The following is a 54,957-nucleotide window of genomic DNA, read 5'->3' on the forward strand; positions in this document are numbered from 1 at the left end:
CGTGAAGCGGAACTTCGCGCTGCGTCAGCACACCTACGCCGAGATCAGGCAACGCTGGGGTCTGGGGGCGCAGGCCGCCCAGCACACCATCAAGAAGACCTGTGACGCCTACCGGACGCTGGCGGCGAATCTGAAGGCCGGGAACCTGGGCAGGCCGTGGTCGAAACGGTACCGGCGGGCGGTGGAGAAGCCGGTCACGTTCCGGCCCGAGGGCGCGCAGCCCTATGACGACCGGATGCTGTCCTGGCAGATCACCGACCGGACCGTCTCCCTGTGGACCCTGTCCGGGCGGATGAAGGGGGTGGCGTTCACCGCTTCCCCGGAGCAGCTGGCCCGCCTGGCCCTGTACCGCAAGGGCGAATCCGACCTCGTCGCGCGAGACGGCATGTGGTTCCTGCAGGCCACCTGCGAGATCCCCGAAGCACCCCTGAACACCGATCCGGTGGCCTTTCTCGGCGTCGACATGGGGATCGTGAACATCGCCACCACAAGTGACGGTCAGATCATGGCCGGACGCGCTCTGAACCGGGGACGGCTGCGCGAACGCACCCTGCGCACCAAGCTGCAGAAGAAGAACACCCCGTCCGCCAAGCGCCGTCTGAAGAAGCGTGGGCGCAAGGAAGCCCGGCGGGCGAAGGACATCAACCACAAGATCGCGAAGCATGTGGTGGCCGAGGCAGAACGCACCGGTCGCGGAATCGCCCTGGAAGAGCTGACGGGCATCCGTGAACGGGTACGGCTTCGCAAGCCCCAACGGGCCACCCACTCCAGCTGGAGCTTTGCCCAGCTGGGGGCGTTCATCGCGTACAAGGCCAAGAGGGCCGGAGTGCCGGTGGTGTATGTCGATCCGGCGTACACCTCCCGCACCTGCGCCGAGTGCGGCCACATCGACAAGGCGAACCGGGTCTCCCAGGCCTGGTTCGCGTGCCGGTCCTGCGGATTCGTTGATCACGCAGACCGCAATGGCTCCCGCAACATCCGCGCCCGCGCGGAAGAGTTGTGGCGACGCGGGGCACAGTCAACTGCCCCAGACCCACCCCCGACACCCGGGCGTGGGACCGGACGCAAGCGCAGCATCACACCCAGTGGCGCCCGCTGTGCAAGCCCGGGACTTCAGTCCCGGGTACGTTGACTCGGCGGTACCGGCGGGGGCGACCCACGCGGTCGGCTGTCCGGTGACCGCGGCGATCATGTCGTAGTCACCGTCGTAGTGCAGAACGACAGCGCCGTGGCGCTCAGCTGTCGCCGCGATGATGAGGTCCGAGACGGAGAGCGCCTTCCCGTTTCCCTCGTTGATGGGGAGCGTCTGCACCTCCAGCGCGCGGTCCCAGGCTTCGTCGGGCGTCGGCAGCCGGTCGAAGCCGCGCATCTCGTCGCGGATCCGTTCGGCATCCGCCTTCGATCTTGCGCTGTGCAGGACTTCGAGTTCGACCGCTCCGCACACGGCGAGCATTCCGGCGTTGTGCAGGGGGTCGATGACGGCGCGAACGACGGGTGTCGGATAGCGCGCAACGCCGACTTGTCGACCAGGTAGCGATCGGTCATGCCGCGCCCTGAGCGTCGGTGGGCCTTTCGACGGGCCCGGTGAGGTCGGGCAGCCCACCCTCCGCCAGCCAGCCCAGAAAGGACGCACGCTTACGCCGTTTGATGGCGTCCTCAAGGGCGGCGTTGACCGTGGCGACCTTGGTGCTGGTTCCGAAGATCTCAGCGGCTTCGGCCAGTTTCTCGTCGTCGATGTCGATGACAGTGCGTGCCATGCGGGCCTCCCCAGGTCGGAACGCTGCTCCGTGGTGTCGATATCAAATCTTCCCCGATTTGATATCGAGGGGGGCGGTGGACCAGGTGGCCACAGGGGAGCGGAACATGTGTCGGTCAGTCCGTGGCGCGGGCCGCCTGGAGTTCCCGGTGGATCGCCCACGCGTCCGCGACCGGGCCCAGGTGGCCGAGCTTCTCGGGGTTGATCACCATCCGGACTGTCTGGATCCGGCCGTCCCGGACATCGAGGGCCATGGTGTGCAGGACCCTGCCGTCGCGGTCGTGGAAGATCGCGCCCGGCTGTCCGTTGAGGTCGTGAGGCGTGAAGGTCACCTCGATCCGGGCCATCCGCGGGAAGACCGAACCGAGCAGCCGGGCCACGTTGGAGGCGCCGGTGATCGCCCTCGCCAGTTGCGGTGCCTTGCCGCCGCCGTCGCCGACCATCGAGACATCGGCGGCGAGGAGGCCCTGGAGGCCGTCCACATCGCCCTCGCGGAGGGCGTCGAAGAAACGGGACGCCAACTGTTCGCGCTCCTCCCGCGCCGCCTCGAAGCGGGGGCGGCCCGCCGCCATGTGGCGCCGGGCCCGGGACGCGAGCTGGCGGCAGGCCGCCTCAGTGCGGCCCACCGCCGCCGCGACCTCGGGGAAGCCGAAGTCGAAGACCTCCCGCAGGACGAACACCGCGCGCTCCAGCGGGCTGAGCCGCTCCAGGAGCAGCAGGGCCGCCATCGACACCGAGTCGGCGAGTTCGGCCACCCGCGCGGGGTCGTCGTAGGGATCGTCGAGGAGCGGCTCGGGGAGCCAGTCGCCGACGTACTGCTCCCTGCGGACCCGCGCCGAGCGCAGTACGTCGATCGCGATCCGGGTCACCGTGGTCGAGAGGTAGGCCTTCACCGACCTGGGCTCGGTCGCGGTGCCCTCGTAGCGCAGCCAGGTCTCCTGGACGGCGTCCTCGGCTTCGCCGACGCTGCCCAGGATCCGGTAGGCGATCGAGAACAGCAGTGGCCGCAGCTCCTGGAACTCCTCGGTTCTGCTCATGTCTCTTCCTCGGTGGTCGTGGGTCAGCCGGTGAAGGACTCGGGGCCGAAGCGGCCCCACGCGATGAACACCGCGAGCGCGAGGTAGGCCAGGTTCAGGGCCACGAACGCGGACTCGCCCCGGCGGCCGTGGGTGATCATCGCGCCGATCATCAGGAGGATCCAGCAGACGGCGGTCACCGGCACCAGAACCGGTGCGATGTCGAGCGCGGCGGTCAGCACCAGGCCTGCGGCGGCGAGGAGTTCGAGGACGCCGAGGGTCTTCACGAAGGCCGTACCGGCGTCGCCGGTCCATCCGCCGCCGTGGGCCGCGGCGAGCTTCTCCCTGGGAACGAAGGTCTTGGTGACACCGCCGGTCAGGGCCACCGTGGCCAGCAGTCCGGCGGCGATCCACAGCGCGAGGTTCATCGTCCACTCCTTGACAGAGGTTGCCTGCACCTCTCGGGACGAGACAGCCGGCCGCGCTGTGACATCGCCGGTCTCAGAGAGTGCGCAGGGTCGCGAACACGCCTCGGGTACGGGTGCCGTCCGGTGCGTCCCAGGCCCCGGAGAGGTGGCCGGACGCGCCCTCGGGGACCGTGGGCAGCGGGATCCGGTGGAGGCGGAGGGCCGTGCCGTCCGGGAGCCGGAGCCCGCTGCCGTCCTGGTCCTCGGTGACCTCGACGGGGCCCTCGGCGGCGGGGAGGGCGGGGCCGGTCCAGGAGTGCGTGACCTCGTCGTCGGGGGTGTCGCTGAGGCTCTGGGCCTGGGCCTGGACGCGTCCCTCGAACAGGGCGAGGAGTTCGGCGCGCAGGACCGGGTCGTGGACGCCGTCGTAGGCCCAGCGGGGGCCCAGCACGCCGTGCTCCATGGTGCCGACGAGGGCGTGGTCCGCGCCGGGGAGCGGGGCGGCACGGTAGGTGAGGGGGACCAGATAGGCGACGGGTTCGGGGCCGGAGGTGTCGCCGGCCACCATGAACTCGATGCCGACCTCGCCCGCCGGATCGTCCAGCCGGAACCCGCCGGCCTTGGCCAACTCCGGTGCGCCGGTGCCGACATACCAGGGGCGGGTGGGCAGCCAGGTGGTGAGCAGTTCCAGCTTCGTGGGCTTGAGGGTGGTGTTGTGGATGATCGCCATGCGACGGATTCTGTCAGTCGGCCGCGGGGGAACACATGGGCAATCGGCCTACGGCCGGAGCACGATCTTGCCGTGGGTGTGGCCGCGTTCCAGTTCGCGGAACGCCTCCCGCACCTGTTCCAGCGGGTGGACGCGGGCGATCGGCACCGTGAGGTCCCCGCGCGCGGCGAGCCGGGCGAGTTCGCCGAGTACGACCGCGCACGCGGCCGACCCCTCTCCGTAGGTCCGGGCGCCGACCCTGGACGCGGTCCGCCAGTCGCGGATCGTGTTGATCCGCTCGGGCCGCACGCCCAACTCGACCGCCAGGTCCACATATCCGTCGCCGAACGTGTCGATGAACGCGTCGACGCCCCCGTCGGCGGCCTCCCGGATCCGCTCGGCCACGCCCTCCCCGTACGCGACCGGGACGACACCGTGCTCCTTCAGCCAGGCGTGGTTGCGCTCGCTCGCCAGCCCGATCACCGTGGCGCCGCGCCGCCGCGCGAGCTGCACGGCCAGTGAACCGACCCCGCCCGCCGCACCGGACACCACCACCGTGTCTCCCGGCACGGGGTCCACGGCGAAGACGGTCGCGTACGCCGTCGTACCGGCGACGTACAGGGCACCGGCCGCCTCCCAGGACAGCCCGTCCGGACGGTGGACGATGTTCACGTCGTCCACCACGACGAACTCCGCGTGGCTCGCCCTGCTGTGGGTGAAGCCCAGCACCTCGTCGCCCACCGCGAACCCGCGCACCTGAGGGCCCGCCTCCACCACGACACCGGCCAGGTCACTGCCCTGCCCGGACGGGAACGTCGCCGGCCAGCGGTCGTGCCGCGCGCCCTCGCGGATCATCACCTCGCCGGGCTGGATCCCGGCCGCGCGCACCTCGACCAGCACCTGCCCCGGCCCCGGCGACGGCCGCGCCGCCTCCTCGACCCGCAGCACGTCGATCCCGCCGTACTCGTGGAAACGGACCGCCTTCACGCGTGATCACCGCTCTTCCTCACCAGGGACAGGGCGGCGCCTTCAACGGCCCCGGGGCGGACCGGTATTCCCTCAGCCGGCCGCTTCGTACCGCTCGCCCAGGTCCCACGCCTGGTGCATCGCCTCCGCGAAGGCCGCCGCGATCCTGTGCTCGCCGCTCGCGTTCGGGTGGGTGCCGTCGTACGTGTCGTGGTTGATGTCCCACGACGGCGGGAGCGAGGCCGGCAGCAGGGGGGAGCGGGGCTCGTCGAGGTCCGCGATGGCCTTGGCCAGGAGTTCGTTGAAACGGGTGACCTGGGTGGCGAAGGCCGTGTCCGCTTCCGCCCGGACGTTCGGGATCACCGGGAGGACGACCATGCGGATACGGGGGTTCGCCAGACGGGCCTGCGCGACGAAGGCCCGTACGTTCTCCGCCGTCTGGTCGGCGTTCGTGTAGAAGCCCAGGTCGATCAGACCCAGGGAGACCAGCAGGACGTCCGCCTTGTGCGCCCGTACCGCCTCGCCGATCAGCGGAACCATGTGCTGCCAGCCCTCGCCCCAGCCGGCCAGGTGGGCCCGCGGGAAGTCGGGGTCGGCGTACTCGTACGACGTGGGCGCATCCGCCGCCTTGTCGTACAGCGTCTCGCGCGGGCCGACCAGGGCGAAGGGGCCGCCGTAGGTGTCGCGCAGGTGCTGCCACATCCGGTAGCGCCAGGTGTGCTCGCCCGCGCTGCCGATGGTCATGGAGTCGCCGACGGGCATGAATCGCAGCATGCGCTCATCATCGGTGATTCTTACCGGCGAGTAGCGGGTCTCGCGCATCTCCGCGCTGTGAAGATGGCCACGCGCCGCCACGCCACGCACCGGCAACGGCCTGCCTCGGCCCGGCCCGTTTGCCGCGTCCTGCGGAGCCGGATGGCAGGCTTGGGGCCATGCGTCGACCCTTCGCTCTCCTCGCCGGGATCCTCCTCGCGGGCGCCTGCGCCCTGCCCGCCGCCGTGCCCGCCTCCGCCGCCGACGGCGACGGCAAGGGGGACAAGGGCTTCACCATCAGCGACCCCCGGATCACCGAGTCCAGCGGGCTCGCCGCCTCCCGTCAGCATCCCGGCATCTACTGGACCCACAACGACCAGGACACCGGCGCCTACCTCTACGCCGTCGACAGCGCGACCGGCAAGACCGTCGCCAGGATCACCATGACCGGCGTGGGCACCCCGCGTGACGTCGAGGCCATCTCGATTGGGCCCGACAACCAGATCTGGGTCGGCGACATCGGCGACAACGACGGGGTCACCTGGCCGTACGTGTGGGTCTACAAGCTGCCCGAGCCGAAAATCCTCAAGGACCAGTCCGTCAGGGCCACGCAGTACGTCGTGAAGTACTCCGACGGCTCCCGCGACGCCGAGTCCATGGTCGTGCACCCCAAGACGGGGCGCCTGTACATCATCGACAAGCAGGAGGACGGCGGGCATCTGTACGAGGGGCCCGCGAAGCTCTCCTCCTCCGGCACGAACCTCTTCAAGCCCGTCAAGGCCGTCGACCTGTGGGCCACCGACGCCGCGTTCTCGCCCGACGGCCGGCAGCTCGTCGTACGCGGGTACTTCGGCGGTCTCTGGTACGACTGGAACGGCGGCGACATCAAGCGCGAGGGCCGGCTCAGTGTGCCCCTCGGGCAGGGCGAGTCCGTCTCGTACTCCGTCGACGGGACCAAGATCCTGCTCGGCATGGAGGGCACGGACAGCGAGGTGGAGGCGCAGGACGCGCCCGGTGACGGCGGCTCCAAGTCCCCTTCGGGCAGCGGGAGTTCCTCGGCCTCCGGAAGCGACGGCGGCGGAGCGTCCGACGGCAACCTCAAGGTCGGCGCGCTGGCGGTGGCGGCCGTCGCCGCGGCCTTCTTCGGACTGCGGCGGCTGTTCCGGCGTTCGCCCTGACGCCCGTTCGCCGAGAACTGCGCTGAGCACTTCGGCGAGAACAAGGTGACGCCGGATGTCTTGACGTGTTCATGCGATCTGTCTTCCATGGGGAGTGCAGGGCAGTGGGAGCGCTCCCACTGAGTTTCCGGGCCCGCGCCTCCCGACCCCCCGAGAGGAAGCAGCGAACATGTTCCGCAGCTTGCGAAGAGTGCTGTGTGCGGTGGTCGCGGCACTTCTGCTACCGCTGGGCGCGCAGGCCCACGCGGCCGAGACCGCGGCCGACGCCGGAGCCGGTTACTGGCACACCAGCGGCCGTCAGATCCTGGACGCGTCCGGGCAGCCGGTCCGGATCGCCGGGATCAACTGGTTCGGCTTCGAGACCGGCAACTACGTCGTCCACGGCCTGTGGTCCCGCGACTACAAGTCCATGATCGACCAGATGAAGTCGCTGGGCTACAACACGATCCGCATCCCCTACAGCGACGACATCTTCAAGTCGGGGACCGTCCCCAACAGCATCGACTTCTCCAGCGGCAAGAACGCCGACCTCCAGGGCCTCAACTCCCTTGGAGTACTGGACAAACTCGTGTCGTACGCCGGCCGGGACGGCCTGAAGGTCATCCTCGACCGCCACCGTCCCGACTCCGGCGGCCAGTCGGCGCTCTGGTACACGGCCGCCGTCCCGGAGACGACGTGGATCGCCAACCTCAAGGCGCTGGCGACGCGTTACAAGGGCCAGGACACGGTCGTGGGCATCGACCTGCACAACGAGCCCCACGATCCGGCCTGTTGGGGCTGCGGTGACACTTCGCTGGACTGGCGTCTGGCGGCCCAACGGGCCGGCAACGCGGTGCTGGGGGTCAATCCCGACCTGCTGATCTTCGTCGAGGGTGTGCAGACCTTCAACGGCGTCTCCGGCTGGTGGGGCGGCAACCTGATGGGGGTCGGCCAGTACCCGGTGCAGCTGAGTGTCGCCAACCGGGTCGTCTACTCGGCCCACGACTACGCGACGAGCGTGGCCCAGCAGAGCTGGTTCAGCGATCCGACGTTCCCCGCCAACATGCCGGGGATCTGGGACAAGTACTGGGGCTACATCTTCAAGCAGAACATCGCCCCGGTGTGGGTGGGCGAGTTCGGCACCACCCTCCAGTCGACCGTGGACCAGAAGTGGCTGGCGGCGCTGGTCTCGTATCTGCGGCCGACGTCGACGTACGGCGCCGACTCCTTCCACTGGACGTTCTGGTCGTGGAACCCCAACTCCGGTGACACGGGCGGCATCCTCAAGGACGACTGGCAGACCGTGGACACCGTGAAGGACGGCTATCTCGCGAGCGTCAAGGCGCCGGGCTTCCCGAGCTCGGGCGGCGGCGGGAGCGACCCCGGTGACCCGGGCGGCGGCACGGCGGCCTGCACGGCCTCCTACTCCGTCAGCAGCGACTGGGGCGGCGGCTTCAACGCCGAGGTGAAGGTGGCCAACTCCGGCTCCTCCGCGCTCAGTTCCTGGAAGGTCACCTGGACCTGGCCGGGCGCGCAGAAGGTCACCTCCATGTGGAACGCGTCGTACACCCAGAGCGGCGCGACGGTGACGGCGGTGAACGCCTCGCACAACGGGGCGGTGGCGGTGGGCGGTTCGGCGAGCTTCGGCTTCGGGGGCGCGCCCGGGGGCGGGGGTGTGCCGAGCGTGAGCTGCACGGCGACGTGAGGAAGGGGGCGCCCGGTTCTCATCGGGCGCTCTGCCTTGACACGTAGGGGCGTTCCGGGTCGTCGGAGGTTGTCCGGAGGGGCATCCGAGGCTACTGGCCCTGGTTGTCGAGGTGGCAGTGGGTGGTCAGGCGTCAGGGTCGACTTCGGGGTGCGTGAAACGCACCGGCTTGCCCAGCGACCGGGCGTGGACGATTTCGGATCGGGTGCTGTCTCCGATGTAGTCGCCGACCACGAGCACCTCATCAGCGAGCCGGATCTTCGCCCGGTGCAGATCGTCGAGTCGAACCTTCAGCGCCTCGGCTTCGACAGGATCGGACGAGAGTTCGTGCGGCGACTTCATGTCGCAGCCCGGTTTGACGACGATCCTTCCGGCTTTGGTCTCCCGCAGATCGGCCTCGTTCATCTCGGTCATGAAGCGGGTGGAGCCGCAGATCGCGACGATACGCGGGAGGCTCAACAGCTTCTTCGCGTCGACGAGCTTCTCCTCGGGGGTGAGCAGGTGCGGGTAGGACACCGGTTCCTCCTGGTGGTGTGGCTCAAAGGGGCGCCTGCGGAGACGGGGGTCGGCATCCCCGAGAGCAGCACGGTCACCACTGTGTACACCGGAACGGCCGGCGCTACGGCCAATTCGGCAAGGCGGCCCCATATGGTCAGTCGCCTGCTGGTTCTTGAGTGGTCGTCTCTCCTGTCCAGAGCTCCTGTGCGCGGTCCGTCAGGTCGCCGCGCCAAGTGTCTCCGGATCAAAGGAGTTTCAAATCTTCTCTCAGATGATTCTCATCCGCGTGTTTCTTCGGCAGGATCCGGTCAGGTCCGTGAAGTTTTTGATCTGTACCAACCTCCCCTGAGCTGAGAGAAGTTCATGAGAAGAAGCGCAGTCGTACTGTGCGGAGCGACCGTCGTGCTGGCGGGGACGCTCACCGCCGTCCCCGCCGAGGCCGGCACGTCGCTCTCCGCGGTCACCGCCCAGGCGGTGGCCAAGGTCAGCTGGAAGAAGTGCGGCGGGGAGGACTCCCCGACTCTCCAGTGCGGGTCGGTGAAGGTGCCGCTCGACTACGCCAAGCCGAAGGGGCGGCAGATAACCCTGGCCCTGTCCAGGGTCCCGCACACCGCGAAGAAGTACCAGGGCCCGCTGCTGGTCAACCCCGGCGGCCCCGGCGGCAGCGGTCTCGGCCTGGCCGAATTCGTCGCGGGCGCGCTGCCCAAGGCGGTCGCCTCCCAGTACGACGTCATCGGCTTCGACCCGCGCGGCGTAGGCGAGAGCAAGCCCGCCCTCGACTGCAAGCCGGGCTACTTCAACCCGGTGCGCCCGGACTCGGTGCCCAGCACGGCCGCGATCGAGAAGGCCAACCTGGAGCGCGCCAAGTCCTTCGCCGCCGCCTGCGGTAGCAAGTACGCGAGCGTGCTGCCGTACATCAACACGATCAACGCCGTGAAGGACATGGACTCGATCCGCACGTCCCTCGGCGCCAAGAAGATCAACTACTTCGGCTACTCGTACGGCACCTACCTCGGTCAGGTCTACGCCAAGCTCTTCCCGACCCACGTGCGCCGCCTGGTGCTGGACTCGATCGTCGACCCCGACGGGGTCTGGTACGACGCCAACATCTCGCAGGACTATGCCTTCGACGCCCGCCAGAAGGCGTTCATGGCGTGGATCGCCAAGTACAACTCCACGTACAAGCTCGGCACCGACCCGGCCAAGATCGGGGCCAAGTGGTACGCGATGCGGGCGGAACTCGCCAAGAAGCCGGCCGGCGGCAAGGTGGGCGCCTCCGAGCTGGAGGACACCTTCATCCCCGGCGGCTACTACAACGGCTACTGGCCCTCGCTCGCCCAGGCGTTCGCCGCCTACGTCAACGACAAGAACGCCACCCCGCTCGTCAAGGCGTACGAGGGCATGGCGGCCATCGACTCCTCCGGCGACAACGGCTACAGCGTCTACACGGCCGTGCAGTGCCGTGACGCCGCCTGGCCGCGCGACTGGAACCAGTGGCGCAAGGACAACTGGGCCGTGTACAAGAAGGCCCCGTTCATGGCCTGGAACAACGCCTGGTACAATGCGCCGTGCGCGTACTGGCCCACCAAGCAGCTGAAGCCGGTCAGCGTCGCCAACAGCAAGCTCCCGCCGGTGCTGCTGTTCCAGGCGACGAACGACGCGGCCACCCCGTACCAGGGCGGCGTCACCGTCCACCGCCTGCTCAAGCACTCCAGCCTGGTCGTCGAGCAGGGCGGCGGCAACCACGGCATCTCGCTGAGCGGCAACGCCTGCCTGGACAAGTACCTGGTGAAGTACCTGACCGACGGCACCGTGCCGCGCGGCCACGGCACGGCCGACGCGACCTGCAAGAAGCTCCCCGACCCGGTTCCGTCAGCACCCCAGTCGGCGAAGGCGGCCCTCAGCGGCACCTCCGCACCGGCCGCCGTCACGCCCGACGGCACCACCCTGCACGGGATCCTCGGCTTCCGAGGCTGAGCCCGACCTGAACGACCTTGAGGGCGCCCGGTGTTCACCGGGCGCCCTCGCTGTCTGTCAATCTGGACGAAGGTCCGGCCCGCGATCATTGGAGGCGACTGATGGCCGTGTACACCCCGAACTTCCCTGGCTTCGGCAGCGTGATGGAGGAGGCTTGGACCAAGGTTCACTCCGATGGTGAGGCGAAGGGTGAGGCCAGGGGAGAGGCCAAGGCCGTCCTTCGGGTTCTCCGTACGCGGGGTGTCGAGGTCTCCGAGTCCGTGGAGGAACGGGTCATGGCCTGCGTCGACCTGGAGGTCCTGGAGACCTGGCTCGACCGCTCCCTGACCGTGGAGAACGCCGAGGACCTGTTCGGCGAGGAGTGAGTGGCCCGCCTCAGCACGAGAGACACGAGAGAAGGGCGCCCGGGAGAACCGGGCGCCCTTCGTCGTCGTACCGGAAAGATCAGAGCTTCTCGATCACGTAGTCCACGCACACCGTCAGCGCCTCGACGTCCGCCGGGTCGATCGCCGGGAACATCGCGACGCGAAGCTGGTTGCGGCCGAGCTTGCGGTAGGGCTCGGTGTCGACGACACCGTTGGCGCGCAGAACCTTGGCGACGGCCGCGGCGTCGATCTCGTCCGAGAAGTCGATCGTGCCGATGACCTGGGAGCGCTTGGCCGGGTCCGTGACGAACGGGGACGCGTGCTTGCTCTCCTCCGCCCAGGTGTACAGGCGGGTCGAGGAGTCCTTCGTGCGGGCCGTGGACCAGGCGAGGCCGCCCTGGCCGTTGATCCACTCCAGCTGCTCGTTGAGGAGGAACAGGGTGGCCAGCGCGGGGGTGTTGTACGTCTGGTTCTTGCGGGAGTTGTCGATCGCCGTGGGCAGCGAGAAGAACTCCGGGACGTGACGGCCGGACGCGTGGATCCGCTCGGCGCGCTCGATGGCGGCCGGGGAGAACACGCCGATCCACAGGCCGCCGTCGGAGGCGAAGGACTTCTGCGGGGCGAAGTAGTAGACGTCCGTCTCGGCGATGTCGACCGGGAGGCCGCCGGCGCCGGAGGTGGCGTCGACCAGGACCAGCGACCCGGCGTCCGCACCTGCGACACGCTTCAGCGGGGCCGCGACACCGGTGGACGTCTCGTTGTGCGTGAACGCGTACACGTCGACGCCGGCCTCGGCCTGCGGCTCCGGGTGGGTGCCGGGCTCGGAGGAGATCACGGTCGGCTCGCCCAGCCAGGGGGCCAGCTTGGAGGCCTTCGCGAACTTCGACGAGAACTCGCCGAAGGTCAGGTGCTGCGACCTGTTCTCGATCAGGCCGTGCGTCGCCACGTCCCAGAACGCGGTCGAGCCGCCGTTGCCGAGGACGACCTCGTAGCCCTCGGGGAGGGAGAACAGCTCGGAGACGCCCTCGCGCACCTTGCCGACCAGGTTCTTCACGGGAGCCTGGCGGTGGGAGGTGCCGAGGAGGGACGTACCGGTCGCGGCGAGGGCGTCGAGCGCCTCCACCCGCACCTTGGAGGGGCCAGCGCCGAAACGACCGTCGGCGGGCTTGATGTCAGCGGGAATCCGGATCTCAGCCACGGGGGGAGCGTAGCCGTTGGGGGAAACCTGGTCGAAACGTGGTCCGTCGGGTGAGACGGCGGTGTTGACCCGGCTGGTTTGCTGGACTCATGACGGATCTCGAGGCCGACCTGCGCAAGGCCGTCCGGGGAGAGGTCGCCTTCGACGTCACCTCCCGGGCCCTGGTCACCATGGACGCGTCCAACTACCGGCGGGTCCCGCTCGGGGTCGTGGCGCCCAGAGACGCGGACGATGTGGCCGCCGTACTCGAGGTCTGTCGCACGCACGGCGTACCCGTCGTGCCGCGGGGTGGCGGTACGTCCATCGCCGGGCAGGCCACCGGTACCGGAGTCGTCCTGGACTTCACCCGGCACATGAACCGGCTGGTGTCCCTGGACCGCGAGGCGCGTACCGCCGTCGTGCAGCCGGGCCTCGTCCTCGACCGCCTCCAAGAGGCCGCCGCCCCGCACGGTCTCCGCTTCGGGCCCGACCCCTCCACCCACAGCCGGTGCACGCTCGGCGGGATGATCGGCAACAACTCCTGCGGCTCCCACTCGGTGGCCTGGGGCACGACCGCGGACAGCGTGGCGGAGCTGGACGTCGTCACCGCGCGCGGGCGGCGGCTGCGGCTCGGGCAGGAGTGGGCCGGGGCGCCGGAAGGGCTGCGGGAGCTGGTCGACGGGGAGCTCGCGCGGCTGCGGACCGGGTTCCCCGCGCTGCCCCGCCGCATCTCCGGATACGCGCTGGACGCCCTGCTGCCTGAGCACCGGGCCGACGTCGCCCGGTCCTTCTGCGGCAGCGAGGGCACCCTGGGCGTCCTCACCGAGGCCGTCGTACGACTCGTCGAGGCGCCACGCGCGCGTGCGCTCGCGGTGCTCGGGTACGCCGACGAGGGCGCGGCCGCCGAGGCGGCGGCGGGGCTGCTGGTGCACCGCCCCCTGACGGTGGAGGGCATGGCGGCCGACCTGGTGCCCTCGGCGGCCGCGCTGCCCAGGGGCGGCGCCTGGCTGTTCGTGGAGACGGGCGGGGAGTCGCAGGCAGAGGCACGTGCGCGTGCGGAGGAGATCATGCGCGCGGCCGACGTCCTGGACGCGCTCGTGGTGACCGACCCGGCCGGGCAGCGGGCCCTGTGGCGCATCCGCGAGGACGCCAGCGGCACGGCGACCCGGATGCCGGACGGCTCGGAGGCCTGGCCCGGCTGGGAGGACTGCGCGGTGCCGCCGGAGCGGCTGGGCGCGTATCTGCGGGACTTCAGGGCGCTGATGGTCGCGCACGGGTTCCGCGGGACGCCGTACGGCCACTTCGGCGACGGCTGCATCCACGTCCGCATCGACTTCGACCTGCTGACGCAGGCGGGGATCGGGAGGTTCCGCCGCTTCTCCGAGGAACTCGCCGAGCTGGTGACGGCACACGGCGGATCGTTGTCCGGGGAGCACGGGGACGGGCAGGCGCGGGCCGAACTGCTGCCGAGGATGTACGGCGAGGAGATGGTCGCCCTCTTCGAGCGGGCGAAGGCGGTGTGGGACCCGGACGATCTGCTCAACCCCGGGATGCTGGTGCGCCCCGCCCCCCTCGACTCCAACCTCCGCTTCTCCGTCCTGCCCCGCGAACCCGTCGACGTCGCCTTCGGGTACCCGGCCGACGGCGGTGACTTCTCCGCCGCCGTACGGCGCTGCGTCGGGGTCGCGAAATGCCGTACGACGTCGGCTTCCGGGTCCGCCGTGATGTGCCCGTCGTTCCGGGTCACCGGCGAGGAGGAGCACTCCACGCGCGGGCGGGCCCGGCTGCTGCACGAGATGCTGGCCGGTGACCTGGTCACGGACGGCTGGCGCTCGACGGAGGTCCGGGACGCGCTGGACCTGTGCCTGTCCTGCAAGGGCTGCCGGTCCGACTGCCCGGTCGGGGTGGACATGGCCACGTACAAGGCGGAGTTCCTGCACCACCACTACGCGGGGCGACGGCGGCCCGCCGCCCACTACAGCATGGGACGGCTGCCGCAGTGGCTGCGCTGGGTGGACCGGCTGCGGCTGGCTCCGCTGGTCAACACCCTCGCCGCGGTACGGCCGTTGGCGGCCGTCGCGAAACGGCTCGGCGGGATCGCGGGGGAGCGGGAGATCCCGCGGGTGGCGACGGAGACGTTCAGCCGGTGGCTGCGGCGGCGGAACAGGGAGCGGATGCGGGGGTGGGCGGCCGAGGCGCGGGCGGGAAGGAGACCCGAGGTGCCCGGGAAGACGGTCCTCCTGTGGCCGGACACCTTCACCGAGCACCTCTCGCCGGACGTCGGCCGGGCGGCGGTGCGGGTGCTGGAGGCGGCCGGGATCGAGGCGGTCGAGCTGCCGGGGCGGCCGTGGAACGTGCACCGGTCGCAGGACGGCGAGATCGAGGGCATCGGCGTGTCCGCGCCCGCGTCCTGGGGCCGCCCCCGGGTCCGCGCCTGTTGCGGTCTCACGTATCTCTCCACGGGCCAACTCGACCGCGCCCGGGCGGTGTTGCGCCGCACGCTGGACCTGGTGGAGCCGTTCCTGCTGCCCGAGCTGGACGACGTGGCGGACCCGCCGGTGTTCGTCGTCCTGGAACCGAGCTGCGCCGCCGCCCTCCGCACCGACCTCCCGGAGCTGCTGCACGACGACCCCCGTGCCGCCCGTCTCGCCGCCCGGGTGCTCACCTTCGCGGAGGCGCTGGAGCAACTCGCCCCCGACTGGCGGCCACCGGCCCTGGACCGTCCTGTCGTCGGCCAGACCCACTGCCACCAGCACGCGGTCCTCGGCGACGTGGCGGACCGCCGCCTGCGCGAAGCCGCAGGCCTCACCGGCGAGTTGACCGGCGGCTGCTGCGGCCTGGCAGGCAACTTCGGCTTCGAGAAAGGGCACTTCGAGGTCTCACGGGCCTGCGCGGAGGAACAGCTGCTCCCGGCGGTACGCGAGGCGCCCGAGGACGCGGTGGTACTGGCCGACGGGTTCTCCTGCCGTACACAGCTGGAGCAACTCGCGGGTCTACGAGGGAAACATCTGGTGGAGGTATTGGCGCAGGCCCTCGACCGAGCGCCGTGAGCAGGTCGCGAGCAGGCAGAATCCGGCTCATGACACCCCCCACCACCACAAACCTGCTGCGCGGCGCGTTCGCGGTCACGGCCGCCGCACTCGCCGCGCTGCTGCCGCTCGCAGGCACCGCGAGTGCCTCCCCGTTCACCGGCCACGCCCACCGCACCGTCACCACCGCCGACGGCGAGACCTTCCACCTGCGGCTGACCGCCGAGTCCACCCTGCTGCCCGCGGCGGGCGGCACGGTCGACGTCCTGGGCAAGGGCTACAACCGCGCCCAGGGCATCTTCCTGGCGTTCTGCGTGATCCCCGACGGCGTCCGTCTCGGCGATCCTTCCACCTACACCACCCTCCCCACCCCCTGCCTCGGCGGCCGTGAGTCGACGGATGGCTCGGCCCGCCGCATCACCGACCAGGGCACGGGCACGCCCGGCGTCACGATCCCCTACGAGAAGGGCGGCCGGTTCACCACCACCCTCGACCTCGAGCCCGAGATCGCCGACGGCGTCGTCTGCGACACCACCGTGAAGTGCGCGATCGTCACCCGCGCCGACTTCACGGCGACCTCCAGCCGGCTCTACGACCAGTACATCCCGGTCCACTTCGCACCGGCCCACAAGGGCTGAGCACACGCGAGCGCGGGCAGGGTGAGGCCATGACCGACCCCGCCCTGCACCGCGTCGCCGTCCTCTCCGACATCCACGGCGTCCTTCCCGCCCTGGAGGCCGTCCTCGCCGAGCCGGAGGTGGCCGCCGCCGACCGCATCGTGCTGATTGGGGACATCACCGCGGGGCCCCAACCGGCCCAGGTCCTCGACCTGTTGAGGAAACAGGGCGATCGGGTGCGGTGGATCGCGGGCAACGCGGACCGGGAACTCGTGGAGTACCGCACAGGACGACGGGACGCCATACCCGACCCGATCGGCCCCTTCGCCGCCGCCCAACTCACCGACGAGCGCGTCGAGTTCCTCGCCTCCCTCCCCGCGACCCTCACCCTCACCGTGCGCGGCCTCGGCGAAGTGCTCTTCTGCCACGCCACACCCCGCGACGACGAGGAGGTCGTCCTGGTCGACTCACGCCCCGAACGCTGGGCGGAGGTCTTCGAGGACGTCCCCGAGAACGTCCGCACCATCGTCTGCGGGCACACCCACATGCCCTACGTCCGGCTCGCGCACGGCCGCCTGGTCGTCAACCCGGGCAGCGTCGGCATGCCGTACGGCCGCCCCGGCGCCCACTGGTGCCTGCTGGGCCCCGGCGCCGACCTGCGGGTGACGCCGTACGACATCCCGGGGGCCGTCGGGCGGCTCGTCGCGGAGTGCGGGTATCCGGAGATCGCCGAGTGGGCCGACCACTACCTCAACGCGCGGGTGACGGACGGGGAGGCGCTGGAGGCGTTCGGGCCGCGGGACGGCAGGGGCGGCCGTGGGGCGGGTGGGGGGCGCTCGTAGAGCGAGACGGCGGGGCGGGTTCCTGGGGGCGTTGCGATACTCCGGGCGTGGAAACGAGTACGTGTCTCACGGAGTGGACCCTGCGGCCCGTGCGGGCGGCCGACGTCAAGGTCATCGTCGAGCTGCGGGCCGTGGTGATGCGCCCGGACCTGGAACGGCTGGGGCGGTTCGACGAGCACCGGGTACGGCAGCGGTTCCGGGACGCCTTCGTCGCGGCGCACATGTCGGTCGTCGTGGCCGAAGGCCGCTTCGCGGGCTGTGTCGCACTGCGGCCGGCCGAGGACGGGCACTGGCTGGAGCACTTCTTCATCGACCCGGAACTCCACGGCCGCGGTCTCGGCTCGGCCGTCCTGCGCACCCTGCTCGCCCGGACCGACGCCGACGGGGTGACCGTCCGTCTGAACGTCCTCCAGGGCAGCGCGGCCAGGCGGCTCTACGAGCGCCACGGGTTCACCGTGGAGAGCGAGGACCCGGTGGACGTCTTCATGGTGCGCGAGCCACGCATCGGCGCCGGCCGCTGACGGAGCTGTCAGCCGAGCGTCCAGGTCTGGTTGTCCCTGCCGTTGCACTCCCACAGGACCGCCACCGTTCCGGACGCGCCGCCGAAGATGTCGACGCACTTCTGCGACTGCCCGGCCAGCAACTCTGTGTCGTCGAGGCCGAACTGCTGGCTGCCGCTCCCGTCGCAGCCGGCCAGTCGGATCGGGGTGCGGTCGTCGGTCGCTCCCCCCTCCACGGTCATGCACTTCCCCGAGGACCGGACGGTCCCGGAACCGAGCTGCCACTGCTGCGCCGCCGAGCCGTCGCACGTGTCCTGGAACAGCTGTGTCCCCTCGGCTCCGTCGCCACGGCTCAGGCACTTCCCCGAGGCGGCCACCACCAGGGCACGGCCGCTCGGAGCGACCGTGGAGCCGGATCCGCTCTTGGCGGGCGTGTCCTCGGTCCCGGGGCCCGCCCCGCTGTCGGCTCCTTCGGTCCCGGTCGCCGGCAACGACGGCGAGGAGTTCTCCGCCTCCGGTGAACTCGCTCCCGAATTCGGGGAGTTCGACGGAGAGGGCGTCGCGGACGGGGACGTGCCCGGGGTTCGCGGCGCGATCTTGTCGCCCGCCGCGGTTGTTCCGTCCGCTGCCGGGGCGGTCGTACCGCCCCCGCCCTTGTCGACGTTCTGGGTGACCAGCAGCGAGACCGCGATCAGTACCGCCGCGGTGACCGCCGTGCCGAGCACGACCGGCTTCCTCCAGCGTCCCGGACGCGGCTGCGCCCGCCGGCCGGCCGAGGTGGGAGGCGGACCACCGTCCGGGGAGGCTACGGCGACGGATGCCTCGCGCTTGCCGTGCTGCCGCGTCGTTTCCGGATCCGGCGCCCGCTCCGGGACGTGGTCGGGCTCGGCGGCTTCGGCGGTCACGGCAGGCCCGGCGGCAGAGGAGTGGCCTTCGGCCGCCGCCGTCCGCAGGAGACTCTCGGCCTCCTCGGCCGACAGCCGCTCGTCGGGCTTGCTGGCGATCAGACCCTGGATCAGCGGCGTGAGCGGTCCGGCCTTCCGGACCTCGGGCACCGGGCCCAGGGCGATGGCGTACATGGTCTCCGTCACCGAGTCCCGCAGGAACGGTGAGTGGCCGTCGACCGCCTGGAAGAGCGTTGCGCCCAGCGCCCATAAATCGGCCTCAGGGCCCGGTCTCGCGCCGGCGAGGCGCTCGGGAGCGATGAAGTCGACCGATCCCACGAGCTGTCCGGTGACGGTGAGGGTCGAGGTGTCGGAGGCCTGGGCGATGCCGAAGTCGGTCAGGACGACTCGGTCGTCCTCGGTGAGCAGCACGTTCGCGGGTTTCACGTCCCGGTGCAGGACTCCGGCCCGGTGAGCGGCGCGCAGCGCGGCGAGCACGCCCAGGCCGATCCTGGCGGCCTCCTCGGGCGGGACCGGGCCGTGCGCCTGGATCAGGTCGGCGAGCGTGGTGGAGGGCACGTACTCCATGACGATGGTGGGCAGGCCCTCGTCGTCCACCACGTCGTGGACGACGACGACATTGGGGTGGCTGATCCGGGCGGCGCTGCGCGCCTCTCGGCGGGTGCGCTCGAAGAGAGTGGCGAGCTCGCCCTCGGAGAGATGGGGCTGGGGGTGAAGCCTCTTGACGGCGACATGGCGGCCGAGAACGGTGTCGTGGGCCCGCCATACGGTGCCCATACCGCCTCGGCCGACGCGTTCGAGGACGCGGTACCGGCCGGCGATCAGCCGTTCTTCGTCAGACACCGTGGATTCCTTTTCGCTACTGCGGGGCGCGCCCTTCAACAGGCGGGAGTTCAGGTGCCGTTGGGGGGAGACCTGTCAGTCGAGCGAGTAATCATACTTTCAAGCGAGAGCCTATGTACGAGCCCGACATGCCGACGGCGAGGATGCGTTTGGCGGTGATCGGCCCGCCCACCCGGCCGGAGGGCAGCCGCTCTTGCGGAGCGAGTCGTCCCGGGGAGGCCGGGGGGGCCGGGGAGGCCATGGAACACCGTCCGCCATTCGGGACAGCCGTATAACCGGTTCACACACCTGTCGAAGTCCATTACCGTGGACTTCGCAGTGCACCGTGATGGACAAAACCTCGAGATGATCCCTGGACGCCCCGTGACCACCTCCCGCTCCGACGCAGCCGCCCCGCTCTCCTCGACCCCGGTCGCCGTTCCGCCGCCGGGCGCGCCGAGGCGCCGCGGTGCGCTCGGGCCCGTCGGCCTGGTTCTCGCCGGCGGCGTCTCGGTGCAGTTCGGCGCCGCCCTGGCCGTGACCCTGATGCCCAGGACCGGTGCGCTCGGCGTCGTGACGCTGCGGCTGATGGCCGCCGCGGTCGTACTGCTCCTTGTCTGCCGTCCCCGCCTTCGCGGCCACTCGCGCACCGACTGGGGCACGGTCGTCGTCTTCGGGCTCACCATGGCCGCGATGAACGGCCTCTTCTACCAGGCCGTCGACCGCATCCCCCTCGGCCCCGCGGTCACCCTGGAGGTCCTCGGCCCCCTCGCCCTCTCCGTCCTGGCCTCCCGCCGCGCGGTCAACGCGGTCTGGGCCGGACTCGCGCTCGGCGGCGTCTTCCTGCTCGGCGGCGGAGGTGGCGGGGGCTTCGGTGACCTCGACCCCATAGGTGTCGCCTTCGCCCTGGCCGCGGGCACCATGTGGGCGGCGTACATCATCTTCAGCGTGCGCACCGGCCGCCGTTTCCCGCAGGCCGACGGCCTCGCCCTGGCGATGGCGGTCGGCGCGCTGGCGTTCCTGCCGTTCGGCATCGTGGAGTCGGGCACCAGGCTCCTCGACCCGGTGACCGTGGGCCTGGGCGCGGCGGTGGCGCTCATGTCCTCCGTCCTGCCCTACACCCTCGAACTCCTCGCCCTGCGCCGCCTGCCCGCGTCCACCTTCGCGATCCTCATGAGCCTGGAACCGGCCCTGGCCGCCCTCGCGGGCTTCCTGATCCTCCACCAGACCCTGTCCGCACTCCAGGCACTCGCCATCGCACTCGTCATCGCGGCCAGCATGGGAGCGGTCCGTACGCAGGTGGGGCGGAGTGCCCCGGGTACGCCCTAGGTGTACCGACCTGGGTGTCGTAGCCCCCCCGGGAGGCTCATGGCGAAAGCACGCCAGCACCGCCTGTACTCACGTCAATTGCTCACGTCAGTGTTCAGTGTGCTGAATCCACGGACGGCCGCCTTTCGAAGCGGATGACGATTTCGCCCACGATCGTCACGATCAGCAACACCGCACAGCATGCGAAGCCGAGCAGCCCGGCCGCGACCAGGTAGAGCGAACCCGGCCCCGATCAGCCCGCGGCCTTCTCCCATACGGAGACATGCTGACGGCTGTCGTGGGTGAACGGTTTCCGCTCCCAGTCCTCCCACCGCTCCCGCAGCCGCATCCCCGCCAGCCGGGCCATCAGGTCGAGTTCGGCGGGCCAGACGTAGCGGAAGGGGATGGACCGGAAGGAGCCCTGTCCGTCCTCCGTGACCTTGACGTGGTGGGAGGACATGGCCTGGGTGGCGAGGTCGTAGGTGTCGAAACCGAGTCGCCGGTCGCCGACGTGGAAGGGGACGGCGTTCTGCCCGGGAGGCAGCCTCCGCAGATCGGGAACCATGACCTCGACGACGAAGGTCCCGCCGGGTTCGAGCTGCCGGGCGACATTGCGGAAGCAGTCCACCTGGTCGTCCTGCGTGGTCAGATTCATGATCGTGTTGAAGACGAGGTAGGCGAGGGTGAAGTCGCCGGGCGCGGTGGCCGACGCGAAGTCCCCGATGGTCACGCCGACCGCGTCACCGCCTGGTTTGGCGTGCAGCCGGTCCGCCATCGCCCGGGACAGCTCGATCCCGTGGACTTCGACCCCGCGCCCGGCCAACGGCAAGGCGATCCGTCCGGTACCGATGCCGAGTTCAAGGGCGCGACCTGCGCCGGCGAGCTCTGCCAGCAGCGCTACGGCGGGTTCCACGGCGTCCGGGGCGAACATGCCCGCGGTGGACTCGTCGTAGGTCGCTGCGATGGATTCCCCGAAGTAGCCGTCCTCATCAGTCACCGGGGGACGGTACTGCGGGGACGGAGGCGCCCGCGCGTGAATTTCAGCGAGGGGTCTCTAGGGCGGAGACCGCGTCGATGTCCTACGCCGCCAGCAGCACCGGCGCGGTCGCCGCCCCCCGCCGCTTCCGCAGCCCTGCCTCGTCCCGCCGCGCGGCGAAGACGTACACCCGCAGCACCACGAAGCGCCCCACACCGGCCAGGCCGGACGCGCCGAGGTAGACGAGTTGCTCCGTCAGCAGGCCGGGGGACGACCACACCAGGTGCAGGATGAACACGGCCGTGCTGGTCACCGCGTACGCGGCGGTGGCCGAGCCCGCCGACTGCCAGTGCTCGCGCCACCCCGCACCGCGCCCCCTGCCGAAGGTGAAACGGGCGTGGAGTTCGGTGCACAGCAGGGTCGAGGCGAGGGTGACGATGGCGTTGGCGAGCGCCCACGGCGTGGTCATGGCCAGCAGCGGTACCGCCAGGCCGGAGAGGACTCCGACGCCGCCTCCGAGGACCACGAACCGCAGGAAGGCGGCGACGGGACCGGGAGCGACCGAAGGCGCCGTCTCGGGCTTCGGTGCGAGCGGCGACTTCATGGGGACCTCCTCCTTTGCGTACCGTTGTTTCTTGATATGGAAAAGCTACGTTGCGTTCATGGTTGTGGCAACTGATTTATTGCCACGGTAGGGGTTCGGCCCAGTTCACGCCGCGAATTTCATTGCAACAGATGGGAAGGTAACGCAACGCGTCCTTCTCGTTCGTTGCAATGAGTTAGGGGTGAACGCAAGGCGGTCCGGATGGAATCAATGCAAGCACGCTTGCTTGTTTTGGGGCCCCCTGCCATCCTCGCCTCATGGCCGACCTCACCCCCGTCATCGACGACCTCTGCGCGGAGAGCGACGAACTCGATCTGCTCGTGGCCGGGTTGAGCCCCGAGCAGTGGGCGCTCGCGACCCCCGCCGCCGGCTGGACCGTCGCCCACCAGATCGCCCACCTCGCCTGGACCGACCACTCCTCCCTGCTCGCCGTCACCGACCGCGAGGCCTTCTCCCGCGAGGTCGAGAAGGCCCTCGCGGCACCCGGGGACTTCGTGGACAACGGCGCGGAGGAGGTCGCCGGGAAGCCGCCGGCACGGCTGCTCGCGTACTGGCGGGCGGGCCGCGAGGACCTGGCGGAAGCCCTGCGCGCGGCACCCGAGGGGGCGCGTTTCCCCTGGTACGGCCCGCCCATGTCCACCGCCTCCATGGCCACCGCCCGCCTCATGGAGACCTGGGCCCACGGCCTGGACGTGGCCGACGCGCTCGGCGTCACCCGTGCTCCCTCCGACCGGATCCGGCACATCGTCCGGCTCGGCGTCCGCACCCGCGACTTCTCCTTCGGCACGCACGGACTGACCCCGCCGTTCGAGGAGTTCCGCATCGAACTCGCCGGCCCGACCGGCGAGTTGTGGACCTACGGCCCCGAGGACGCCACCGACCGCGTCACCGGCCCCGCCCTCGACTTCTGCCTCCTGGTCACCCAGCGCGCGCACCGCGCCGACCTCGCCCTGACCGCCGTGGGGGAGGACGCCGACCGCTGGCTCGACATCGCCCAGGCCTTCGCGGGCCCACCCGGTAAGGGGCGCGCACCCAAGGGGGCGGCCGGATGACACCCCCAGCGGATGCCCCCCTCCGCGTAGGCAACGCCTCCGGCTTCTACGGCGACCGCTTCGACGCCGTGCGCGAGATGCTCACCGGCGGTGAACTCGACGTCCTCACTGGCGACTACCTCGCCGAGCTGACCATGCTCATCCTCGGCCGGGATCGGCTCAAGGACCCCGGGGGCGGATACGCCCGCACCTTTCTGCGGCAACTCGAGGAGTCCCTCGGCCTCGCGCACGAGCGGGGCGTCCGGATCGTCGCCAACGCGGGCGGCCTCGCCCCGGCCGGACTCGCCTCCCGCATAAGGGAGTTGGCCGACCGGCTCGGCCTGGAGACGAAGGTCGCCCATGTCGAGGGCGACGACCTCACCCCCCGCCACCCCGGCAGCCTCGCCGCCCACGCCTACCTCGGCGGCTTCGGCATCGCGGCCTGTCTACGGGAGGGCGCGGACGTCGTGGTCACGGGGAGGGTGACGGACGCGGCCCTGGTCACCGGACCCGCCGCCGCCCACTTCGGCTGGGGGCCCGGGGAGTACGACCGGCTCGCGGGAGCCGTCGTCGCCGGGCACGTCCTGGAGTGCGGGACACAGGCGACCGGCGGCAACTACGCGTTCTTCACCGAGGGCGGGCACGATCTGAGGAGGCCCGGCTTCCCCCTCGCCGAACTCCACGAGGACGGCACCGCCGTCATCACCAAACACCCCGGCACCGGCGGCTTCGTGGACGTGGGCACGGTGACCGCCCAACTGCTGTACGAGACACAGGGCGCCCGGTACGCGGGGCCCGACGTCACCGCCCGCCTCGACACGGTCGAGCTCACCCAGGACGGCCCCGACCGCGTCCGGATCTCCGGCGTACGCGGCGAGGCCCCGCCCCCCACCCTCAAGGTCGGCCTCAACCGGCTCGGCGGCTTCCGCAACGAGGTCGTCTTCGTCCTGACCGGCCTCGACATCGAGGCCAAGGCCGCGCTGGTGCGGGAGCAGCTCGAACCGGTCCTCGCCAAGACCGCCGACGTGCGCTGGGACCTGTCCCGCACCGACCGCCCCGACGCCGATACGGAGGAGACCGCGAGCGCGCTGCTGCGGCTGGTCGTCCGTGACCCGGACCAGGAGGTCGTCGGACGCGCGCTCAGCGGGGCCGCCGTGGAACTGGCCCTGGCCAGCTACCCCGGGTTCCATGTGCTGGCACCACCCGGGAAGGGCTCGCCCTATGGAGTCTTCGAGGATGTGTACGTCCCCCATGGAGCCGTGGACCATGTGGCCGTCCTCCACGACGGTCGACGGATCCCTGTGGCGCCGGCACAGGACACAGCCGTACTCGCGTACCCGCCGCCACCCCCTCTGCCGGCCCCCCTGCCGCCCGGCCCGACCCGCCGCGCATCCCTCGGCCTCGTCGTCGGCGCCCGCAGCGGCGACAAGGGCGGCAACGCGAACATCGGGGTGTGGGCCCGGACGGACGAGGCCTGGCGATGGCTCGCCCACACACTCACCGTCGACCGGCTCCGCGAACTCCTCCCGGAAACAGCGGAGTTGAACGTCACCCGCCACGACCTTCCCAACCTGCGTGCCCTCAACTTCGTCGTCGAGGGGATCCTCGGCGAGGGCGTCGCCGCCCAGCACCGTTTCGACCCGCAGGCCAAGGCCCTCGGCGAATGGCTGCGCTCCCGCCACCTGGAGATCCCGGAGGCCCTGCTGTGACCATCATCAACTCCGGCCTGGACACGGCGGGTCCCGACTACCGGGCCAACCGCGAGGCCATGCTCGCCAAGCTGGACCAGCTGACCGCCGAGCACGCCAAGGCGCTGGCCGGTGGTGGCGAGAAATACGTCCAACGGCACCGCAAACGCGGCAAGTTGCTCGCCCGGGAACGTATCGAGCTGCTCCTCGACCCCGACACGCCTTTCCTGGAACTGTCCCCGCTGGCCGCCTGGGGCGGCGACTACACGGTCGGCGCCTCCCTTGTCACCGGGATCGGGGTGGTGGAGGGCGTGGAGTGCCTGATCACCGCCAACGACCCGACCGTACGCGGGGGCGCGAGCAACCCGTGGTCGCTGAAGAAGGCCCTGCGGGCCGACGACATCGCCCTCGCCAACCGGCTGCCCTGCATCAGCCTGGTGGAGTCCGGCGGCGCGGATCTGCCCTCCCAGAAGGAGATCTTCATCCCCGGCGGGGCCGTCTTCCGCGACCTGACCCGGCTGTCGGCAGCCGGAATCCCCACGGTCGCGGTCGTGTTCGGCAACTCCACCGCGGGCGGCGCGTACATCCCCGGCATGTCCGACCACGTGATCATGGTCAAGGAGCGTGCCAAGGTTTTCCTCGGCGGCCCGCCCCTGGTGAAGATGGCCACCGGCGAGGAGAGCGACGACGAGTCCCTCGGCGGCGCCGAGATGCACGCGCGGGTGTCGGGCCTCGCGGACTACTTCGCCGTGGACGAACAGGACGCGGTGCGGCAGGCCCGGAGGGTCGTGGCCCGCCTCAACCACCGCAAGGCGTACGGCGATCCGGGCCCCGCCGAGCCTCCCAAGTACGACCAGGACGAACTCCTCGGCATCGTCCCCGGCGACCTCCGCACACCCTTCGACCCCCGCGAGGTGATCGCCCGGATCGTCGACGCCTCCGACTTCGACGAGTTCAAGCCCCTGTACGGGACGAGCCTCGCGACCGGCTGGGCCGAACTGCACGGCTATCCGATCGGCGTGCTGGCCAACGCCCAGGGGGTCCTGTTCTCCGAGGAGTCCCAAAAGGCGGCCCAGTTCATCCAGTTGGCCAACCAGCGCGACATCCCGCTCCTCTTCCTGCACAACACCACCGGCTACATGGTCGGCAAGGAGTACGAGCAGGGCGGCATCATCAAGCACGGCGCGATGATGATCAACGCGGTGAGCAACTCGAAGGTCCCGCACCTGTCGGTGCTCATGGGGGCCTCGTACGGCGCCGGTCACTACGGCATGTGCGGACGCGCCTACGACCCCCGCTTCCTTTTCGCCTGGCCCAGCGCCAAGTCGGCCGTCATGGGCCCCCAGCAGCTCGCCGGCGTGCTCTCCATCGTGGCCCGCCAGTCGGCCGCGGCGAAGGGGCTGCCGTACGACGAGGAGGGCGACGCCGCCCTGCGCGCCATGGTGGAGCAGCAGATCGAGTCCGAGTCACTGCCCATGTTCCTGTCCGGGCGGCTCTACGACGACGGCGTCATCGACCCCCGCGACACCCGGACGGTACTGGGCCTGTGCCTGTCCGCGATCCACACCGCCCCCTACGAGGGCGCCCGCGGCGGCTTCGGCGTCTTCCGGATGTGAGGAACCTTCAGTGATCACTTCTGTGCTCGTCGCCAACCGGGGTGAAATCGCCTGCCGGATCTTCCGCACCTGCGGTGAGCTGGGAATCCGAACGGTCGCCGTGCACTCGGACCCGGACGCGAACGCCCTTCACACGCGTGTGGCGGACACGGCCGTACGGCTCCCGGGAGCGGCCCCCGCCGACACGTACCTGCGCGCCGACCTGATCGTGAAGGCGGCCGTCGCGTCCGGCGCCGACGCCGTGCACCCCGGCTACGGCTTCCTCTCCGAGAACGCCGACTTCGCGCGCGCGGTCCTCGACGCGGGCCTGGTCTGGATCGGCCCACCGCCCTCCGCGATCGAGGCGATGGCGTCCAAGACGCGCGCGAAGCAACTGATGGGCCTCGCACCCCTGGGCGAGGTGACACAGACCGACCTGCCGGTGCTGGTGAAGGCGGCCGCGGGCGGCGGAGGACGCGGAATGCGCGTCGTACGCCGCATCGAAGACCTGGCCATCGCGCTGGAGAGCGCCCGCGCCGAGGCCGCGAGCGCCTTCGGTGACGGCGAGGTGTTCGTCGAGCCGTACGTCGAGGACGGCCGTCACGTCGAGGTCCAGATCCTCGCCGACACCCATGGCACGGTCTGGGCCCTGGGCACCCGCGACTGCTCCCTCCAACGCCGCCACCAGAAGGTGATCGAGGAGGCCCCGGCCCCGGGTCTGCCCGGCCAACTCGTCGAGGAACTGCACGGGTTGGCGGTGCGTGCGGCACGCGCGGTGGACTACGTGGGCGCGGGCACGGTCGAGTTCCTGGTCTCCGGTACCGAGGCCCACTTCCTGGAGATGAACACCCGCCTCCAGGTCGAACACCCGGTGACGGAAGCGGTGTTCGGCGTGGACCTGGTGGCGGAGCAGATCCGGATCGCCGAGGGCGAGGCCCTTGCGGAAAGCCCTCCGAGCCCGAACGGGCACGCCGTGGAGGCCCGCCTCTACGCCGAGGACCCGGCGACCGCCTGGACCCCGCAGACCGGCACCCTGCACCGTCTCTCGCTCCCCGCGTCCGTACGCCTGGACACGGGCTACGGGGACGGCGACGACATCGGCGTCCACTACGACCCGATGCTCGCCAAGGTCGTCGCCCACGCCCCCACCCGCGCGGAGGCGGTCCGCCGACTGGCCGGCGCGCTGGAGACGGCGACGATCCACGGCCCGACCACGAACAGGGACCTGCTGGTGAACTCCCTTCGCCACAAGGAGTTCACGACGGCCCGCATGGACACGGGCTTCTACGACCGCCACCTCACCGAACTCACCGAGGCCGCCCCGGACGCGTACGCCCCCCTGGCGGCGGCCCTCGCGGACGCGGTCGGACGCTCCCGCTTCGGCGGCTGGCGCAACCTGCACTCCGCCCCGCAGACAAAGCGGTACGCGATGGCGGGGGAGGAGCACGAGGTCCGTTACCGGCACACGAGGGAGGGCCTGGAGGCGGACGGGGTCCGGGTGGTCAACGCCGACGCGCGTCGCGTCGTACTCGAAGTGGACGGTGTGCAGCGGAAGTTCGAGGTGGCGAGGTACGGCGACCAGGTCCACGTCAACGGCACGACTCTGACGGCCCTGCCCCGCTTCCCCGACCCGACGGTCCAACACGCCCCGGGCTCCCTACTGGCCCCCATGCCGGGAACGGTCGTAAGGATCGCGGACGGCCTGACGGAGGGATTCGCGGTGGAAGCGGGCCAACCCCTCCTGTGGCTGGAGGCGATGAAGATGGAACACAAGATCACGGCCCCGCACACGGGAACGCTCACCGAGCTGAATGCGGTTGTCGGCCAACAGGTAACGGTCGGCTCTCTACTGGCGGTAGTCCGAACTACGTAGGGGCGCGGGGCTGCATCAATGTGCGGCTACCGCCGCGCGGGCGCGACCGGCCACAACAAAGGAGCCACATGCCCACGACCGAAACCAATGAGCACAAGTCCCTCCGAGAAGCCGTATCCGCCCTGGGCAAACGCCACGGCCGCACCTACGACCGAGAGGCACTCTGGGCCGAAGCAGCCAAACTCGGCTACCTAGGAGTCAACCTCCCCGAGGAGTACGGAGGCGGAGGCGGCGGAATCGCCGAACTCTCCATCGTCCTCGAGGAACTCGGCGCAGCCGGCGCCCCCCTCCTGATGATGATCGTGTCCCCCGCCATCTGCGGCACGGTGATCGCCCGCTTCGGCACGGAATCCCAGAAGCAGGACTGGCTCCCCGCACTCGCCGACGGCACCCGCACCATGGCCTTCGGCATCACCGAACCCGACGCCGGCTCCAACAGCCACCGCATCAGCACCACGGCCCGCCGCGACGGAGCCGACTGGCTGCTGACCGGCCGCAAGGTCTTCGTCTCCGGCGTCGACATAGCCGACGCCACCCTCATAGTCGGCCGCACGGAGGACTCCCGAACCGGCCGCCTCAAGCCCTGCCTGTTCATCGTTCCGCGAGACGCCCCGGGCTTCGACAGGCGCCGTATCGAGATGGAACTGGACGCCCCGGAAAAGCAGTTCGAGCTCACCCTCGACGACGTACGTCTCCCCGCCGAAGCCCTCGTGGGAGACGAGGACGCCGGCCTCCTGCAACTCTTCGCGGGCCTCAACCCCGAACGCATCATGACCGCGGCCTTCGCGATAGGAATGGGCCGCTACGCCCTCTCCCAGGCGATCACGTACGCCCGCGAGCGCACCGTGTGGGACACCCCCATCGGCGCCCACCAGGCCATCGCCCACCCCCTCGCCCAGGCCCACATCGACCTCGAACTCGCCCGCCTGATGATGCAGAAGGCCGCCCACCTCTACGACGAGGGCGACGACGTGGGCGCGGGGGAGGCCGCCAACATGGCGAAGTACGCCGCGGGGGAGGCCTGCGTGAAGGCGGTCGACCAGGCGGTCCACACCCTCGGCGGCAACGGCCTCACCCGGGAGTTCGGGATCGCCTCGCTGATAACGGCCGCGCGCGTGGCTCGTATCGCACCGGTGAGCAGGGAGATGATTCTCAACTACGTCTCCCACCAGACCCTGGGCCTGCCCAAGTCGTACTAGACCGCCTTGGTCACGGCCGTCTTGGAGGAACCGTGTTCCGCAGCGAGTACGCAGACGTCCAGCCCGTAGAACTGCCCATCCACGACGCCGTGTTGGCCCGCGCCACCGAGTTCGGTGACGCGCCCGCACTGATCGACGGCACCGACGGCACCACCCTCGCTTACGGCCAACTCGACGCGTTCCACCGCCGGGTCGCCGCCGGACTCGCGGAGGCGGGCGTCGCCAAGGGGGATGTGCTCGCGCTGCACAGCCCCAACACGATCGCCTTCCCGACCGCGTTCTACGCCGCCACGCGCGCGGGCGCCTCCGTCACCACCGTGCACCCGCTCGCCACGCCGGAGGAGTTCGCCAAGCAGCTCTCCGACTCGGCCGCCCGCTGGATCGTCACCGTCTCGCCGCTTCTCGAGACAGCACGCCGGGCCGCCGAACTCGCGGGCGGGGTACGGGAGATCTTCGTCTGCGACAGCGCGCCCGGCCACCGCTCCCTGATCGACATGCTGGCCTCCACGGTCCCCGAGCCGGACATCGCCATCGACCCGGCGACGGACGTGGCGGCGCTGCCGTACTCCTCGGGCACCACCGGCACCCCCAAGGGCGTGATGCTCACGCACCGGCAGATCGCCACCAACCTCGCCCAGCTGGAACAACTGATGTCGGCGGGCCCCGGCGACCGTATTCTGGCAGTTCTTCCCTTTTTTCACATCTACGGCCTCACGGCCCTCATGAACGCGCCGCTGCGCCTCGGCGCCACCGTCGTCGTCCTGCCCCGCTTCGACCTGGAGACCTTCCTCGCGGCCATCCAGAACCACCGCATCACCGGCCTGTACGTGGCCCCGCCGATCGTCCTCGCCCTCGCCAAGCACCCGCTGGTCGAGCGGTACGACCTGTCGTCCCTGCGGTACATCGTCAGCGCCGCCGCCCCGCTGGACGCCCGGCTCGCCGCCGCCTGTTCGGCCCGGCTCGGCCTCCCGCCCGTCGGCCAGGCGTACGGCATGACGGAACTCTCGCCCGGCACCCATGTCGTCCCCCTGTCCGCCATGCGCGAGGCACCACCCGGGACCGTCGGCAAGCTCATCGCCGGAACCGAGATGCGGATCGTCTCCCTCGACGACCCCGCCAAGGACCTCGACATCGGGGAGCCCGGCGAGATCCTCATCCGCGGCCCGCAGATCATGAAGGGCTACCTCGGCCGCCCCGACGACACCGCCGCGATGATCGACCCCGACGGCTGGCTGCACACCGGAGACGTCGGCCATGTCGACGCCGACGGCTGGCTGTTCGTCGTCGACCGGGTCAAGGAGCTCATCAAGTACAAGGGCTTCCAGGTGGCCCCCGCCGAACTGGAGGCCCTCCTGCTCACTCACCCCCGGATCGCCGACGCGGCCGTCATCGGCGTCTACAACGACGAGAACAACGAGGTCCCGCACGCCTACGTGGTCCGCCAGCAGGACGCCCCCGAACTCTCCGAGAGCGAGGTCATGATGTACGTCGCCGAACGCGTCGCCCCCTACAAACGCGTCCGCCAGGTCACCTTCATCGACGCGGTGCCCCGCGCCGCCTCCGGCAAGATCCTCCGACGACAGCTCAGGGAACGCACGTGACGCTCATCGGCCGTACCCACACCCGGGGAGTCGAGACCCTCACCCTCGACTCCCCGCACAACCGCAACGCCCTGTCGGCGGCCCTGCTGGGCGAGCTGGCCTCGTGCCTCGCGGACTGCGCCAAGGAGGACGCCGTACGCGCGATCGTCCTCACCCACACCGGCAACACCTTCTCGGCGGGCGCCGACCTCAAGGACCCCCCGGACCCGGACGCCCTGGTCGGGCTCCTGCGGCAGATCGTGGAGCTCGGGAAACCGGTCGTCGCCAGGGTCGCGGGGCACGTCCGCGCGGGCGGCCTCGGCCTCCTCGCCGCCTGCGACATCTCGGCCGCCGCCACGGAGTCCACGTTCGCCTTCACCGAGGTACGGATCGGACTCGCCCCCGCGGTCATCTCCCTGACGCTCCTGCCCCGCACCGACCCCCGCGCGCTCGCCCGCCACTACCTCACCGGCGAACGCTTCGACGCGGCCGAGGCCGCCAGGATCGGCCTGGTGACGGCGACGGGCGACGACGTGGACGCCGTACTCGCCCCCGTCCTGGACGGTCTGCGACGAGCCGCCCCCGAGGCCCTGGCCGAAACGAAACGGCTGCTCACGGCTAGGGTGCTGGAGACCTTCGACCGGGACGCGGCCGACCTGACCGCGCTCTCGGCCCGGCTGTTCGCCTCGCCCCGGGCGCACGAGGGCATGACAGCCTTCCTGGAACGACGGGATCCCCCATGGGTGGTGTGACCACGATCGGTGACCGCGCCGAACGCAGGCCCAAGCAGGACCGCAGCCGGGCCACCCGGCAGCGCCTCCTGGAGGCCGCCGTGGCCGCGCTCGCCGAACACGGCTGGTCCGGCTCCACGGTGACCGTCGTCGCCGAACGCGCGGGCGTCTCCCGCGGCGCCGCCCAGCACCACTTCCCGACAAGGGAGGACCTCTTCACGGCGGCCGTCGAATACGTGGCGGAGGAACGCTCCACGGCCCTGCGCGCCCTGTTCCCACAGGGCGCCGCAGACGACCGGCGCGCGGTGATCTCGGCCCTCGTCGACCTCTACACAGGCCCCCTCTTCCGAGCCGCCCTCCACCTGTGGGTCGCAGCCTCCAACGAGGAGCAACTGCGCCCCCAGGTCACGGAGCTGGAGGCGCGGGTGGGCCGCGAGACCCACCGGATAGCGGTGGAACTGCTGGGCGCGGACGAGTCGAAACCGGGCGTCCGCGAGACGGTCCAGGGCCTACTGGACATGGCGAGGGGCTTGGGCCTGGCGAACCTACTGACGGACGACAAGGCCAGGCGGGACAAAGTGGTCACTCAGTGGACAGCACTACTGAACGAGGCCCTGCTGTAGCTCCGTTGGGGGCGCGGGGAACTGCGCGACAAGCCACGACTCACCCGCAGCCGCCCACGACCCTCAGGCACCCCTTCAGTGGGCGATACTCCCGTACCCCTCAATGTCCTGAGGATCCCGAGACCCGGGCCCCACATACCGCGCGGACGGCCGCACCAGCCGCCCCGTCCGCTTCTGCTCAAGGATGTGCGCCGACCACCCGGCCGTCCGCGCGCACGTGAACATCGACGTGAACATGTGCGCCGGCACCTCCGCGAAGTCGAGGACGATCGCCGCCCAGAACTCCACGTTCGTGGCGAGCACCCGATCCGGCCGGCGCGCGTGCAGCTCCGCCAGCGCCGCCTTCTCCAGCGCCTCGGCGATCTCGAACCGCGGCGCCCCCAGCTCACGGGCCGTACGACGCAGCACACGCGCGCGTGGGTCCTCGGCCCGGTACACCCGGTGCCCGAAGCCCATCAGCCGCTCACCGCGGTCCAGCGCCTGCCTGACGTACGCCTCCGCGTCCCCGGTCCGTTCGATCTCCTCGATCATCCCGAGCACCCGGGAGGGCGCGCCCCCGTGCAGCGGCCCGGACATCGCGCCCACGGCCCCGGAGAGCGCGGCGGCGACATCCGCGCCGGTGGAGGCGATCACGCGCGCGGTGAACGTCGACGCGTTCATCCCGTGCTCCGCGGCCGACGTCCAGTAGGCGTCCACGGCGGCCACGTGCTTCGGGTCCGGTTCGCCCCGCCAGCGGATCATGAACCGCTCGACGACGGACTGCGCCTTGTCGATCTCCCGCTGCGGCACCATCGCATGCCCCTGCCCGCGCGCGGACTGGGCGACGTAGGAGAGGGCCATCACGGCGGCCCGGGCGAGGTCGGCACGCGCCTGCTCGGCGTCGATGTCGAGCAGCGGCTTCAGACCCCACACCGGGGCGAGCATGGCAAGGGCCGACTGGACGTCCACCCGGATGTCCCCGGAGTGCACCGGGATCGGGAACGGCTCGGCGGGCGGCAGACCCGGGTTGAAGGCGCCGTCGACCAGCAGCCCCCACACGTTGCCGAACGAGACATGGCCGACCAGATCCTCGATGTCGACGCCCCGGTACCGCAGCGCGCCGCCCTCCTTGTCCGGTTCGGCGATCTCCGTCTCGAACGCGACGACGCCTTCGAGGCCAGGTACGAAGTCGGACATCAGGCGGCTCCTCGTGATGTGTTCGACGGATGACGCCACGATATCCCCGAGTGTCACCTTTGGGGAGTCCACGCGGCACTCAGTGCCACCATCGGTGGGCGGGCCATCCGTACGGCAAGATGACCGGGTGACCGACGCAGCACACGCCGTCTTCCCGGACCCCGCCTCCATGCGCGAGCAGTACCGCGCGGAAGGCCTCACCGAGACCGACCTGGCCGCCACGCCCGTCGGACAGTTCGCGCGCTGGTTCAAGCAGGCGGCCACCGAGGCGCACCTCTTCGAGCCGAACGCCATGGTCGTCTCCACCGCGGACGCCGAGGGCCGCCCCAGCTCCCGCACGGTGCTGCTCAAGCAGTTCGACGAACAGGGCTTCGTCTTCTACACCAACTACGACTCCCGCAAGGCGAGCGACCTCGCGCGGAACCCGTACATCTCCCTGCTCTTCCCCTGGCACCCCATGGCCCGCCAGGTCATCGTCACCGGCCTCGCCCGCCGTACCGGCCGCGACGAGACGGCCGCCTACTTCCGCAGCCGCCCCCACGGCTCCCAGCTCGGCGCCTGGGCCAGCGCGCAGTCCTCGGTGATCGAGACGCGCGAACAGGTCGACACCGCCTACGCCGACCTGGCCGCCCGCTACCCCGAGGGCCAACAAGTCCCGGTCCCCCCGAACTGGGGCGGCTTCCGGGTGGCCCCGCAGACGGTGGAGTTCTGGCAGGGCCGCGAGAACCGCCTGCACGACAGGCTGCGCTATGCGGCACAGGCGGACGGGAGCTGGCGGGTGGAGCGGCTGAGCCCCTGAAGAAGCGGCTCAACACCGCCCTACGGCCGCCCCACCACCCCACCCAGATCCAACGCCGAAGCGATCCGCACCGCCACGTCCTCCGCGTACACCGCGTCGCCCCGCTCGAACTGGCCCCTCCCGGACCCCCGCAGGAACGTCACGACCCCGAGCGTCCGCCCACGGCTGCGCAACACCGCGCACAGCGCGTGCACCACGTCCCCGGGCCACTGCCGGGCCGAGGCCCACTCCCGGGCCCGGTCCGCCGACACCGTCCCCACACTCGCCCGTACCGATCCCATCCGGTCCACACACTGCAACGCCGGATGCCCCTCGCCGTACCGCACGGGCAGTCCGGCCGCCCCCGACGCCTGCATGCTCGGCCCGGGTGCCCCGGAGGGCGTCGCGGCGACCCGCACCAGCCGGACCGGCCCGGAACCCTCCCCATCGGCCACCGCACCCCCGGCCACCCGGTCGATCAGCGCGTGGTCGGCGAATCCCGCGAGTGCGAAGTCCAGATGGACGACGGCGGCCTCGGCCGGATCCTCGCACTCGGCGGCCGCCCGGGCCGCCCGGTGCAACTGGTTCGCCCGGAAGCGCAGCAGCGAGGCCTCCTGCTCGCTCTGCTTGGCCTCGGTGACGTCCTGGAACAGCCAGCCCACACCCAACGGCACAGGCTCCTCCGCGAGCGGTGAGGCCAGCCGTACGAAGCCGCAGCGCCAGCAGCGCCGCTTCTCCCCGTCCGGTGTCCGCACCGCGACCCAGATCTCGGCCGGCGCCGGCGGAGCGCCCTCGGCCAGCACATGGGTGAGCGCGCTCTCCAGCTCCTCCACGCCCTGCGCGAGCAGCTCCCCGAGGGGCCGCCCCAGCACGGACGTACGCCCGACGCCCAACGACCGGGCCGCGTGCGCGTTCACCGCAGCGGGCCGCAGATCGGCGTCGACCAGCACGACACCCCACGAGGCGTCCTCGAACAGCGCCTCGCTCAGCGCGATCGAGCGCTCCAGGTCGATCTGCGTGTGCACCTCGCTGAAGGCGCAGTACACCCCGGCCGGCTTCCCGTCGGGTCCGCGCACGGCCGCGGACTGGGTGCGTACGAGGACCCGCCCGCCTTCCTTGGTCAGCAACGCGAACTCGTGCACCTGCCGTCCGGGCGCCTGCATGGCGGACATCAGCCGCGCCTCGACCTCCTCGGCGTCCGCCGGCCGCACGGCCCAGCCCGCGAACCCGTGCCGTCCCACGGCCTCGGCCGCGGTCCACCCGAGGATCCGCTCCGCCTCACGGTTCCAGTGCGTCACGACGCCCTCGGCGTCGAAGGCGCACAGGGCCGCGTCCATCCCGTCCAGCAGCGCGGCGAGCAGATCCGAACCGCCCGCGCCCTCCGGGCCGTCCGGCCCCAGCTCGTCGGTGGTCCCACTACGCCGTGAAGCACTCACCTGGACCCCCTGCCGGCTGCTTCGCTCACTAACAATCATTCAACTCGAACGTGACGCAGCACACACCTGGTTCCCGCAAGATTAAAGGAATCGTTGTGCACGGGAAACGCGCCGAACCCGCTCAAACGGCCCTTCGGTCCAGCTCCAGCCGCAGGTCGATCCACTCGTCGCTCCCGCCGTCCAGCACATACCGGTCGACCTCGACGAACCCACGCGCCCGCGCGAACCGCGTCCCGTCCCCATTGACGGCCAGCACGCATGTCTCGATCACCCTGGCGCCGAGCACGCGTGCATGATCAAGACCCTTCTCGTACAGAGCGGTGCCGAAACCCCTCTTCCGGAAATCGGGCAGCACGCGCGCGATGACGGTCGCCACGGCGTCCTCCCCCTCCGGCGGCCGCACGGTCGAGCACCCCACGAGCACGTCCCCGAGATACGCGTTCTCCAGCCGATACCGCCGACCACGCTCCCGCACGCCCTCGAGCCCCATGGCAGCAGGCGGAACGATCACGTTGTGAACGTACCGCCACTCCTCCGCCATGCCGTCCCCTACGACGGGTTCAATCCGCAGGTCAGCCACGATCACCGCTCCCCCTCCGCGCGTACGCCTCTATCTCGATCTTCATCCTGGGGTCCGCGAGACCGCACACGAGCATCGTGGCCGCCGGGCGGACCTCGCCGAAGCGGCGGCGCAGGACCGGCCAGCAGGGCTCGAAGTCCTCCCGGTCGGGCAGCAGGTAGCGCACCCGCACCACGTCCGCGAAAGTGCACTCCGCCTCGGCAAGAGCGGCCCCGATGTTCCGCAGGCACTGCTCGGCCTGCTCCACCACGTCGTCCGAGATCGTCATGGTCGCGTAGTCGAACCCGGTCGTCCCGGACACATGCACCTGGTCCCCGTCGATGACGGCCCGCGCGTACCCGATCCGGTCCTCGAAGGTGGAACCGCTGAGGATCGCTCGTCGCATTGTCATGCGTGGAACGCTAATCGTTGCCAGACCCTCCTGGCGCAGTCAACGCCATGGCCACAGCGGGAGCACCCCGACACCCTCCACAACACCAGCGCCGCCGCCAGCCTCATCGGAGGCGGCCGCTCCGATGGCACCTTCATGGACTTCCGCTTGCTGGGTCGATCGCCCAGGGGCGCGAGTGCTACGAAGGAGCCGTCGCCGCCCCCGACAGCCTCGCCGACCACCACGAGGTCGTCGCAACAGCCGCAGACGTCGACGACGGAGCGCTCTTCTGCGACGCCTGCTTGGCGGAGACGCGGGGGCGGTTGGCGGGGCTCTTCCTGGCAGATGACTCACCTTGACGAAATCCCTTAACAGGTGGATCGACTGCATGTTCGGCCGTTTGGGACATTTCGCACTGATGAGTGCCTTCTCGGGATTCAACCCCTGGGCGGAGATCTGACCGCTAATTTCTCTTGCACAGCGATGAAGGGAGGTCACTCGCTCCCCAACCGCACGGTTGTCGAGTGACCAGCCCCAGTCATCACGATCCGCAAGATCAGGGAGGTGCCCCGATGACTACGTTCCCCGCAGGCGAGCAGACCCACCAGGCTGTGCTTCCTCAGCAGCCTGCTCTGGAATCCGGGAGAGCAGACACCCCTGGGAGCAGGGACGAAACGGCTCACGGACACCCCGCCACCGCGCGAGGCACCGGCCGGGAACATGGGCGAGGGGAGACCGACGGGCGCGGCACCAAGCCCTGTCGGCGTCACGCCAAGAACGCTGCCACGGCAGCGGAGGCGGCAGAGAACGGAAGCGGTGACGCTTCCCCGCACACCCCGCCATACAGCGGCGGAATCGGCGCGAGCAGGGTTTTCGTGCTGTCCAAGGAGGGGGACCCCCTCATGCCCTGCCATCCGGCCCGCGCCCGCGAACTCCTTGGCAAGGGAAGGGCGGTCGTCGCCCGACAAGTGCCCTTCACCATCCGGCTGAAGGACCGTACACGCGCCGAATCCGAGGTCGACGGCGTTCAGTTACGCATCGACCCCGGCTCCAAAGGCACCGGTCTCGCCCTCACCGACGAGAAAAAAGAAGCCGATGAGCACGGCGCCGTCATCACTGTCAGACGCGGACTCGTAGCAGTCGAACTCCAGCATCGCGGCGACCAGATCCACAGAGCCATGCAGCAACGAGCCGGCTACCGACACCGCCGACGCTCCGCCAACTGCCGCTATCGAAAACCCCGTTCAAACAACCGAACTCGGCGCACCGGCTGGCTTCCACCCTCCCTGCGCCACCGGGTCGACACCACCTACTCCCAGGCCGCCCGCCTCTGCCGCTACGCACCCGTCACCGAGATCCACATCGAACGCGTCGCCTTCGACACCCACGCCATGAGTGAAGGCAGAGCCCTCACCGCACGCGAGTACCAGCAGGGCACCCTCGCCGGAACCGAAGCCCGCGCCTACCTCCGCGCAAAGTGGAACAACGCCTGCGCCTACTGCGACGCCACCGGCGTACCCCTGAACATCGACCACCTCAGACCCCGCAGCCGAGGCGGCACCAACCGCATCTCCAACCTCGTCCTCACCTGTGTTCCCTGCAACCAGGTCAAGAACAACACTCCCGTCGAGATCTTCCTCGCCGACCAGCCCGACAGGCTCGCGAAGATCGTCCGACAGCTCAGAACACCACTCCAGGACGCCGCAGCCATGAACGCGACCCGATGGCAGCTCACGGAGAGACTCAGCGACCAAGGCAGGCCTGTGCACGCCTGGTCAGGCGGCCGTACGAAGTGGAACCGCAGCGCCATGGGGTTAGCGAAGACGCACACCTTGGACGCGCTGTCCGTCGGGCTTCTGGATCATGAGAGCGGTGACGCAGTCGTGCGGTATCCCGGGCAGGTACTCGTCGTCAGAGCGACAGGACGCGGGTCGTACGCCCGCACCACTCCGGACCGCTTCGGATTTCCGCGGCTGCGCCGAGCCCGTGCCAAACAGCACTTCGGGTACGTGACCGGCGATCTCGTCCGGGCCGATGTCCCGACAGGCAAGTGGGCAGGCACTTGGACCGGCCGCATCTCCGTCCGTGCCAGGGGGCAGCACAGCATGACGACGCCAGAAGGCCGTATCAACGTCTCCCATTGGAATCTCAAGCTGTTGCAGCGGGGCGACGGATACGGCTACAGCAGCCGGTCGGAGCCCTCAGAGTCATCATCCCGGAAAAGCGGTTGATCGATGCCCGATCGCTTCCTAGGGTGTGGTCTACGTAGGAAGGGAGGTGATCGGGTACATGAGTGACACCCGGACGCGCGAGGTGGCTGCGGGCTAGCGGCCTGCCACCACACACAGTGCGGTGCCGGACCAGCGTGTACGAGATGCACGCAGCCGGCCAATTCAATGCAGTCACCCGACCCGCGAGCTCGTCGGTACGTCCGGCCGGCTCCCTCGCCGCGAGGCGGAGGGACCAGAGCTCGCGGGTCGTCTGCGTTCAGTTACTGCTGGTAGAAGATCCGGTCCCGGTACTCCTCGAACACCCGCTCGTTCCACGCCAGCCCGCCGTCCACGTTGCCCGACCGCAGCAGCGGCGGCTCGATCCCCCGGTCCGCCAGCGCGCCCGCCGCGGTCGCCATCACGGCTTGGAGCAGTGCCGAGGTCACGACCGTGGAGGCAGGGGCGAAGGGGGCCGGGATGGTGTCCAGCGAGAGTTCCGCGTCGCCGGGGGCGATCTTGGAGTCGAGGACGACGTCGCAGTGGTCCTTGAGGAAGGTGCCCGAGCTGTGGCGGGGCTTCGTCTCGCGGGTGTAGGCGAGTGATGTGACGCCGATGACCTTCACGCCGAGCGAGCGCGCTGTCATCGCCATCTCCACGGGGAGCGTGTTGCGGCCGGACAGGGAGATGATCACGAGGGCGTCGCCCGCGCGCAGGGGCGAGCAGCCCAGGACCGTGCTCGCGAGGCCGTCCACGCGTTCCAGGGCGGAGCCCAGGGTGGCCGGCATGACGTCGACGCCCACGACTCCCGGCACGGTCAGCAGGTTCATGAGGGCGAGTCCGCCGGCCCGGTAGACGAGGTCCTGCGCGGCGAGCGAGGAGTGCCCGGCGCCGAAGGCGAAGAGGCGGCCGCCGGAGGCGACGGTGTCGGCGAGGAGTTCACCGGCCGCGGTGACGGATTCGGTCTCCTCGTCGCGGAGCCGTTGGAGCAGCCCGATCGCGGCGTCGAGGAACTGCCCGGACAGTGTGCCGTCGCCGTGCGCGGAGCCCGTCTCGCCCATGCGTCATCAACCCTTCGTCGCCGTGTCGCGGATCACCGTGCGGTCTGGACCAGTGGGATGTCAATACGGCCGCGTGCCTGCTCGTAACCGGTTGGTTCCAACGGCGCGGCACGCTTGTCAGTGGTATCCGGCAGAATTGAGGCCAGGGCCAGGGCCAGCGCACGCGCCGGGAAGCTGTCGTGCTTCCGGCAGATCTCATCAAGGGGCACGTATGTCCGGACTGATCGACACCACGGAGATGTATCTCCGCACCATCCTCGAGCTGGAGGAGGAAGGTGTGGTCCCCATGCGCGCCCGGATCGCCGAGCGGCTGGACCAGAGCGGGCCGACGGTCAGCCAGACCGTGGCACGGATGGAGCGCGACGGACTGGTGTCGGTCGCCAGTGACCGGCATCTGGAGCTGACGGACGAGGGCCGGCGGCTGGCCACGCGCGTGATGCGCAAGCACCGGCTCGCGGAGTGTCTGCTCGTCGACGTGATCGGCCTGGAGTGGGAGCAGGTCCACGCGGAGGCGTGTCGTTGGGAGCATGTGATGAGCGAGGCGGTGGAGCGCCGGGTGCTGGAGCTGCTGCGGCACCCCACCGAGTCGCCGTACGGCAACCCGATCCCGGGTCTGGAGGAGCTGGGCGAGAAGGACGGCGCCGATCCGTTCCTGGACGAGGGCATGGTGTCGCTGGCCGAGCTGGACCCGGGCCTGGACGGCAAGACGGTGGTGGTACGCCGTATCGGCGAGCCGATCCAGACGGACGCCCAGTTGATGTACACGCTGCGCCGGGCGGGTGTGCAGCCCGGTTCGGTGGTGAGTGTGACGGAGTCGGCCGGCGGGGTGCTGGTGGGCAGTGGCGGTGAGGCGGCGGAGCTGGAGTCGGATGTCGCCTCGCATGTGTTCGTCGCCAAGCGCTGACGGACGGCGGGGGCTGCGGGGGGCGGTACCGGTTCTCAATTCCCGGAACCTGTGAGGCGGTTGTGGCGTTTTCGGGTCTCGTCGAATCCGAGATTCGCTGCGCGGAATCGCAGCGCTTCGACGCTTCCCGTGCAAGGCTGTCGCGTGGGGCATATGACCTGAGGGGGCGGGCAGATGTGCCGTAAGCGTATGGATGGCCCCGGCACCTTTCGGTGCCGGGGCCTGTCCTCCCCTGTGCTGACCCGGAGCCCCGAGCTCCCAGGGTCATTCCCCTCGGACCGATTTCCCCGAGCGGTCCGCCTCCCGCTGAAGATCTCCCCTCGGCGGCGGCGATCATTCCTTGAGCGAGGTCACTCGAACGAGGGGTGTTGCCGCGCAAGACCCTATTTTCGAATACCTATTCGATAGTCTGAGGGTGACGGGGCGCGCGGGACGTGCGCTGCAGAGATGTACGACAAGGAAGCGGCAGACAGGGCAAGCACAGCAGGCACATCAGTCAGGGGAGCCAGGGGGGTGCCAATGGCGCGGCGCATCGACGTGACCGGGGCGGGCGGCGTACGTCTCGCGGCCTGGGAGTTCGGCGACCCTCCCAAGACCGATCCGACGGACCCCGCGAGGGAAGCCGCGGAGAAACGATCACCCGGGGTGCTGTTACTCCACGGCCTGATGGGCCGCGCCTCGCACTGGGCGTCCACCGCCCGCTGGCTCTCCGAGCGCTACCGGGCGATCGCGCTCGACCAGCGCGGGCACGGACAGAGCGACAAACCGCCCCGGGCCTCCTTCACCCGTGACGCGTACGTCGAGGACGCCGAGGCCGCCCTCGAACAGCTCGGCCTCGCCCCGACCGTGCTCATCGGCCACGCCATGGGCGCCCTGACCGCCTGGCAGCTCGCCGCCCGGCGGCCCGACCTGGTCCGCGGGGTGATCATCTGCGACATGCGGGCCTCCGCACTCGGCGCCGCCTCGCAGCGGGAGTGGGGCGAGTGGTTCAAGGCCTGGCCCGCCCCCTTCGCCACACTCGCCGACGTACGCAAGTGGTTCGGCGAGGACGACCCCTGGGTGGAGCGGCCCAACCCGGCGCGCGGAGAGTTCTACGCCGAGGTGATGACCGAGTCCTCCGACGGCTGGCGCCCCGTCTTCGAGCCCGAGCAGATGCTCCAGTCCCGCGAGACCTGGGTCCACGACGCCCACTGGGAGGAACTCACCCAGGTCAGGTGCCCCGCCCTGGTCGTCCGCGGCCTCGACGGCGAGCTGGGCCGGGCCGAGGCCCAGGAGATGGTCCGCGTCCTGCCCCGCGGGCAGTACGCGGAGGTCGCCGACGCCGGCCACCTCGTCCACTACGACCAGCCGGAGGCCTGGCGGGCAGCCATAGAGCCCTTCCTGGACGGCCTGGACGGCCTGGACGGCCTGGGTCCCGAGGACACCGACTGACGCTGTCCGGCGTGGAGAGCGACCGGCCCCCGGCGGATCAGGTCCACCGGGGGCCGGGGGCCGGGTGAGGTCAGCGCACGTCGACGTAGTCGCCGCCGGCCGTGGCGCTCGCGGTCGTGACGCTGCCCGGGAAGGCGTAGCGCCAGTAGCCGTCCGCGGTCGCCTTGACCGTGGTCTTCAGGTTCCCGGTGCTGTTCGTCGTGACCGTCTTCACGGTCGCGTACGTGGACGCGCCCTTCTTGCGGAACTGCAGCGCGACCTTCTGGCCCACGTATCCGTGGAAGCCGCCGAGGGTCTCCCAGTCGGCCCGGGACAGCTTCCCGGTGACGGTGAGGGTCTTGTTCTTGGCGACGGGTTCGGGCGAGGCGTTGACCGTGAGGGCCGCGTCCCGCACCAGCGGCACCGACTTCACCGCGTGCCGGTCGGTGTGTCCGCCGCCGTCGGCGGACTCGGCCCAGGCGGCCGCCTGCCAGGTGCCGGCGAGGGCGTTGCGCCCGAAGTTCGAGCGCGGCTGGATGTAGGCGAACTGGACCGAGCAGGTCGCCGTCGTCGCGTCGGCCTTGGTGCAGGACCCCGGCCAGGTGCCGTAGAGGACGGCGCTCGGGGCGTCGTAGGACCCCTTGTACAGGTACATGTCGCCGCTCGCGATGCCGGACGGGTCGGTGGCGGTGAACGTCGCCGTGAACTCCTGGAGCGGCTGGTCGTTGAGCCGGACCGGCTTGCCGCCGTTGACGACGACCTTGGTGATACGGGTCGAGCCGACCGTCTCGTCGCCCTGCGTGGCCGGACCGGCGAAGGCCCGGACGAGGGTGCGGTCGAGGCTGCCGCCCCGGTCGTCGACGGCGGTGACGCGCAGGCTGACGTAGGCGGCCGAGGCCGGGACGGTGTACGGCGCCGTACCGTCGGCCGCGAGCGGCAGGTCGGTCCAGGTCGTGCCGCCGTCGGTCGAGGCGGCGAGGCCCGTGACGCGGGTGTTCGCGGTGGCCGCGTCGACGCCGCGGGTGGTCGCGGTCGCGGAGACCTGCACGGTCCCGGCTGCCGTGCGGCCCGAGGCGTCCAGGCCCGAGACCTTCACCTGGGCGTCGATCAGTGGGAGGAAACGGTCCGAGGCGCCTGTGGAGGTGCTGCTGGAGCGGAACGTCCACTCGTCGCGCAGGTCCGTCGCCAGCCGCGCGTACGGCACCCGGCGGTGCAGGGTCTGGCGGAGCGTGTACGACTGCTCCTTCGCCGGCAGCGGCGAGGAAGCCAGCGTGTGGGACGCGTCGATGCCGGAACCGTCGGCGTAGACGACACCGTCCTCGCCCGTCACCTTGTACGCGGACAGGGCGCGGTTGTCGGAACCCTGGTGGCCGTCGGCGTCCCCGAACGTGCTCGCCTCGTCCAGGAAGAACCTGCCGTTGTAGAGCTGTGAGGCGGTGCCCGCCGCGTGCACCGGTTGGAGCGGGGCCGCGCCCAGCGTCTCGCCCGTGCTGCTGCCCGCGGACAGCCTCCGGTCGGCCGGGTCCAGGTACTGGTCGTAGGTGCCGTAGTCCAGGAGCCGGCCGTACTCGACGCCCGGGGTGACGTACTCGGTGACCGAACCTGCCACCGGTACCGGGGCGCCGATGTAGACGCCGGTCCACTCGCCGAAGTAGGGGACCGTCTGGAGGATCGCGGTGGTCCGGGTGCCCGGGGCGCGGACCTGGGTGACGGTTCTGGCCAGGGAGGCCCTGGTGACGTTCCTGACCGGCGCGGCGGGGACGGTGTTCGTGAAGCTGTGGGTGAGGTCGTAGCGGTAGGGGCTCGGGACGTTCGCCGAGGAGCCCTTCTTCGCCAGGACGTCGTGGATGCGCAGCGAGACGCCCGGCAGCGTGAACGGCGTGACGTACACCTTGGCGTCGTCGGAGCCCGCGAAGCCCGCCAGGTCACCGCCCGGCACGCTCAGCCAGACCGCCGCGGACTGCCGGGTGGCGGTGGTGTCGTCGGTGCGGATGCCGGTCTCCTTGGCGGCCCGCTCGTCGAAGCTCACCGTCCTGGCGGCCGAGCCGACCGTGAAGGACTGGGTGAGCAGATAGCTTGGCCGGCGCCAGTCGGAGTGCAGTGCCACCGCGAAGTAGTCGCCGGGCGGCAGCTTCACGCTCGACGTCGGCCCGTACGCGTCGCTGTTCACCGCGTACGACGTCCAGGTCTTGCGGTTCCAGACGTAGAACGACTTGCCCACGACATCCGCGTGCGTGATGGTCAGCTTGACGGAGTACGTCGAGGCCGCGGCCGTCGTCGTCACGGCGGCGGGGGCCGGCTTCAGCGCGAGGCTCGCCGGCTCCCGGTCCGCCGCGCGGGCGGCGCTCGGCCGCACCGAGACGGTGCCGTCGAGGGACGCGACCGTGTAGCGGGTCCGCTCCGCGCTGTCCGCCGGGGCGACCCGGAGGTCGCGGCCGCCGACGACGTCCACGCGGTCGCCGTTGCCCAACTCGACGCCGGAAGTGCCCGGTCGGGAGGTGATCTTCCCTGTGCCGCCCGCCGTCGGAGCCGCCGTGGCCGGGGGCGCGAGAAGCACGGACGCGGCGAGTACCGCCCCGCACAGCCCCGCCCCGGCAGATCTTCGAACACCGATCATGAAAAAAGCCCCCTCGCCCCTGATCCCCTTGGCGACCCTCCTGGTCCACACCTCACAGGAGTCGCTCGGATCACTCTAATCGGGGGGTCCGACACTCGAACGCCCGGTGCCCGCAGACCCGTGGGTCAGCTGCCCCGCGTCAGCCTTTGCTGACCGCCAGCAGGATCTCCGGCAGCTGCCGGGCCGTCCGCGGTGCCGCGAGCCGCAGGCCCGCGAGGGTGATCGCCGTGCCGTAGACCGCGCCGACCGGCAGCAGCAGCCAGCTCCACTCGTCGCCGTCCGCGCTGACGTTCGCCCAGACGGCCAGTGCGATCACCGGCGCGCACAGCAGGGCGGCCGAGACCATCCCGCCGACGACGGCGGCAGCGGCCAGACCGGACTGGCCGGGGGCCACGTTCTTGTAGCCCTCCTGCGGGATCGAGTACGGGAAGCGCGCCGACGACCACGCCCCGGTCGCGAGCATCGCCCCGAGCAGCGCGAACGACATGCCGAGCACCTCGGGCAGCTTCGGCCAGTCGTCGATCAGCGCGGTCGTCAGGACGGTGACGAGAGTGGCGTACGGCAGGGTGATCAGCAGCAGCGCCAGGGCACGCGCGCGTAGTTCGACGTAGGCGTCCCGGGTCGAGGAGATGGTCAGCGCGACCATCCAGAACGCGGACGTGTCCTGGCCGAACTGGTTGTACATCTGCACACCGAGCATGCCCGCGGCGAAGCAGGAGAAGTAGATCGAGCCGGTGCCCTGCACCGCGTTGAACACCGGCACGATCAGCCCGATGGCCAGCGAAGTCACCCACGCGGCCTTCGTCTTGGGGTCGCGCCACACATAGCGCAGGCTGCGCTCCATGACGGTGCCGGTGCGCCCGGAGGGCAGCAGACGGGCGAGCCCGGTCGAACTGCGCTCCTTCGCGGCCCCCTCCGCGGACGGCAGGGTGGAGCCGTCGGGCGCGGTCATCAGCCGGGTCAGATGACGGGCCCAGAGGGCGAGCAGGCCCACGAGAGCGGCCGCGGACAGGGCGAGTTGCAGGACGGCGGTCCCGTACGATCCCTCGCTCGCCGAGTCGACTGCCCCGATCGCCGAAGCGGGCGGGATCCACTCCAGCACCGAGGCAGGCCCGTCCAGCTGCCCCAGGCCGCCCGAACCGAGCTGCTGCGCACCGAAGTTGACGACCTGCGCGCCGATGGCGATGACCAGTCCGCTGAGCACCGCCAGGTCTCGGCCCTTGCGGCTGGTCAGCAACCGGATGTTGGCGACCGCGACGGTCCGCGCGAGAGCCACGCAGACCAGCAGCGCGAGCGCCACACCGAGCGCGGAGAAGACGTACGCCGTCACGCCGTGCGCGACCGAGACGACGGACCCGACGAGCACGCACAGCGTGAACACCGGCCCGATACCGACCAGTGAGGCCGCCAGGAGCGCCCGCACCAGGGGCCGGGGCCGCAGCGGCAGCATCACCAGACGGGTGGGGTCGAGGGTCTCGTCGCCACCGGGGAAGAACAGCGGCATCACGGCCCAGCCGGCCGTCAGTACGGCGACCAGCGGTACGACGACGGACGCGGCGTGCTCGTTGCCGCGCAGGGCGATGAGTCCGAGCAGTTGGAGGACGGAGAAGACGAGCACGGCGATCGCCGAGGCGACGTAGGCGGCGCGCCGTCCGCCGGACTGCCGCAGTCCGTTCCTGAGCAGGGACAGCTTGAGCCTGACGACGACCGGAGTGATGTTCTCGGTCATCGCGCCCCGCCGCCCAGCCAGTCGAGGTCGGCACCGGTGTGCTGCCCGTGGGCGCCCACGAGTTCGAGGAACGCGCGTTGCAGGGAGGGCGCGGTGCCGCGCACCTCGTCGAGCGTTCCCTGGGCGCGGATGCGGCCGGCGGCCATGACGGCCACCCAGTCGCACAGGGACTCCACGAGCTCCATCACATGCGAGGAGAAGACGACGGTGGCGCCGGAGCCGGTGTACCGCTCCAGGACGCCCCGGATGGTCTGCGCGGAGACCGGGTCGACGCCCTCGAACGGCTCGTCGAGGAACAGCACTTCGGGATTGTGCAACAGAGCGGCGGCCAGCCCGATCTTCTTCCGCATCCCGGTCGAGTAGTCGACGACCAGCTTGTGCTGGGATCCCGCGAGATCCAGTACGTCGAGCAGCTGGCCCGCCCGCTTGTCCACCTCGGCACCGGGGAGCCCCCGCAACCGCCCGCTGTAGGCGAGCAGTTCACGCCCCGACAACCGCTCGAACAGCCGCAGCCCCTCGGGCAGGACCCCGATCCGGGCTTTCACCTCTACGGGATCCCGCCACACGTCGTGCCCGACGACGGAGACGGAGCCTTCATCGGGCCGCAGCAGCCCGGTCACCATGGAGAGAGTGGTGGTCTTCCCGGCCCCGTTGGGCCCGACAAGCCCGATGAACTTCCCGGCGGGCAGTTCGAGATCAATCCCGGCAACGGCAACTTGCTGCCCAAACCGCTTCCAGAGCCCACGCACACTTACGGCCGACGTCATGAACGCCAACCTTAGGGGCGCGGGGCTGTGCTCAATAAGCGGCTACCGCCGCGCGGGCGCACATCACCTGTCCCTACCGCACGCATAAGCAAGCGGCGAGATCAACTCCTCGGCATCCGGCAGCCAACGATTCGCAGGCGTAGGCCGACAAGCCCACTGCACAGCCCCGGACGACCCGAACCGAGTAGGAGGCGCGGCGACATACGACCCCTCACCCAGCGCGACCAGATCAAGGGACGAAGGAGACCAGCCCAGCTTCCGGATCAGATCCGGCAGCTTCACCGAGGCACCCGGCAACACGAAGAAGTGCATCCGACGATCAGGCGTCAGCGTCACGGGCCCCAGCGTCAGCTCCATCCGCTCCATACGGGCCAGCGCCAGAAACCCCGCCGTCTCCGGCACGGAGATCGCGTCGAAGGTCCGCCCCGTCGGCAACAGGATCGAAGCCGTCGGCTGCTTGGACCACATCCGGCGCGCGACCGTCGCACTGCCGGTGGCCTGCGTCGCCCAGTCCTCACGCGCGGGATGCGCCCCGGGCGCGGCGCACGCGCCGTCACCGCAGGAGCAGCGCTGCACCCCGTCGACGGGTTCCAGCCAGGTACCGGGGAAGACGTCCCAGTGGCGCTCCTCGGCGTAGCGTACGGCTGTCTCCAGCAGCGATTCCCCGCGCTGCTTCGGAATCTGAGCGGCCTCGGGGCCCGCGATCGTCTCTTCCACGCTCAACACAACTCCCGCGCCCACCTCGGGTTACGGCCAGGCACGGCGCCGGACCGACTTCTGACTCGCGGCACCCGCCACGCACGCTCACCGCGTTGCCGAAAGGCCCGAGCAGCTGCGCCACGAGGGTCTTTCGCCGTCTTGCGGTCGCACGCGCCGGACGCCGCCAGGCCCGCCCGGGGGCGGACGAAGCGGGTCCGACGCCACGACCAGCGCGCGCGGGGGAGGAGCATGGGTTCGGCATCTGGGGCGCATGGATGCATGTGTGGGGGCGCGCGAGAGGAACCGGGGCGTGGGCTGGGTAGCCACGAGAGGGGCAGGCTTCTGCCTTTACCCCGGCAATCCTCGCATGCCTCGCATTTTAGCTCTCTCCGCGGGGCATTGATCTTCACGGCCGGATCTTTTCGTTCACACCGACCTGGTCCGGAAGTGGAAGACACGTCAACTCGGTGCGTGGGCAGGCACCGCAGCCACAGGGGGTACGCCAATGGCCGCAAGGCCTCTCGTCGCGCGGCAGCCGAACGAACGGCTGCAGGCGCTCATCCAGGAGGCGGGGTGCTCGAACGCCGGGCTCGCCCGCCGGGTCAACATGTGCGGTGCCGAGCACGGTCTCGACCTGCGCTACGACAAGACGTCCGTGGCCCGTTGGCTGCGCGGACAGCAGCCGCGGGGGCGGGCGCCCGCGATCATCGCGGAGGCCCTCGGGCGCAAGCTCGGCCGTACGGTCACGATCGACGAGATCGGCATGGCCAACGGCAAGAACCTCGCCTCCGGGGTCGGGCTCCAGTTCTCGCCGACGGTACTGGGCGCCATCGAGCAGGTGTGTGAGCTGTGGCGCAGTGATGTGGGCCGCCGGGACTTCCTGTCCGGTTCCTCCGTCGCCGCGTCCGCGCTGGTCGAACCGAGCCGCGACTGGCTGATCTCCATGCCCGACTCGCAGGTGGCGCGTGCGGCGGGCCCCCGGGTGGGCCAGTCCGACGTGGCGGCCGTGCGGGCGATGACGCAGGCCCTGGTGGACCTGGATCACCAGTACGGCAGCGGGCATGTGCGCCCGGTCGTCGTGCACTACCTCAACAGCGTGGTCTCCGGGCTGCTCGCGGGGTCCTACCGGGAGGCGGTCGGGCGTGAACTCTTCGCCGCCGTCGCTCGGTTGACCGAACTCGCCGGGTACATGGCGATCGACACCGGGCAACCGGGCCTGGCCCAGCGGTACTACATCCAGGCGCTGCGGCTCGCGCAGGCGGCCGGCGACCGCGGCTACGGCGGCTATGTGCTCGCCGCGTCCATGAGCCACCTCGCGGCCCAGCTCGGGAACCCGCGCGAGATCGCCCAGTTGGCGCGGGCGGCGCAGGAAGGGGCGCGCGGTCGCGTGACTCCTCGCGCGGAGGCCATGTTCCACGCGGCGGAGGCCCGCGGGCACGCGCTCATGGGCGACGCGCGGGCCACCCAGGCGGCGTCCGGTCGGGCCGTGCACGCGCTGGAGGCGGCGGACCCGTCCACCGGCGACGACCCGGCATGGATCGCGCACTTCGACGAGGCGTATCTGGCCGACGAGTTGGCCCACTGCCACCGCGACCTCGGCCAGGCCGACGCGGCGGCGCGGTGCGCGCAGGAGTCCCTGGACGGGCTCCCCGAGAACAAGGCGCGCCGCCGGGCCATCGGTTACGTCCTGCTCGCCACCGCGCAGGTGCAGCAGCGCGAGATCGAACAGGCCTGCAGCACCGGCCTGAAGGCGGTGGAGTTGCTGGAGACCGTCCGCTCCAACCGGGGCGCGGAGTACCTCGACGACTTCCAGCAGCGCCTCGAGCCGTTCCGGGACGAGGCGGTGGTGAGGGAGTTCGGGGCCCGCCTGGACCTTCAGGCGGCCGCGTAGAGGAGGACGTACACAGCGGATTCGGGCCCGGAAGCGTCACCCGATCACCAGAGAATTGTTACTGCGGTCACAGGGACGCAGGTCACGTCCTGTGCTACGTGGCACCGGGCTCGGAGGACCCGGTAGCGTGAGCCGACGATTCCGAAGTTCCCCCATACGTAGGAGTCCCGGTGACGCAGAGTGGACAGGGCGAGCAGCCCTCGGCGCGCGAAGCGCGCGAAGGCATCGTGCTGCCCTCCGACGGTGGGGAACCCCTGCTGCCGGGACAGGCGGGCGGCTACAGCGCCCCGCAGGGCGGCTACGGCGATCCCCCGCAGAGCGGCTACGGCGGCCAGGGGTACGGCCAGCCGCCCGGCGGCCAGGCGTGGGGCACCGCGTGGGGTCCCGACCAGCAGCAGGGTCCGGCTCAGGACTGGTCGCAGCCGGCCACCCAGACCTGGGGCACACCGCAGCAGCCCGAGCCCGGCGGCGTGCCGTCCCAGCCCCAGCCCCAGTCACAGCCGCTGCCGCAGCAGCAGCCCGCGGCCCCGGCGTACCACACCGACGAGCCGACCTCCTACTACCTGCCGCCCGTCGGCCAGCCCCTCCCGCAGTCCCAGCCGCTGCCCGCGCAGGAGGGCCAGGTGGCGCCGTACGGCGCTCCCGGTACCGGCGTCCCGCAGCAGCCCGCGGCCCCGGCGTACAACACCGACGAACCGACCTCGTACTACCTGCCGCCGGTCGGTCAGCCCCTCCCGTCGGCCCCCGCCGCGCAGCCCCAGCCGCTGCCCGCCGACGAAGGCGCCACGCAGTTCATCCCGCCGGTCGCGGCCGCCCCCGCCCCCTACGAGGGGGCCACCCAGTACATCCCGCCGGTCCGACCCGGGGCGCTCCCGCCCGAGGTGTCCGCCGAGGCGGCCCAGTACCCGAGGCAGGCCCCGTACGGCGCCCAGCCCCCGCAGCACGCGGCCCCGTTCCCGCCCGCCGCCCCGGCCGGTTCCGATGCCGACGCGACGCAGTTCATCGCCCCCGTGCCCGGGCACGACCCCGGTGCGGCCTACGGCGGGGACCGGCAGCCGCCCTCCGAGTTCGACAACCTCTTCCGCGGCTCCGGCGGCGACAGCGGTCCCGCGTCCACGCAGCAACTGCCGCGCTACGCCCAGCCCGAGCCCGTGTCGCTCGGCTACGGGGGCCGGCAGCCGTCGTACGCCGCGCAGCAGCCGCCGTACGTCCCGCCGGGCGGTGACGGCTACGGCGACCACGGCGACCAGGGCGGCGGAAAGCGATCGCGGCTGCCAGTCATCGCCGCTGTGGGCATAGGCATCGCCGTGCTCGGCATCGGCGCGGGCGCACTGCTCGCGGGCGGCGGCAAAGGCGACGACGGGGGCGACAAGAACCAGACCGTGTCGGCGACGGCCCCCGCGGGCGACGGGTCCGCCTCTCCGTCCACGGACGCGGCGCAGGCGCAGGCCGCCGAGCTGGACAAGCTGCTCGCCGACAGCGGCAACAGCCGCTCCTCGGTGATCAGTGCGGTGGCGAACGTGAAGTCCTGCAACAACCTCCCCCAGGCGGCCAAGGACCTGCGGGACGCGGCGACCCAGCGCACCGGCCTGGTGACCCGGCTGAAGGCGCTCTCGGTCGACCAGCTGCCGAGCCACGCCGAGCTGACCGCCTCGCTCACCAAGGCCTGGCAGGCGTCCGCGTCCGCCGACGAGCACTACGCGGCCTGGGCCGACCAGTCGGCCGGCAAGAAGGGCTGCAAGAAGGGCCAGGCCCGCACCACGGGCCAGACGGCGGCCGGCAACCGGGACAGCGGCACCGCCAGCACCGAGAAGGCCAGGGCGGCCCGGCTGTGGAACGCCATCGCGAAGAAGTACAGCCTGACCGAGCGCTCGGCGACCCAGCTGTAGCCGCCAGGGTGGTGGGGGCGATCGCACGCGCCCCCACCGCGGTCAGTCGATGTCGGCGTTCCGGAGCGTTTCGGTCACGTCGGTGAAGCCCTGGCGCGCCGCCACGAGCTGGCCCTGGCGTACGACCTGGAGCGTCACGTTGGCGTTGACCATGCGCGGGAAGCCGACCGCGGCGAGGCCGTCCTCGGAGCTCCAGGTGTCCCGGGTGGCCCACTGGAGGGTCGGGGTCAGACCGCCGGTCGGGATCTTGAGCCCGTCGTTGAGCGCGCCCCGCACGCGGTCGGCGGTCACCTCGCCGCCGCCGAGCGACTCGACGGCCTTCTTGAACACCGTGTAGGCGATCCAGGTGGTCTGCACACCCGCGTCCGCCGAGTCGATGCGGTTGTCGCCGAAGGCCTTCTCGCTGATGACCTTCTTCATCGCGTCCCAGCGGGCATCGGCCTCCACCGGGTACCAGCCGGTGATGTACGACTTCTCGTACGGCCCCGACGCCCCGCCGGACGCGTCGATCACCGTCTGGTCGACGCTGCCCATCGCCATGGCCGTGCGCACCTCGGGGTAGTCCCCGCGGGCGCGCCGGAAGGAGTCCATGAAGGTGCTGGTGCGGTCGCCGAGCGCGGGCACCACGCACCCCTTCTTCGCCGAGCCGGAGGTCGAGCTGTCGAGCGCCTTCGTCGACTGTGCCGAGTACTCGGTGGCGTCGTCCGCCGCCCGCACGTCGCTCGCGGCCCTGTGCCCGCCGGTGGTCAGCCCCGAGTCCAGCAGTACGGGCAGTTCGTCGCCCGCGATGGTGTCGGGCCGTACCAGGGTGACGTTGCCGCAGTCCGCGGCGAGCTCCTTGCCGAGCCCGGCCAGGAGGGTCGGCTGGCCGCCGTTGACCGGGTAGGACAGCGGGCTGGTGAACTCGGCGTTGGTAACGCCGTAGCCGCCTATGTAGGGGATTCCCGCGCCCTCCAGGGGCGGGAAGAAGGAGTCGGCGTACTGGCTGTAGGAGCCGACGACCGCGACGACGTTCTCCTTGACCGCGCGCCGGGCGCACTTCGCTGCGGCGACCCCGTCGTTGTGGTCGTTGCAGGTCAGGACGGTGAGCTTACGGCCGTTGATGCCGCCCTTGGAGTTGATCCAGCGGGCGTAGGCCTGCGCGAAGGCGGGCATGCCGGGTTTGTTGGTCGCCTTGGTGTCCGACGGGGCCCAGGTCATGACCTTGATCGGGGTGTCCCCGGAACCCCCCGTGGTGCCGGGGACGACCCCGCAGCCGGCGGCGAGCCAGGCACACGCCAGCAGTGCCCCCGCCGCGCGGACGGTGGCTCTGACGGGCCGGTGGTGCTCTGGGAGGAAGGAGCTGCGGATGCGTCGCCTGCCGGTCATGGGCACACACGCTTCCGTCACATCCCCAACTCGGGAGTGACCCTCGGTCAATGAAGGGTGACGTAAAGGTGAACACCGGGGGCCTGTGGGGCACGTAGTGGGAAAGAACGTACGATCGATGACCGTGCAAGGTTCGGAGAACTCTTCCCGTCGCGGCCGTCGCTCCCCCACCATGGGCGACATGCCACTGAACGACATGCCGTGGTGGCGCTGGCGCAGCAATGTGCGCTCCGCGCTGCACATGCTCTCCGACCCCGCCTTCCAGCACAGCGTCTGGCTCGCCGGTGTCGAGGGGTACGGGGACGTCACCGACGCCGTGTACCGCCTCGTCGAGGACACCTGGCTGGACAGCTGGTCCGCCGAGAAATACGTCGGCACGATCTTCCGGGACTCCCAGGAAGCGGCCCTCGTCGACACCGCCGTCCTGCGGGTGCTGCGGATCATGCACCAGGTCGGTCCGGACGCCCCCGTCTCCGTGTACATGGAGAACCCGGGGTGGCCGGACGCGGTGCGGGCCGCCAGGGACGCGCACATGCGGTTGGCGGTGGCCGACGGGGACGACCCCGAGGCGCCGCCGCGCACGCTCCAGGTGCTCCAGCTCATGACCCGGTCCGCGTGACGGACACGGTGTTTCCGGTACCGGTGGATATGCGACCCTGTCCTGCATGAACGAGCAGTCCACCCCCGCCGAGCAGTACGTCCTGACGCTGTCCTGCCCCGACAAACAGGGCATCGTGCACGCCGTGTCGAGCTATCTCTTCATGACCGGCTGCAACATCGAGGACAGCCAGCAGTTCGGCGACCACGACACGGGTCTGTTCTTCATGCGCGTCCACTTCTCGGCGGAGTCTCCGGTGACGGTGGACAAGCTGCGGGCGAGCTTCGCGGCGATCGGTGACTCCTTCCACATGGACTGGCAGCTCAACCGGGCCGAGGACCGGATGCGGGTCGTGCTCATGGTCAGCAAGTTCGGGCACTGCCTGAACGACCTGCTGTTCCGGGCCCGGATCGGGGCCCTCCCCGTGGAGATCGCCGCCGTGGTCTCCAACCACACCGAGTTCGCCGAGCTGGTGAAGTCGTACGACGTTCCCTTCCACCACATTCCGGTGACGCGGGAGAACAAGGCAGAGGCGGAGGCGCGGCTGCTGCAGCTGGTGCGGGAGCGGGACGTCGAACTGGTCGTGCTCGCCCGGTACATGCAGGTGCTGTCCGACGACCTGTGCAAGCAGCTCAGCGGCAGGATCATCAACATCCACCACTCGTTCCTGCCGAGCTTCAAGGGCGCGAAGCCGTATCACCAGGCGCATGCGCGGGGTGTGAAGCTGATCGGCGCGACGGCGCACTATGTGACCGCCGACCTCGACGAGGGGCCGATCATCGAGCAGGAGGTCGAGCGGGTGGCGCATGACGTCACGCCGGACCAACTGGTCGCGATCGGGCGGGATGTGGAGTGCCAGGCGCTGGCGCGAGCGGTCAAGTGGCACGCCGAGCGCCGAATCCTGCTGAACGGACGCCGGACGGTCGTCTTCGCCTAGGAACCCGGTTCCGACTGTCGCAGGGCGGCTGCGGCCCGGTGGGGGCCGTTCGCGCAGTTCCCCGCGCCCCTGGGGCACCTTCGGTGCATCTGCCCAGGGGGCCGGGGGTTGCTGTCGTGGGGCGGCTGCGG

47 protein-coding genes and 1 pseudogene (1 of these 48 cut by a window edge) are annotated in these 54,957 nt (G+C 70.7%); 26 read left to right on the plus strand and 22 right to left on the minus strand.

What is annotated here, in order from left to right; translation table 11 throughout:
* A protein-coding gene (locus ACFYRX_RS30450) for an RNA-guided endonuclease InsQ/TnpB family protein (RefSeq protein ID WP_389106440.1) crosses the window boundary here: on the plus strand, positions 1-1,132 show its 3' portion. The gene continues 122 nt to the left of window position 1, outside the view; 1,132 of the gene's 1,254 nt are visible here — the last part of the coding sequence; its start codon lies off the left edge, out of view; the stop codon is at positions 1,130-1,132.
* Here the strand turns inward: ACFYRX_RS30450 and ACFYRX_RS30455 are convergent.
* The 7 genes and pseudogenes from ACFYRX_RS30455 to ACFYRX_RS30485 all read right to left on the minus strand — a co-directional run.
* Positions 1,133-1,545, minus strand: a pseudogene (locus ACFYRX_RS30455) (PIN domain nuclease); the annotation flags it as partial. It abuts the gene before it with no gap.
* A complete protein-coding gene (locus tag ACFYRX_RS30460) occupies positions 1,542-1,757 on the minus strand; it encodes a type II toxin-antitoxin system VapB family antitoxin (protein WP_389106442.1) in 216 nt (71 codons plus the stop codon). The pseudogene ACFYRX_RS30455 and the gene ACFYRX_RS30460, both read right to left, overlap by 4 nt.
* Positions 1,758-1,872: 115 nt before the next feature.
* Complete coding sequence (locus ACFYRX_RS30465) at positions 1,873-2,793, minus strand: RNA polymerase sigma-70 factor (RefSeq protein WP_389106445.1); 921 nt, start codon at positions 2,791-2,793, stop codon at positions 1,873-1,875.
* Between the two features lie 23 nt (positions 2,794-2,816).
* On the minus strand, positions 2,817-3,200 hold the full coding sequence (locus ACFYRX_RS30470) for a DoxX family protein (protein ID WP_389106448.1): 384 nt from the start codon (positions 3,198-3,200) through the stop codon (positions 2,817-2,819).
* Positions 3,201-3,273: 73 nt separating this feature from the next.
* Positions 3,274-3,909, minus strand: a complete 636-nt coding sequence (locus ACFYRX_RS30475; RefSeq protein ID WP_389106451.1) for a 1,4-alpha-glucan branching protein — start codon at positions 3,907-3,909, stop codon at positions 3,274-3,276.
* Positions 3,910-3,957: 48 nt separating this feature from the next.
* Positions 3,958-4,875, minus strand: coding sequence for an NADP-dependent oxidoreductase (locus ACFYRX_RS30480; RefSeq protein ID WP_389106454.1), 918 nt, complete (start codon positions 4,873-4,875; stop codon positions 3,958-3,960).
* Positions 4,876-4,947: 72 nt separating this feature from the next.
* Complete coding sequence (locus ACFYRX_RS30485) at positions 4,948-5,628, minus strand: GDSL-type esterase/lipase family protein (protein ID WP_389106456.1); 681 nt, start codon at positions 5,626-5,628, stop codon at positions 4,948-4,950.
* A gap of 158 nt (positions 5,629-5,786) precedes the next feature.
* Between ACFYRX_RS30485 and ACFYRX_RS30490 the strand changes: the two genes are divergently transcribed.
* Together ACFYRX_RS30490 and ACFYRX_RS30495 are read left to right on the plus strand one after the other, a co-directional pair.
* Entirely contained in the window at positions 5,787-6,785 is a 999-nt protein-coding gene (locus ACFYRX_RS30490) for a WD40 repeat domain-containing protein (RefSeq protein WP_389106459.1), read from the plus strand.
* Between the two features lie 169 nt (positions 6,786-6,954).
* Positions 6,955-8,469: a cellulase family glycosylhydrolase gene (locus ACFYRX_RS30495; protein WP_389106461.1), complete on the plus strand. Its 1,515-nt coding sequence runs from the start codon at positions 6,955-6,957 to the stop codon at positions 8,467-8,469.
* Between the two features lie 126 nt (positions 8,470-8,595).
* Here ACFYRX_RS30495 and ACFYRX_RS30500 read toward each other — a convergent pair whose 3' ends face one another.
* The gene (locus ACFYRX_RS30500) at positions 8,596-8,985 is read right to left on the minus strand and encodes a hypothetical protein (RefSeq protein WP_389106463.1); all 390 of its coding nucleotides are present in this window, start codon (positions 8,983-8,985) and stop codon (positions 8,596-8,598) included.
* Positions 8,986-9,330: 345 nt separating this feature from the next.
* Between ACFYRX_RS30500 and ACFYRX_RS30505 the strand changes: the two genes are divergently transcribed.
* Positions 9,331-10,944 carry an alpha/beta hydrolase gene (locus ACFYRX_RS30505; RefSeq protein ID WP_389106466.1) on the plus strand — a complete coding sequence of 538 codons (1,614 nt, stop codon included), beginning with the start codon at positions 9,331-9,333 and terminating at the stop codon, positions 10,942-10,944.
* Positions 10,945-11,045: 101 nt separating this feature from the next.
* Complete coding sequence (locus ACFYRX_RS30510; RefSeq protein WP_389106469.1) at positions 11,046-11,309, plus strand: hypothetical protein; 264 nt, start codon at positions 11,046-11,048, stop codon at positions 11,307-11,309.
* Between the two features lie 79 nt (positions 11,310-11,388).
* On the opposite strand, the gene serC is transcribed toward ACFYRX_RS30510, so the two are convergent.
* Positions 11,389-12,507: a phosphoserine transaminase gene (serC, locus tag ACFYRX_RS30515; protein WP_389106471.1), complete on the minus strand. Its 1,119-nt coding sequence runs from the start codon at positions 12,505-12,507 to the stop codon at positions 11,389-11,391.
* Positions 12,508-12,596: 89 nt separating this feature from the next.
* Here serC and ACFYRX_RS30520 point away from each other — a divergent pair, with 89 nt between their 5' ends.
* Genes ACFYRX_RS30520 through ACFYRX_RS30535 form a run of 4 tightly spaced genes read left to right on the plus strand, consistent with a single transcriptional unit; the run spans position 12,597 to position 17,495 of the window.
* Positions 12,597-15,536, plus strand: a complete 2,940-nt coding sequence (locus ACFYRX_RS30520) for an FAD-binding and (Fe-S)-binding domain-containing protein (protein WP_389106474.1) — start codon at positions 12,597-12,599, stop codon at positions 15,534-15,536.
* A gap of 29 nt (positions 15,537-15,565) precedes the next feature.
* Entirely contained in the window at positions 15,566-16,153 is a 588-nt protein-coding gene (locus ACFYRX_RS30525) for a hypothetical protein (RefSeq protein ID WP_389106476.1), read from the plus strand.
* A gap of 29 nt (positions 16,154-16,182) precedes the next feature.
* Positions 16,183-16,974, plus strand: a complete 792-nt coding sequence (locus ACFYRX_RS30530; protein WP_389106478.1) for a metallophosphoesterase family protein — start codon at positions 16,183-16,185, stop codon at positions 16,972-16,974.
* Positions 16,975-17,021: 47 nt separating this feature from the next.
* Positions 17,022-17,495 (plus strand): GNAT family N-acetyltransferase, encoded by a 474-nt coding sequence (locus ACFYRX_RS30535; protein ID WP_389106481.1) that lies wholly within the window; start codon positions 17,022-17,024, stop codon positions 17,493-17,495.
* Positions 17,496-17,503: 8 nt separating this feature from the next.
* Here the strand turns inward: ACFYRX_RS30535 and ACFYRX_RS30540 are convergent, their stop codons facing one another.
* A complete protein-coding gene (locus ACFYRX_RS30540) occupies positions 17,504-19,222 on the minus strand; it encodes a protein kinase (RefSeq protein WP_389106484.1) in 1,719 nt (572 codons plus the stop codon).
* Between the two features lie 363 nt (positions 19,223-19,585).
* Between ACFYRX_RS30540 and ACFYRX_RS30545 the strand changes: the two genes are divergently transcribed.
* Complete coding sequence (locus tag ACFYRX_RS30545) at positions 19,586-20,530, plus strand: DMT family transporter (RefSeq protein WP_389106488.1); 945 nt, start codon at positions 19,586-19,588, stop codon at positions 20,528-20,530.
* 232 nt (positions 20,531-20,762) lie between these two features.
* Here the strand turns inward: ACFYRX_RS30545 and ACFYRX_RS30550 are convergent, their stop codons facing one another.
* Both ACFYRX_RS30550 and ACFYRX_RS30555 read right to left on the minus strand, forming a co-directional pair.
* Positions 20,763-21,506: a class I SAM-dependent DNA methyltransferase gene (locus tag ACFYRX_RS30550; RefSeq protein WP_389106491.1), complete on the minus strand. Its 744-nt coding sequence runs from the start codon at positions 21,504-21,506 to the stop codon at positions 20,763-20,765.
* An 82-nt stretch (positions 21,507-21,588) separates the two neighbouring features.
* The gene (locus ACFYRX_RS30555) at positions 21,589-22,089 is read right to left on the minus strand and encodes a GtrA family protein (protein ID WP_389106493.1); all 501 of its coding nucleotides are present in this window, start codon (positions 22,087-22,089) and stop codon (positions 21,589-21,591) included.
* A 257-nt stretch (positions 22,090-22,346) separates the two neighbouring features.
* On the opposite strand from ACFYRX_RS30555, the gene ACFYRX_RS30560 reads away from it, so the two are divergent.
* From ACFYRX_RS30560 to ACFYRX_RS30595, 8 genes are all read left to right on the plus strand, one after another.
* Positions 22,347-23,141: a TIGR03084 family metal-binding protein gene (locus ACFYRX_RS30560; RefSeq protein ID WP_389106496.1), complete on the plus strand. Its 795-nt coding sequence runs from the start codon at positions 22,347-22,349 to the stop codon at positions 23,139-23,141.
* Entirely contained in the window at positions 23,138-24,829 is a 1,692-nt protein-coding gene (locus ACFYRX_RS30565; protein ID WP_389106499.1) for an acyclic terpene utilization AtuA family protein, read from the plus strand. The genes ACFYRX_RS30560 and ACFYRX_RS30565 overlap by 4 nt, the downstream gene beginning before the upstream one ends.
* Positions 24,784-26,424 (plus strand): acyl-CoA carboxylase subunit beta, encoded by a 1,641-nt coding sequence (locus ACFYRX_RS30570; protein ID WP_389106502.1) that lies wholly within the window; start codon positions 24,784-24,786, stop codon positions 26,422-26,424. The genes ACFYRX_RS30565 and ACFYRX_RS30570 overlap by 46 nt, the downstream gene beginning before the upstream one ends.
* A 10-nt stretch (positions 26,425-26,434) precedes the next feature.
* Positions 26,435-28,276 carry a biotin carboxylase N-terminal domain-containing protein gene (locus tag ACFYRX_RS30575; RefSeq protein WP_389106505.1) on the plus strand — a complete coding sequence of 614 codons (1,842 nt, stop codon included), beginning with the start codon at positions 26,435-26,437 and terminating at the stop codon, positions 28,274-28,276.
* A 68-nt stretch (positions 28,277-28,344) separates the two neighbouring features.
* The gene (locus ACFYRX_RS30580; RefSeq protein WP_389106508.1) at positions 28,345-29,475 is read left to right on the plus strand and encodes an acyl-CoA dehydrogenase family protein; all 1,131 of its coding nucleotides are present in this window, start codon (positions 28,345-28,347) and stop codon (positions 29,473-29,475) included.
* Between the two features lie 32 nt (positions 29,476-29,507).
* Positions 29,508-31,076, plus strand: a complete 1,569-nt coding sequence (locus ACFYRX_RS30585; RefSeq protein ID WP_389106511.1) for a 4-coumarate--CoA ligase family protein — start codon at positions 29,508-29,510, stop codon at positions 31,074-31,076.
* Entirely contained in the window at positions 31,073-31,807 is a 735-nt protein-coding gene (locus ACFYRX_RS30590) for an enoyl-CoA hydratase family protein (RefSeq protein ID WP_389106514.1), read from the plus strand. The genes ACFYRX_RS30585 and ACFYRX_RS30590 overlap by 4 nt, the downstream gene beginning before the upstream one ends.
* Positions 31,795-32,409, plus strand: a complete 615-nt coding sequence (locus ACFYRX_RS30595) for a TetR/AcrR family transcriptional regulator (protein WP_389106517.1) — start codon at positions 31,795-31,797, stop codon at positions 32,407-32,409. The genes ACFYRX_RS30590 and ACFYRX_RS30595 overlap by 13 nt, the downstream gene beginning before the upstream one ends.
* 75 nt (positions 32,410-32,484) lie before the next feature.
* Here ACFYRX_RS30595 and ACFYRX_RS30600 read toward each other — a convergent pair whose 3' ends face one another.
* Positions 32,485-33,585 (minus strand): citrate synthase 2, encoded by a 1,101-nt coding sequence (locus tag ACFYRX_RS30600; RefSeq protein WP_389106520.1) that lies wholly within the window; start codon positions 33,583-33,585, stop codon positions 32,485-32,487.
* A gap of 169 nt (positions 33,586-33,754) precedes the next feature.
* On the opposite strand from ACFYRX_RS30600, the gene pdxH reads away from it, so the two are divergent.
* Entirely contained in the window at positions 33,755-34,384 is a 630-nt protein-coding gene (gene pdxH / locus ACFYRX_RS30605; protein WP_389106922.1) for a pyridoxamine 5'-phosphate oxidase, read from the plus strand.
* A gap of 20 nt (positions 34,385-34,404) precedes the next feature.
* Here pdxH and ACFYRX_RS30610 read toward each other — a convergent pair whose 3' ends face one another.
* The 3 genes from ACFYRX_RS30610 to ACFYRX_RS30620 all read right to left on the minus strand — a co-directional run bounded on the left by ACFYRX_RS30610 (position 34,405) and on the right by ACFYRX_RS30620 (position 36,770).
* Positions 34,405-35,799, minus strand: a complete 1,395-nt coding sequence (locus tag ACFYRX_RS30610) for a PAS domain-containing protein (protein ID WP_389106522.1) — start codon at positions 35,797-35,799, stop codon at positions 34,405-34,407.
* A gap of 121 nt (positions 35,800-35,920) precedes the next feature.
* Positions 35,921-36,340 carry a GNAT family N-acetyltransferase gene (locus ACFYRX_RS30615; protein ID WP_389106925.1) on the minus strand — a complete coding sequence of 140 codons (420 nt, stop codon included), beginning with the start codon at positions 36,338-36,340 and terminating at the stop codon, positions 35,921-35,923.
* A gap of 31 nt (positions 36,341-36,371) precedes the next feature.
* A complete protein-coding gene (locus tag ACFYRX_RS30620) occupies positions 36,372-36,770 on the minus strand; it encodes a RidA family protein (RefSeq protein ID WP_389106525.1) in 399 nt (132 codons plus the stop codon).
* 854 nt (positions 36,771-37,624) lie between these two features.
* Here ACFYRX_RS30620 and iscB point away from each other — a divergent pair.
* Positions 37,625-38,980, plus strand: coding sequence for an RNA-guided endonuclease IscB (gene iscB / locus ACFYRX_RS30625; RefSeq protein ID WP_389106527.1), 1,356 nt, complete (start codon positions 37,625-37,627; stop codon positions 38,978-38,980).
* 260 nt (positions 38,981-39,240) lie between these two features.
* Here the strand turns inward: iscB and ACFYRX_RS30630 are convergent, their stop codons facing one another.
* On the minus strand, positions 39,241-40,017 hold the full coding sequence (locus tag ACFYRX_RS30630) for an SIS domain-containing protein (protein WP_389106530.1): 777 nt from the start codon (positions 40,015-40,017) through the stop codon (positions 39,241-39,243).
* 211 nt (positions 40,018-40,228) lie between these two features.
* On the opposite strand from ACFYRX_RS30630, the gene ACFYRX_RS30635 reads away from it, so the two are divergent.
* Both ACFYRX_RS30635 and ACFYRX_RS30640 read left to right on the plus strand, forming a co-directional pair.
* Positions 40,229-40,921, plus strand: coding sequence for a metal-dependent transcriptional regulator (locus tag ACFYRX_RS30635; RefSeq protein ID WP_057608532.1), 693 nt, complete (start codon positions 40,229-40,231; stop codon positions 40,919-40,921).
* Positions 40,922-41,440: 519 nt separating this feature from the next.
* The gene (locus tag ACFYRX_RS30640; RefSeq protein ID WP_389106532.1) at positions 41,441-42,352 is read left to right on the plus strand and encodes an alpha/beta fold hydrolase; all 912 of its coding nucleotides are present in this window, start codon (positions 41,441-41,443) and stop codon (positions 42,350-42,352) included.
* Between the two features lie 70 nt (positions 42,353-42,422).
* On the opposite strand, the gene ACFYRX_RS30645 is transcribed toward ACFYRX_RS30640, so the two are convergent.
* From ACFYRX_RS30645 to ACFYRX_RS30660, 4 genes are all read right to left on the minus strand, one after another.
* Positions 42,423-44,948, minus strand: coding sequence for a hypothetical protein (locus tag ACFYRX_RS30645; RefSeq protein ID WP_389106535.1), 2,526 nt, complete (start codon positions 44,946-44,948; stop codon positions 42,423-42,425).
* Positions 44,949-45,087: 139 nt separating this feature from the next.
* Positions 45,088-46,677 (minus strand): transporter, encoded by a 1,590-nt coding sequence (locus tag ACFYRX_RS30650; protein WP_389106537.1) that lies wholly within the window; start codon positions 46,675-46,677, stop codon positions 45,088-45,090.
* Entirely contained in the window at positions 46,674-47,444 is a 771-nt protein-coding gene (locus ACFYRX_RS30655; RefSeq protein WP_389106540.1) for an ABC transporter ATP-binding protein, read from the minus strand. Before ACFYRX_RS30655 ends, ACFYRX_RS30650 begins: the two co-directional genes overlap by 4 nt.
* A 63-nt stretch (positions 47,445-47,507) precedes the next feature.
* Entirely contained in the window at positions 47,508-48,170 is a 663-nt protein-coding gene (locus ACFYRX_RS30660; protein ID WP_389106542.1) for a bifunctional DNA primase/polymerase, read from the minus strand.
* Between the two features lie 478 nt (positions 48,171-48,648).
* Between ACFYRX_RS30660 and ACFYRX_RS30665 the strand changes: the two genes are divergently transcribed.
* Positions 48,649-50,034 carry a transcriptional regulator gene (locus ACFYRX_RS30665; RefSeq protein WP_389106545.1) on the plus strand — a complete coding sequence of 462 codons (1,386 nt, stop codon included), beginning with the start codon at positions 48,649-48,651 and terminating at the stop codon, positions 50,032-50,034.
* Positions 50,035-50,204: 170 nt separating this feature from the next.
* The gene (locus ACFYRX_RS30670; protein WP_389106548.1) at positions 50,205-51,923 is read left to right on the plus strand and encodes a hypothetical protein; all 1,719 of its coding nucleotides are present in this window, start codon (positions 50,205-50,207) and stop codon (positions 51,921-51,923) included.
* 42 nt (positions 51,924-51,965) lie between these two features.
* On the opposite strand, the gene ACFYRX_RS30675 is transcribed toward ACFYRX_RS30670, so the two are convergent.
* A complete protein-coding gene (locus tag ACFYRX_RS30675; RefSeq protein WP_389106551.1) occupies positions 51,966-53,291 on the minus strand; it encodes an ABC transporter substrate-binding protein in 1,326 nt (441 codons plus the stop codon).
* Positions 53,292-53,409: 118 nt separating this feature from the next.
* Here ACFYRX_RS30675 and ACFYRX_RS30680 point away from each other — a divergent pair, with 118 nt between their 5' ends.
* Both ACFYRX_RS30680 and purU read left to right on the plus strand, forming a co-directional pair.
* Positions 53,410-53,910: a hypothetical protein gene (locus tag ACFYRX_RS30680; RefSeq protein WP_389106554.1), complete on the plus strand. Its 501-nt coding sequence runs from the start codon at positions 53,410-53,412 to the stop codon at positions 53,908-53,910.
* Between the two features lie 46 nt (positions 53,911-53,956).
* Entirely contained in the window at positions 53,957-54,826 is an 870-nt protein-coding gene (gene purU / locus ACFYRX_RS30685) for a formyltetrahydrofolate deformylase (RefSeq protein WP_389106556.1), read from the plus strand.
* Positions 54,827-54,957: the final 131 nt, after the last annotated feature.

Origin of the sequence: Streptomyces sp. NPDC005374, from assembly GCF_042872225.1 — a bacterium.
Taxonomy (GTDB): Bacteria; Actinomycetota; Actinomycetes; order Streptomycetales; family Streptomycetaceae; genus Streptomyces.

What these genes read in the sequence shown, in the direction of transcription:
- ACFYRX_RS30470 (WP_389106448.1), bottom strand. Translation starts at nt 3,200, where the DNA reads ATGAACCTCGCGCTGTGGATCGCCGCCGGACTGCTGGCCACGGTGGCC.
- purU (WP_389106556.1), top strand. Translation starts at nt 53,957, where the DNA reads ATGAACGAGCAGTCCACCCCCGCCGAGCAGTACGTCCTGACGCTGTCC.
- ACFYRX_RS30490 (WP_389106459.1), top strand. Translation starts at nt 5,787, where the DNA reads ATGCGTCGACCCTTCGCTCTCCTCGCCGGGATCCTCCTCGCGGGCGCC.
- ACFYRX_RS30495 (WP_389106461.1), top strand. Translation starts at nt 6,955, where the DNA reads ATGTTCCGCAGCTTGCGAAGAGTGCTGTGTGCGGTGGTCGCGGCACTT.
- ACFYRX_RS30530 (WP_389106478.1), top strand. Translation starts at nt 16,183, where the DNA reads ATGACCGACCCCGCCCTGCACCGCGTCGCCGTCCTCTCCGACATCCAC.
- ACFYRX_RS30665 (WP_389106545.1), top strand. Translation starts at nt 48,649, where the DNA reads ATGGCCGCAAGGCCTCTCGTCGCGCGGCAGCCGAACGAACGGCTGCAG.
- ACFYRX_RS30525 (WP_389106476.1), top strand. Translation starts at nt 15,566, where the DNA reads ATGACACCCCCCACCACCACAAACCTGCTGCGCGGCGCGTTCGCGGTC.
- ACFYRX_RS30560 (WP_389106496.1), top strand. Translation starts at nt 22,347, where the DNA reads ATGGCCGACCTCACCCCCGTCATCGACGACCTCTGCGCGGAGAGCGAC.
- ACFYRX_RS30620 (WP_389106525.1), bottom strand. Translation starts at nt 36,770, where the DNA reads ATGACAATGCGACGAGCGATCCTCAGCGGTTCCACCTTCGAGGACCGG.
- ACFYRX_RS30645 (WP_389106535.1), bottom strand. Translation starts at nt 44,948, where the DNA reads ATGATCGGTGTTCGAAGATCTGCCGGGGCGGGGCTGTGCGGGGCGGTA.
- ACFYRX_RS30680 (WP_389106554.1), top strand. Translation starts at nt 53,410, where the DNA reads ATGACCGTGCAAGGTTCGGAGAACTCTTCCCGTCGCGGCCGTCGCTCC.
- ACFYRX_RS30630 (WP_389106530.1), bottom strand. Translation starts at nt 40,017, where the DNA reads ATGGGCGAGACGGGCTCCGCGCACGGCGACGGCACACTGTCCGGGCAG.
- pdxH (WP_389106922.1), top strand. Translation starts at nt 33,755, where the DNA reads ATGCGCGAGCAGTACCGCGCGGAAGGCCTCACCGAGACCGACCTGGCC.
- ACFYRX_RS30520 (WP_389106474.1), top strand. Translation starts at nt 12,597, where the DNA reads ATGACGGATCTCGAGGCCGACCTGCGCAAGGCCGTCCGGGGAGAGGTC.
- ACFYRX_RS30555 (WP_389106493.1), bottom strand. Translation starts at nt 22,089, where the DNA reads ATGAAGTCGCCGCTCGCACCGAAGCCCGAGACGGCGCCTTCGGTCGCT.
- ACFYRX_RS30595 (WP_389106517.1), top strand. Translation starts at nt 31,795, where the DNA reads ATGGGTGGTGTGACCACGATCGGTGACCGCGCCGAACGCAGGCCCAAG.
- ACFYRX_RS30505 (WP_389106466.1), top strand. Translation starts at nt 9,331, where the DNA reads ATGAGAAGAAGCGCAGTCGTACTGTGCGGAGCGACCGTCGTGCTGGCG.
- ACFYRX_RS30485 (WP_389106456.1), bottom strand. Translation starts at nt 5,628, where the DNA reads ATGCTGCGATTCATGCCCGTCGGCGACTCCATGACCATCGGCAGCGCG.
- ACFYRX_RS30510 (WP_389106469.1), top strand. Translation starts at nt 11,046, where the DNA reads ATGGCCGTGTACACCCCGAACTTCCCTGGCTTCGGCAGCGTGATGGAG.
- ACFYRX_RS30570 (WP_389106502.1), top strand. Translation starts at nt 24,784, where the DNA reads ATGGCTGCGCTCCCGCCACCTGGAGATCCCGGAGGCCCTGCTGTGACC.
- ACFYRX_RS30640 (WP_389106532.1), top strand. Translation starts at nt 41,441, where the DNA reads ATGGCGCGGCGCATCGACGTGACCGGGGCGGGCGGCGTACGTCTCGCG.
- ACFYRX_RS30580 (WP_389106508.1), top strand. Translation starts at nt 28,345, where the DNA reads ATGCCCACGACCGAAACCAATGAGCACAAGTCCCTCCGAGAAGCCGTA.
- ACFYRX_RS30460 (WP_389106442.1), bottom strand. Translation starts at nt 1,757, where the DNA reads ATGGCACGCACTGTCATCGACATCGACGACGAGAAACTGGCCGAAGCC.
- ACFYRX_RS30635 (WP_057608532.1), top strand. Translation starts at nt 40,229, where the DNA reads ATGTCCGGACTGATCGACACCACGGAGATGTATCTCCGCACCATCCTC.
- ACFYRX_RS30600 (WP_389106520.1), bottom strand. Translation starts at nt 33,585, where the DNA reads ATGTCCGACTTCGTACCTGGCCTCGAAGGCGTCGTCGCGTTCGAGACG.
- ACFYRX_RS30650 (WP_389106537.1), bottom strand. Translation starts at nt 46,677, where the DNA reads ATGACCGAGAACATCACTCCGGTCGTCGTCAGGCTCAAGCTGTCCCTG.
- ACFYRX_RS30465 (WP_389106445.1), bottom strand. Translation starts at nt 2,793, where the DNA reads ATGAGCAGAACCGAGGAGTTCCAGGAGCTGCGGCCACTGCTGTTCTCG.
- ACFYRX_RS30475 (WP_389106451.1), bottom strand. Translation starts at nt 3,909, where the DNA reads ATGGCGATCATCCACAACACCACCCTCAAGCCCACGAAGCTGGAACTG.
- ACFYRX_RS30655 (WP_389106540.1), bottom strand. Translation starts at nt 47,444, where the DNA reads ATGACGTCGGCCGTAAGTGTGCGTGGGCTCTGGAAGCGGTTTGGGCAG.
- ACFYRX_RS30615 (WP_389106925.1), bottom strand. Translation starts at nt 36,340, where the DNA reads ATGGCGGAGGAGTGGCGGTACGTTCACAACGTGATCGTTCCGCCTGCT.
- ACFYRX_RS30565 (WP_389106499.1), top strand. Translation starts at nt 23,138, where the DNA reads ATGACACCCCCAGCGGATGCCCCCCTCCGCGTAGGCAACGCCTCCGGC.
- ACFYRX_RS30675 (WP_389106551.1), bottom strand. Translation starts at nt 53,291, where the DNA reads ATGACCGGCAGGCGACGCATCCGCAGCTCCTTCCTCCCAGAGCACCAC.